Source organism: Chondromyces apiculatus DSM 436 (assembly GCF_000601485.1).
In the GTDB taxonomy this organism is placed as follows: domain Bacteria; phylum Myxococcota_A; class Polyangia; order Polyangiales; family Polyangiaceae; genus Chondromyces; species Chondromyces apiculatus.
In genome coordinates, this window is record NZ_ASRX01000077.1 from 1 (window position 1) to 57,671 (window position 57,671).

48 protein-coding genes, 1 tRNA gene and 1 pseudogene (1 of these 50 running past the window's edge) are annotated in these 57,671 nt (G+C 68.2%); 14 read left to right on the top strand and 36 right to left on the bottom strand.

Annotated features, from left to right (window positions below):
- Positions 1-3,313: ATP-binding protein (locus CAP_RS55340; RefSeq protein WP_156041437.1), on the top strand; the 3,313-nt coding region annotated here is incomplete at its 5' end.
- A gap of 81 nt (positions 3,314-3,394) precedes the next feature.
- Here the strand turns inward: CAP_RS55340 and CAP_RS35330 are convergent.
- From CAP_RS35330 to CAP_RS35430, 21 genes are all read right to left on the bottom strand, one after another.
- Entirely contained in the window at positions 3,395-4,963 is a 1,569-nt protein-coding gene (locus tag CAP_RS35330) for an acyl-CoA carboxylase subunit beta (RefSeq protein ID WP_044249076.1), read from the bottom strand.
- 9 nt (positions 4,964-4,972) lie between these two features.
- On the bottom strand, positions 4,973-5,878 hold the full coding sequence (locus CAP_RS35335) for an enoyl-CoA hydratase/isomerase family protein (RefSeq protein ID WP_231511884.1): 906 nt from the start codon (positions 5,876-5,878) through the stop codon (positions 4,973-4,975).
- Positions 5,879-6,013: 135 nt separating this feature from the next.
- The gene (locus CAP_RS35340; RefSeq protein ID WP_081865596.1) at positions 6,014-6,631 is read right to left on the bottom strand and encodes a MarR family winged helix-turn-helix transcriptional regulator; all 618 of its coding nucleotides are present in this window, start codon (positions 6,629-6,631) and stop codon (positions 6,014-6,016) included.
- A 249-nt stretch (positions 6,632-6,880) separates the two neighbouring features.
- The gene (locus CAP_RS35345; RefSeq protein WP_044249078.1) at positions 6,881-7,291 is read right to left on the bottom strand and encodes a hypothetical protein; all 411 of its coding nucleotides are present in this window, start codon (positions 7,289-7,291) and stop codon (positions 6,881-6,883) included.
- 33 nt (positions 7,292-7,324) lie between these two features.
- Complete coding sequence (locus CAP_RS35350) at positions 7,325-7,816, bottom strand: ATP-binding protein (protein ID WP_231511885.1); 492 nt, start codon at positions 7,814-7,816, stop codon at positions 7,325-7,327.
- Complete coding sequence (locus tag CAP_RS35355; protein WP_231511886.1) at positions 7,816-8,790, bottom strand: PP2C family protein-serine/threonine phosphatase; 975 nt, start codon at positions 8,788-8,790, stop codon at positions 7,816-7,818. Before CAP_RS35355 ends, CAP_RS35350 begins: the two co-directional genes overlap by 1 nt.
- Before the next feature lie 66 nt (positions 8,791-8,856).
- Entirely contained in the window at positions 8,857-9,774 is a 918-nt protein-coding gene (locus tag CAP_RS35360) for a slr1658 superfamily regulator (protein ID WP_044249081.1), read from the bottom strand.
- A gap of 24 nt (positions 9,775-9,798) precedes the next feature.
- The gene (locus CAP_RS35365; RefSeq protein ID WP_044249082.1) at positions 9,799-12,096 is read right to left on the bottom strand and encodes a SpoIIE family protein phosphatase; all 2,298 of its coding nucleotides are present in this window, start codon (positions 12,094-12,096) and stop codon (positions 9,799-9,801) included.
- A gap of 171 nt (positions 12,097-12,267) precedes the next feature.
- Positions 12,268-13,428 carry a class I SAM-dependent methyltransferase gene (locus tag CAP_RS35370; protein WP_044249134.1) on the bottom strand — a complete coding sequence of 387 codons (1,161 nt, stop codon included), beginning with the start codon at positions 13,426-13,428 and terminating at the stop codon, positions 12,268-12,270.
- Between the two features lie 71 nt (positions 13,429-13,499).
- Entirely contained in the window at positions 13,500-14,072 is a 573-nt protein-coding gene (locus tag CAP_RS35375; protein ID WP_052376574.1) for a hypothetical protein, read from the bottom strand.
- A 644-nt stretch (positions 14,073-14,716) separates the two neighbouring features.
- Complete coding sequence (locus CAP_RS46255; RefSeq protein WP_052376563.1) at positions 14,717-15,661, bottom strand: tetratricopeptide repeat protein; 945 nt, start codon at positions 15,659-15,661, stop codon at positions 14,717-14,719.
- Between the two features lie 227 nt (positions 15,662-15,888).
- Positions 15,889-17,457, bottom strand: a complete 1,569-nt coding sequence (locus tag CAP_RS35385) for a SpoVR family protein (protein ID WP_044249084.1) — start codon at positions 17,455-17,457, stop codon at positions 15,889-15,891.
- An 11-nt stretch (positions 17,458-17,468) separates the two neighbouring features.
- Positions 17,469-18,575, bottom strand: a complete 1,107-nt coding sequence (locus tag CAP_RS35390; protein ID WP_044249085.1) for a DUF444 family protein — start codon at positions 18,573-18,575, stop codon at positions 17,469-17,471.
- A gap of 211 nt (positions 18,576-18,786) precedes the next feature.
- Positions 18,787-20,364 carry an acyl-CoA synthetase gene (locus CAP_RS35395; protein ID WP_044249087.1) on the bottom strand — a complete coding sequence of 526 codons (1,578 nt, stop codon included), beginning with the start codon at positions 20,362-20,364 and terminating at the stop codon, positions 18,787-18,789.
- A gap of 45 nt (positions 20,365-20,409) precedes the next feature.
- Positions 20,410-21,411: a 3-oxoacyl-ACP synthase III family protein gene (locus tag CAP_RS35400; RefSeq protein WP_044249089.1), complete on the bottom strand. Its 1,002-nt coding sequence runs from the start codon at positions 21,409-21,411 to the stop codon at positions 20,410-20,412.
- A complete protein-coding gene (locus CAP_RS35405) occupies positions 21,408-22,484 on the bottom strand; it encodes an alpha/beta hydrolase (RefSeq protein WP_052376564.1) in 1,077 nt (358 codons plus the stop codon). The genes CAP_RS35400 and CAP_RS35405 overlap by 4 nt, the downstream gene beginning before the upstream one ends.
- Before the next feature lie 166 nt (positions 22,485-22,650).
- A complete protein-coding gene (locus CAP_RS35410) occupies positions 22,651-24,021 on the bottom strand; it encodes a flotillin family protein (RefSeq protein WP_044249092.1) in 1,371 nt (456 codons plus the stop codon).
- A gap of 3 nt (positions 24,022-24,024) precedes the next feature.
- Complete coding sequence (locus CAP_RS35415) at positions 24,025-25,389, bottom strand: flotillin family protein (protein WP_052376565.1); 1,365 nt, start codon at positions 25,387-25,389, stop codon at positions 24,025-24,027.
- Positions 25,390-25,454: 65 nt separating this feature from the next.
- A complete protein-coding gene (locus CAP_RS35420) occupies positions 25,455-26,033 on the bottom strand; it encodes an NfeD family protein (protein WP_044249093.1) in 579 nt (192 codons plus the stop codon).
- A 24-nt stretch (positions 26,034-26,057) separates the two neighbouring features.
- Positions 26,058-27,350, bottom strand: coding sequence for a lipoprotein N-acyltransferase Lnb domain-containing protein (locus CAP_RS35425; protein WP_052376566.1), 1,293 nt, complete (start codon positions 27,348-27,350; stop codon positions 26,058-26,060).
- Positions 27,351-27,362: 12 nt separating this feature from the next.
- On the bottom strand, positions 27,363-30,425 hold the full coding sequence (locus tag CAP_RS35430) for a [protein-PII] uridylyltransferase family protein (protein WP_231511887.1): 3,063 nt from the start codon (positions 30,423-30,425) through the stop codon (positions 27,363-27,365).
- Between the two features lie 184 nt (positions 30,426-30,609).
- On the opposite strand from CAP_RS35430, the gene CAP_RS35435 reads away from it, so the two are divergent.
- Complete coding sequence (locus tag CAP_RS35435; RefSeq protein WP_044249095.1) at positions 30,610-31,338, top strand: metallophosphoesterase family protein; 729 nt, start codon at positions 30,610-30,612, stop codon at positions 31,336-31,338.
- 171 nt (positions 31,339-31,509) lie between these two features.
- On the top strand, positions 31,510-32,484 hold the full coding sequence (locus CAP_RS35440; RefSeq protein ID WP_231511888.1) for a GGDEF domain-containing protein: 975 nt from the start codon (positions 31,510-31,512) through the stop codon (positions 32,482-32,484).
- A gap of 110 nt (positions 32,485-32,594) precedes the next feature.
- On the opposite strand, the gene CAP_RS35445 is transcribed toward CAP_RS35440, so the two are convergent.
- From CAP_RS35445 to fni, 3 genes are all read right to left on the bottom strand, one after another.
- Positions 32,595-32,972, bottom strand: coding sequence for a response regulator (locus tag CAP_RS35445; protein WP_044249098.1), 378 nt, complete (start codon positions 32,970-32,972; stop codon positions 32,595-32,597).
- Between the two features lie 2 nt (positions 32,973-32,974).
- Positions 32,975-33,820 (bottom strand): GAF domain-containing protein, encoded by an 846-nt coding sequence (locus tag CAP_RS35450; protein WP_044249099.1) that lies wholly within the window; start codon positions 33,818-33,820, stop codon positions 32,975-32,977.
- A 181-nt stretch (positions 33,821-34,001) separates the two neighbouring features.
- Positions 34,002-35,096, bottom strand: coding sequence for a type 2 isopentenyl-diphosphate Delta-isomerase (gene fni, locus CAP_RS35455; protein WP_044249100.1), 1,095 nt, complete (start codon positions 35,094-35,096; stop codon positions 34,002-34,004).
- Positions 35,097-35,144: 48 nt separating this feature from the next.
- On the opposite strand from fni, the gene CAP_RS35460 reads away from it, so the two are divergent.
- A complete protein-coding gene (locus CAP_RS35460) occupies positions 35,145-36,116 on the top strand; it encodes a hypothetical protein (protein WP_044249101.1) in 972 nt (323 codons plus the stop codon).
- A gap of 124 nt (positions 36,117-36,240) precedes the next feature.
- Here the strand turns inward: CAP_RS35460 and rpiA are convergent, their stop codons facing one another.
- Genes rpiA through CAP_RS35475 form a run of 3 tightly spaced genes read right to left on the bottom strand, consistent with a single transcriptional unit; the run spans position 36,241 to position 38,071 of the window.
- Positions 36,241-36,945 carry a ribose-5-phosphate isomerase RpiA gene (gene rpiA, locus CAP_RS35465; protein ID WP_044249102.1) on the bottom strand — a complete coding sequence of 235 codons (705 nt, stop codon included), beginning with the start codon at positions 36,943-36,945 and terminating at the stop codon, positions 36,241-36,243.
- 26 nt (positions 36,946-36,971) lie between these two features.
- Positions 36,972-37,598, bottom strand: coding sequence for a phospholipase D family protein (locus CAP_RS35470; RefSeq protein ID WP_044249103.1), 627 nt, complete (start codon positions 37,596-37,598; stop codon positions 36,972-36,974).
- A gap of 17 nt (positions 37,599-37,615) precedes the next feature.
- On the bottom strand, positions 37,616-38,071 hold the full coding sequence (locus tag CAP_RS35475; protein ID WP_044249105.1) for an acyl-CoA thioesterase: 456 nt from the start codon (positions 38,069-38,071) through the stop codon (positions 37,616-37,618).
- Between the two features lie 234 nt (positions 38,072-38,305).
- Here CAP_RS35475 and rpsU point away from each other — a divergent pair, with 234 nt between their 5' ends.
- Both rpsU and CAP_RS35485 read left to right on the top strand, forming a co-directional pair.
- A complete protein-coding gene (rpsU, locus tag CAP_RS35480; protein ID WP_044249106.1) occupies positions 38,306-38,530 on the top strand; it encodes a 30S ribosomal protein S21 in 225 nt (74 codons plus the stop codon).
- Positions 38,531-38,595: 65 nt separating this feature from the next.
- Entirely contained in the window at positions 38,596-39,663 is a 1,068-nt protein-coding gene (locus CAP_RS35485; protein WP_231511889.1) for a glycosyltransferase, read from the top strand.
- A 44-nt stretch (positions 39,664-39,707) separates the two neighbouring features.
- On the opposite strand, the gene CAP_RS35490 is transcribed toward CAP_RS35485, so the two are convergent.
- Positions 39,708-40,235 (bottom strand): TerB family tellurite resistance protein, encoded by a 528-nt coding sequence (locus CAP_RS35490; RefSeq protein ID WP_044249108.1) that lies wholly within the window; start codon positions 40,233-40,235, stop codon positions 39,708-39,710.
- Positions 40,236-40,534: 299 nt separating this feature from the next.
- On the opposite strand from CAP_RS35490, the gene CAP_RS35495 reads away from it, so the two are divergent.
- Positions 40,535-40,609 (top strand) — tRNA-Pro (locus CAP_RS35495).
- 1,289 nt (positions 40,610-41,898) lie between these two features.
- Here the strand turns inward: CAP_RS35495 and CAP_RS35500 are convergent.
- Positions 41,899-42,570, bottom strand: a complete 672-nt coding sequence (locus CAP_RS35500; protein WP_044249109.1) for a TetR/AcrR family transcriptional regulator — start codon at positions 42,568-42,570, stop codon at positions 41,899-41,901.
- A gap of 111 nt (positions 42,571-42,681) precedes the next feature.
- Between CAP_RS35500 and CAP_RS35505 the strand changes: the two genes are divergently transcribed.
- On the top strand, positions 42,682-43,863 hold the full coding sequence (locus CAP_RS35505; protein ID WP_044249110.1) for an FAD-dependent oxidoreductase: 1,182 nt from the start codon (positions 42,682-42,684) through the stop codon (positions 43,861-43,863).
- A gap of 80 nt (positions 43,864-43,943) precedes the next feature.
- Here the strand turns inward: CAP_RS35505 and CAP_RS35510 are convergent, their stop codons facing one another.
- Entirely contained in the window at positions 43,944-44,567 is a 624-nt protein-coding gene (locus CAP_RS35510) for a hypothetical protein (RefSeq protein ID WP_044249111.1), read from the bottom strand.
- Positions 44,568-44,794: 227 nt separating this feature from the next.
- Positions 44,795-44,887, bottom strand: a pseudogene (locus CAP_RS55900) (SDR family oxidoreductase); the annotation flags it as partial.
- Positions 44,888-44,998: 111 nt separating this feature from the next.
- Between CAP_RS55900 and CAP_RS35515 the strand changes: the two are divergent.
- Together CAP_RS35515 and CAP_RS35520 are read left to right on the top strand one after the other, a co-directional pair.
- Positions 44,999-45,892: a LysR family transcriptional regulator gene (locus CAP_RS35515; RefSeq protein WP_044249113.1), complete on the top strand. Its 894-nt coding sequence runs from the start codon at positions 44,999-45,001 to the stop codon at positions 45,890-45,892.
- 128 nt (positions 45,893-46,020) lie between these two features.
- Entirely contained in the window at positions 46,021-48,078 is a 2,058-nt protein-coding gene (locus CAP_RS35520; RefSeq protein WP_044249114.1) for a hypothetical protein, read from the top strand.
- A 30-nt stretch (positions 48,079-48,108) separates the two neighbouring features.
- Here the strand turns inward: CAP_RS35520 and CAP_RS46260 are convergent, their stop codons facing one another.
- A complete protein-coding gene (locus tag CAP_RS46260; RefSeq protein WP_052376568.1) occupies positions 48,109-49,062 on the bottom strand; it encodes a polysaccharide deacetylase family protein in 954 nt (317 codons plus the stop codon).
- Positions 49,063-49,353: 291 nt separating this feature from the next.
- On the opposite strand from CAP_RS46260, the gene CAP_RS35535 reads away from it, so the two are divergent.
- Positions 49,354-50,715 carry an STAS domain-containing protein gene (locus CAP_RS35535; RefSeq protein WP_044249118.1) on the top strand — a complete coding sequence of 454 codons (1,362 nt, stop codon included), beginning with the start codon at positions 49,354-49,356 and terminating at the stop codon, positions 50,713-50,715.
- Here CAP_RS35535 and CAP_RS35540 read toward each other — a convergent pair.
- Positions 50,709-52,115, bottom strand: a complete 1,407-nt coding sequence (locus tag CAP_RS35540; RefSeq protein ID WP_044249120.1) for a porin — start codon at positions 52,113-52,115, stop codon at positions 50,709-50,711. The genes CAP_RS35535 and CAP_RS35540 overlap by 7 nt on opposite strands.
- Positions 52,116-52,496: 381 nt before the next feature.
- On the opposite strand from CAP_RS35540, the gene CAP_RS35545 reads away from it, so the two are divergent.
- Positions 52,497-52,769 (top strand): PAAR domain-containing protein, encoded by a 273-nt coding sequence (locus CAP_RS35545; protein WP_044249121.1) that lies wholly within the window; start codon positions 52,497-52,499, stop codon positions 52,767-52,769.
- A gap of 76 nt (positions 52,770-52,845) precedes the next feature.
- Here CAP_RS35545 and CAP_RS35550 read toward each other — a convergent pair whose 3' ends face one another.
- The 3 genes from CAP_RS35550 to CAP_RS46265 all read right to left on the bottom strand — a co-directional run bounded on the left by CAP_RS35550 (position 52,846) and on the right by CAP_RS46265 (position 55,748).
- Positions 52,846-53,748: a polysaccharide deacetylase family protein gene (locus CAP_RS35550; RefSeq protein WP_044249122.1), complete on the bottom strand. Its 903-nt coding sequence runs from the start codon at positions 53,746-53,748 to the stop codon at positions 52,846-52,848.
- A 165-nt stretch (positions 53,749-53,913) separates the two neighbouring features.
- Positions 53,914-54,780, bottom strand: a complete 867-nt coding sequence (locus tag CAP_RS35555) for a GNAT family N-acetyltransferase (RefSeq protein WP_044249123.1) — start codon at positions 54,778-54,780, stop codon at positions 53,914-53,916.
- Positions 54,781-54,809: 29 nt separating this feature from the next.
- Complete coding sequence (locus CAP_RS46265; protein ID WP_052376569.1) at positions 54,810-55,748, bottom strand: extensin-like domain-containing protein; 939 nt, start codon at positions 55,746-55,748, stop codon at positions 54,810-54,812.
- A 149-nt stretch (positions 55,749-55,897) separates the two neighbouring features.
- Here CAP_RS46265 and CAP_RS35565 point away from each other — a divergent pair, with 149 nt between their 5' ends.
- Positions 55,898-56,776: an aldo-keto reductase family protein gene (locus tag CAP_RS35565; protein ID WP_052376570.1), complete on the top strand. Its 879-nt coding sequence runs from the start codon at positions 55,898-55,900 to the stop codon at positions 56,774-56,776.
- A 42-nt stretch (positions 56,777-56,818) separates the two neighbouring features.
- On the top strand, positions 56,819-57,671 hold the 5' end (the start) of the coding sequence (locus tag CAP_RS35570) for a hypothetical protein (RefSeq protein ID WP_044249124.1). Its footprint extends 1,196 nt past the window's final position; 853 of the gene's 2,049 nt are visible here — the first part of the coding sequence; the start codon lies at positions 56,819-56,821; its stop codon lies off the right edge, out of view.

A 57,671-nucleotide genomic window follows, 5' to 3' on the forward strand; every position in this document is an offset into this window, starting at 1 on the left:
GGGGGGCGGCAGCGCAGAAGCGGTGGGGAGCGGCAGCGCAAAGGGGGGCGGCAGCGCAGAAGCGGTGGGGAGCGGCAGCGCAAGGGGGGGCGGCAGCGCAGAACAGGTGGGGGCGCCAGGAGGGGCGGGTCGGAAGGGGCTGGGCGAGGGTGAGCAGCGGATGATGTGCGTGGTGCTGGCGGCGCCGCCCGAGGAGACGGCGGTGGAGACGGAGGCGCCGACGCTGGGCGCGTTGCCGCTGGAAGAGGCCCTGACGGCGCCGTCGATGCCGGCCGCCGGTGCGATGGGCGTGGCGGAGCTGCATGCGCTGGCGCTGGCCGCCGGGGGGCGGCTCGTGCCGTTCCTGGGGGGCGGCTGGATGATGGCGTTCACGGGAGGGGCGCGGGCGACGGACCTGGCCATGCAGGCTGCGATGTGTGCGCTGGCTGCGAGGCGGAGAGGGGGTGAGGCGCCGGGGGTGATGGCGGTGGTGACGGGGCGGGCAGAGGTGTCGGGGGTGGTGCCGGTGGGGGCGCTGCTGGATCGGGGAGCGGCGCTGCTGCGGGTGCGTGGGGCGGGGCGGGTGAGGATCGACGAGGTGACCGCGGGGCTGCTGGATCCACGGTTCGAGATCCACGGGGAAGGCGCGGCGCTGGTGCTGCAGGGGGAGCGGGACATCGAGGAGCCGACGCGGACGCTGCTGGGGCGGCCGACGCCCTGCGTGGGGCGGGACGCGCACCTGGCAGGGCTCGTGGCGACCTTCGAGGCCTGCGTGGAGGGGCCGCAGGCGCGGGCCGTGCTGGTGAGCGCAGCGGCGGGCGCAGGGAAGAGCCGGTTGCGGCACGAGTTGCTGGAGCAGATCCGGGGGCGCTGGGCGCAGGTGGAGGTGTGGTCAGGGCAAGGGGATCCGCTCCGGGCAGGGTCGCCGTTCGGGCTGGTGGCGCCGCTGCTGCGGCGGATGGCAGGGGTGATGGACGGGGAGCCGCTCGGGGCGCGCCGGCAGAAGATCCGGGCGCGGGTGGCGCGGCACGTGCCGGCAACCGAGGTGCCGCGGGTGGCGGCGTTCATCGGGGAGCTGGTGGGCGCGCGGTTCGAGGACGAGGATCATCTGCCCCTGCGGGCTGCGCGCGAGGACGCGATGATCATGGGAGACCAGATCCGGCGGGCCTTCGTGGACCTGCTGGACGCGGAGTGCGCGGCGCGGCCGGTGGTGCTGGTGCTGGAGGACGTGCACTGGGGGGATCGGCCAAGCGTGGGCCTGGTGGACGCGGCGCTGCGCTCGCTGGGGGGGCGGGCGCTGTTCGTGCTGGCGCTGGCGAGGCCGGAGGTGACGGAGGTGTTTCCGGGGCTGTGGGCGGAGCGAGCGCTGACGTCGGTGCACCTGGGGCCGCTGTCGCGGAGGTCGTGTGAGCGCGTGATCCGGGCGGCGCTCGGTGAGGGGGTGGCGGAAGAGGTGGTGGCGCGGCTCGTGGAGCGCTCCGGGGGGAATGCGTTCTGCCTGGAGGAGCTGATCCGGGCGGTGGCGGAGGGTGCGGGAGAAGCGCTGCCGGACACGGTGCTGTCGATGGTGCAGGCGCGGCTGGGGCGGTTGCCCCCCGAAGAGAGGCGCGTGCTGCGGGCGGCGAGCGTGTTCGGGCAGGTGTTCTGGCGGGCAGGGGTGGCAGCGCTGCTGCCACGGGAGGATGCGCAGAAGGTGCCGGAGTGGCTGGAGGGGCTCGCGGCGCACGAGCTGGTGGCGCGGCGGCCGGCGGCGCGGTTCCCAGGGCAGCAGGAGCTCGTGTTCCGGCACGCGCTGGTGCGGGAGGCGGCTTACGCGATGCTGACCGAGGAGGACCGGGCGCTGGGGCACCGTCTGGCAGGGGCATGGCTGGAGAAGGTGGGGGAAGTGGATGCGCTGGGGCTCGCGGAGCACTTCGAGCGGGGTGGGTCGCCCGGGCAAGCGGTGCGGTTCTACCGGGAGGCCGCGGAGCAGGCGCTGGAGGGGAATGACCTGGGGGCAGCGCTGGCGCGGGCGGAGCGCGGGCTTCTGTGTCTGGAAGGCGGACGGGACGCAGAGGGCAACGGGGGGAGAGAAGGGACGCGGGGAAGTGTGGGAGGGGATGAGGGAGGGATGGGGGAGAGGAAGAGGGAGAGAGAGAGGGAGAGGGAGAGAGAGAGGAATGAGGCGCGGGGGGCGCTGATGCAGATCCGGGCAGAGGCTCACCGGTGGCGGGGAGAGAATGCAGAGTCGGAGCGGTGGGGGCTCGCTGCGATGGGGTGCGTGGCGCGGGGGAGCGCGACGTGGTTCCGTGCCGCCAGCGAGGTGGCGATGAGCACGGGGCGGCTGGGGCATGTGGAGGAGCTGCTCGCGTTGCTGGAGACGCTGGAGGGGCTTGCAGCACAGGGGCCCGTGGCGCCTGCCTACCTGCCGGCGAGCGGGAGGGCGGTGGTGTCGGCGATCCTGCTGGGGCTGCGGGAGCGGGCAGGAGTGGCGCTGGGGCGGATGGAGGCGACCGCGCAGGCCGCAGAGCTGGGACGGGATCCGGTGGCGCTGGGGTGGTTGCTGCGAGCGCGGGCGGTGCAGGCGCTGTACGCGGGGGATGCTGGAGCGTACCTGGAGCTCACGGTGGGGAGCGCAGAGGCGTTCGGACGCGCGGGAGATGTGCGGGGGGCGTGCAGTCAGATGGTGAACATCGGCTTTGCGAGCTCGCAGCTCGGTCGGTACGCAGAGGCGGAAGCGGTGCTGCGGGAGGCCATCGCGACTGCGGAGCGCCAAGGGCTGCATGCGATCGCGACCGGGGGTCGCAACAACCTGGGGATCGCGCTGGCGAGGCTGGGGCGGCTGGACGAGGCGCTGGAGGTGGAGCAGCAGGCGGCGCGGGCGCTGGAGGCGCAGGGAGACCGGCGGCTGGAGGGGGGCTCGCGGACGTACCTGGCGACGATCCTGCTGCTGCGGAGGGATCTGGAGGGTGCCGAGCGGGAGGCGCGGCGGGCCGTGGAGGTCCTCGGGGGAATCAAGACGAGCCGGGCAGCGGCGCTGGGGATCCTTGCGCGGGTGCTGATCGGGCGCGGCGATCGGGAAGGGGCACTGATGGCGTCAGAGGAGGCGGTGGCACTGGTGGAGAGCGCGGGGGGTGGTGAGGAGGAGGCGGCGGTGCACCTGGCGCGCGCGGAGGCGCTCGCGGCAGCCGGGAGGATGGGTGAAGCGCGAGAGGCGCTGCGGGTGGGGCGAGATCGCTTGCTGGTGCGGGCTGACCGCATCACGCGGGGAGAGCTGTCCCAGAGCTTTCTCGAGGGCGTTCCCGATCATGCGCGCCTGCTGTCCCTGGCGCAGGCGTGGCTCGGGGCGGCGTGAGGCGGGATGTTCGAGCCCTGGAATGCTGCCAGGTGACGTGTGGGGACGCGGCCCCCCGGGGAGGAGCAGAGGGTCGGAGACTCAGACGGGGATGATGCCGCGCTTGCGGTGAGGTCGCTCGAGCTGCTTCTTGCTCGCCAGGTCGAGGCCCCAGGCGATGGTCCGGCGGGTATCGCGAGGATCGATGACGTCGTCGATGAGTCCCCACCCAGCCACCTTCATGACGTCGATGTTCTGCTGGATTGAATCGATGATCCGCTGCTTGAGCTCGGGGGGAGGCGGGGTGTCCCCGAACATCTTGCGGGCGGCAATCCCAAGCATCCCTTCGGGACCCATGACGCTGATCTCGGCGGTGGGCCACCCGATCAGAAGATCGGGCTCGTAGGCACGTCCACACATGACGTAGTAGCCCGCGCCGTATGCTTTCCTGACCACCACAGAGACCTTGGGCACGGTCGCGGCTGCCATGACGTGCAGCATCTTGGCACCGTGGCGGATGATTCCGTCATGCTCGACCTTGGAGCCGATCATGAATCCAGGAACGTCCTGCAGGAAGACGAGGGGGATGTTGAATGCATCGCAGATCTGGATGAAGCGCGCAGCTTTGTCGGCAGAGTCCACGTCGAGAATGCCGCCCAGGTGCATGGGCTGGTTGGCCACGATGCCCACAGACCGCCCGCCCATGCGAGCGAGGCAGGTGATGATCGAGCGGGCCCACCGGGGCTTCAGGTCGAAGTATTCACCGTGGTCGACCACAGCGGCGATCAGCTTGTACATGTCGTAAGCACGGCGCGGATTCTCGGGGAGGAGATCGAGAAGCGACTCTTCACGACGGTCGAGGGGATCGGTCACCGGAAGCGCCGGAGGGTCGTCGTCACAGCTCGACGGGAAGAACGAGAGGTAGCGTTTGATTGCCGCGATGCATGCCAGATCGTTCGGGTACTCGGCATCGCCAACGCCGCTCTTCGTGGTGTGCACCTTGGTGCCGCCAAGGTCCTGCTCGGAGATGTCCTCACCCGTCATGGCTTTGACGAGCGGCGGTCCACCGAGGGCCATGGACCCGACCTCCTTGACCATGGGCACGAAGTCGGCGAGGCCTGGGATGTAGGCCGTACCAGCCGCCCCGGGGCCAACCATCGCAGCGACCTGGGGAACGACGCCGCTCATGTGGACCTGCTCCCGGAACAGGTGACCTGAGCCCGCGAAGAGGGAGATCTGGTCGGGATGCGTCGAGCCTGGATCGATGCGGGCCCCCCCCGAGTCGATGAACCAGACCATGGGCCAGCGCCCGCGCAACGCCATCTGGCGCATGCGGGTAACCTTCTCCTCGCCGGTGTAGCCAATGCTTCCACCCTTGACGGTGAAGTCGTAGGCCGCAGCGCAGACCATGCGACCGTCGACCTTGCCGAAGGCGCACACCACAGCGTCGGCGGGAGGGCGATCTTTGCCATCCGGCCCTGCGGCGAGGCCCATCTGGGTGCCATGCATGCCGATCTCGAAGTGAAGACCGTCATCGAAGAACGAGGCGAGCCGTTCACGCGCCGTGAGCTTCCCGCGCGCGTGCTGCTTCGCAACCTTGTCGTCACCACCCATGCGCCGGACCTCGGCGCGGCGCTCTTCGAGTGCCTTGACCAGTTCACGCATATTCATGAGGGAACCTCACTTTCCAGTCCACCGAGGCTGCCGTTTCTCCATGAAAGCCATCAACCCCTCGCGCGCATCATCCGTGGAGAGGCAAGCGGTAAGCCGGTCACGCAGGAGAGGCAGCGCAGTCTCCAGATCGAGGTCGTCCTGCGCGGCATAGGCGTCGAGGCCCATGCGAACCGCAACGGGGCTCTTCGAGATCACACCGTCAGCGATCTCCTTCACCGTCTCATCGAGAAGCTCTGGAACCACGGCTCGGTTGAGGATCCCGAGGGACACCGCCTCCTGCGCATCGAAGCGGCGTCCGAGGAGCATCATCTCCAGTAGCTGTCGCCGGGGGACATTCCGCTGAAGTATGGCCATGATCATCATGGGGAAGAGGCCCACATGAATCTCCGGCGTCCCCAGCTTCGCTCCGGTGATACCGACCGCGAAGTGCGAGGCCGCTACCAGGCCGAGACCGCCCCCGAGGGCATGCCCGTTGACGCGCGCAACGATGGGCTTCGTGGCACGGGTCAGCGCCAGCAGGAGGTCAGCGTAGTCGCCGCGAGGGGGTAGCGCCGTCCCAGGATCGCCACCAGCCGACATATCAGAGAAGTCACCACCCGCACAGAACGCATCCCCCGTTCCGGTGAGCACCACGCAGCGCACCCCGGGATCGCCCATTGCATCGTCGAGAGCGTAGAGCAGCTCGTTGACCATTACCGGGCCAATGGCATTCTTGCGAGCCGTATTGTTCAGGGCGATGGTTAGAATGCTATCGGCAGCGACCACGACGAGCCGCTGGTATGAACGTGACACTCCACCGGCATCCGACCGAGCCTCCGTCATGCTCCCTCCTTTGGTTGCGATGTAAGGTTGACGACGCGCACCGTGGTGTTCGAGGAACGGTGACAGCGTTTCCTGCGTGCCGTACTCCACGGCCTCATCGAAGCTGCTGCTGCGCTGCTCACTGCACCTCGTTACCTCAGGGGTCACCGTGAAAGAGCGGATGATGAGGGTGACGCCAGGGTCGATTCACAATGGTTCCGCAGGAGTGCCCAGCATCGGGTTGCATCACTCCAGGCCTTCCCTGCTCCTCCTCGTCTTGCGAGACACACCGCGGTCGCCCGATTCCGAGAGCATTCGGTTCTCCAAGGTACCCGGTGTCCTCGTCGTGATCTGTTCAGGGGGTTGGGGATCGCTCCTGACGGCTTCCTGCTTTCCTCCGGAGCGAGACACGCGCTGCAGCACGCCACGCTGGAGCTTCATCAGGATGCGGAGGAGATCTTGAAGATCGTTCGTGCTCATCTCGGAGAGCGCTTGGCGGAATATCTCCATCGGCTCGACCTGGATTTCGCGGGCAAGGCGGCCCCCTTTCTCACTCAGGCGCAAGAGCACGACGCGTCGGTCGGAGCGCGAGCGTTCCCGCCTGACGAGTCCTTCGCGCTCCATCCGGTCGACGATCCCCGTGACGGTGCTGTTCTGGGCCCGTATGCGCTCGGAGAGCGTCGACAGTGAAAGATCGGGGAATGATTCGAGCAGTTTGAGAATGGTCAACTGCGGGCCGGTGAGACCGTAGGAACCCGCCATCTCCTTCGTGAGACGACGGCTCTCCGTGTAGAGATAGATGATGGTCTCGACGATGGCGTCGACGTCTGTTTTGCCCTCAGGCAGAGAAAGTGAGGCAGTCACAATACTTCGTACACGAAGTATTCTCTCACCGGAGCGGCGTCAAGCGTCGAAGGGATGGGTAGCAGGCCACGAGTGAACCTGCGACATCCGGCGCAAAGAGCAAGCACGCGCTGCAGTGCTCACGGCCGAAGGCTCCGGAGGCCGATGCCTGCGATCCCATCGGCCGTCAGGCCCTGTCTCGCGTCACGCCATGTGTTGAGGACTTGCGCGGTTCTGGGCAGCCACAGCCACCGTCACGAGACGCGAGCGTCAGGGCTCCCTGACATCATCGAACGTCGTACGTGCGGCGATGTGCTCCTCGCTCAGATTGAGCAGGATCGGGAGCGTCTCATGCTGCCAATCATCGTCTGAGATGCGACGGACGACGACCGGTCCGGGCACTAGATTGTACACAGCATCGACGATATCCATGATGACATAGAAGCCATTCGAATTACAGAACCGCATCTTGACGAAGTCCATCGTGGTCGCGTTGATGGGGTACTGCGGCAGTACGCGCGCCAGCTCGTCAAGATAGCCAGACAGGTAGCGGTAAGGATTGTCGATGCGGATGGCCCCCTCGAACGTCAGGACCAGGCGACCATCATCCTCAAGCCTGGCAACGGACTGAAAGACACTCAGTCCGCCATCCGTGATCTCGCCATAGCTGAGGGTCTTCATACGCAACCTTTCATGGAGAGCATACCGAACCTTTCAGGGGAAAGTCGCCTGAATGACGAGCACTCCGTCGACATGCTGCGTCGACAGATGGAACTTGTTCTCAGCCGTGAGGCGAATCAGTCCCAGCCCGCCCCGTTGCTTGTCGATGCGACGCCCTCGCACCGTCCTCGCGAACAGCTCTCTCGGATCCTCCGCGGCGAAGATCTCATCGAAGACCGCCTTGACGGTCCGGTACTCATCCAGCGTCACCTTGTTAGCGACCTTTATGACAAGGCCGCTCGGATCGATCCTGAGATCAAGCCTCACTTCCCCATCGCGTTCTGATGCGTGCTGGATCACGTTGGTGACCAGCTCAGTCACAACGACATTCACCTTCTGGCAGATCCGCCTCGGGTAGAACCGGACGAGCAGCGCGTCCAAGAAATTCGCCAGTAGCCCTGCCACATCACTGGTGATGTGATTGATGGGAGATATCGTGAATGACGCACCGACAGACGTCTGCGAATGATTGATATCGGGCTTCATCAGGCGCACCTTCGCAGGATGATCAGCGTGATGTCGTCAGTGTCTGCCACTCGGAACCGTGTATAGTCCTCGATGCAACGGTCCAGGATCGTCTGCACAGGCTCTTCACAGTGCTTGACGACGATGTCGTTGAGGCGCTGGACCGAATAAGATTCACCACTTGGGCCCTGTGCTTCGAACATGCCGTCTGTGTAAAGAGCGAGCACATCCTGAGCCTCGAACGGCAGCTCGAACTCCTGGAATGGCTTCTGGCGGAGGCCGATGAAGTTGCTCACGCGATTGAAATAGCGAGGGGCTCCTCGGCGGACGAGCAGACCATAACCGCCACCAGACACGTATCTCAGGAAGCTCTGGGTAAAGACCACGAAGTTCACCGTCGAATACCGCCGTACTTCGCGGAGAAAAGAGTACGCGCTGCGGTTGACCCAGTCGACGATGGCACCGGGATCTCTCAGCTCCTTGGTCGCGTGAGCAAACTGCGACTTCAAGAACGCCATGATGAGAGCGGACGAGACGCCGTGGCCCGAGATGTCATACACACCCACGGCATAGCGTCCATCCGGAAACGAGAAGAAATCGTAGTAGTCCCCCCCCACCTCCGCGAGCTGGCGATGATGGATGGCTACTTCAAAAGAAGAATGAAATGAATGACCAGCGTCCGGGAGAAGTGCGCGCTGTACCCGCTGAGCCACAGCGAGGTCTTCGCCGATCTCCCGGTTGTATCTCTCCATTTCATTCTCGATGCTCGTCGCATGTTCGAGAATGGCTTCGTGGACCAGCGACAGATCGTCGAAGTCCGCCTTGAGCTTGTCGACGTAATCGAGCAGCGCGCCACAGCGCTCCATGAACTCGATGAAGCGTCTCTCCTCGCGAAGCAGGTCTCCCCATGCCGAGCGATCTTTTACGATCGTTCGAATAGCATCCAGGTTGGTCTGCCTCTGCACGTCGGCCCTAGGTCGGGTCGCAGTGTTCATGGGTGCTGCCATCGCTCGACACGAGCACGTGTCGAGGCTGAAGGAGGAACTTCATCGAGACCAAGCTCAGTCAACAAGTGTCAGCTCGAAGTTTTGGTTGAACTTCTTCAAATTCGGGAGCGATTTACCCTGCCAGGGCACGTTCTTCGACCCGCGTACGAGGAGTTGAAGCTCACCCTTCTTTCTCGTGGCAATGGCGAACTTGTAGAGGACGTTGATCCCGGAGCTGTTCAGGAAGTTCAGCGCACGGAGATCCAGAGTGATCTTACTCGGGTTGCTCTCAAGGACCTTGTCGAGGAGCGTCTCGATGGGAGCGTACTCCTGCGGGCCACCCAGCCTCAGGATGCCCTCGAAATAGACGGTCACCTCGTTCGCATCGTACCAAACCCGGTAGTTTCCACCCTTGATTTCCATTCTCGACCTTTCATTCAGAATCGGAATCCGCGCCATTGTCTTCAGGATGAAGCTGCTCGATGTGATCGGATCCAGCTTCCATCCCAGGCTCACTCCGTAATCATTCATGATGATTAGGTAGCCCAAACCCGAACCAGTATTCTCCGCGTCCTCGAAGTTCGCCTCTGCCTGCCGGCGGAGAAGCTCCCCCGGGTCCTCCTGCGTGAGCTCGAGGAGCTTCTGCCGGAGACCAGGAACCGACACGTTCGGGATCTGGTTGCTGACCAGGCAAACCAGATCCTCTCGTCCGAGGCCGACCGTGACGGTGATCTCTCCGTTCAAGTTGAACTTGACCGCGTTCTCGACGAGCTCGTTCAACACGTACCCAACTGCTCCGGATATCTCGTCACGGCTCAGCATCCGGTCATCGCTATCCGCATCGGGGAATAGCTCGCCAAAGTACTCAGCCATGAAGTTCGCGGTCAGGTTGCACAGGCTCCACCTCACCGGAAACGAATCCGGATACAGCGTCAGCGACATGTGCTCGCTGAACGAATCATCCAGTGAGTAGACGCCGATGATTTCGCTCATGGTGATGCCCAGTCTCCCCCTGTGTCACACCCGCTTGATGACCAGCACGGTGATGTCGTCATAGACCTTGTTGTATCCGATATGAGCCAACACATCTTCAATGATCGCGTCCTTGATCTCCTTCGATGAGTGCTGATGGTTTTTCCGGATCACCTCACAAAGACGGTCGATTCCATACTGCTGGGAGGCAGTGTCCTCCGCTTCCGTGATCCCGTCACTGAAGAGGGTGACGACGTCGCCTGCCTCAAGCTTGATCTCCGCGTCGGAGATGAAGTCTTCAATCTCCAGATCCAGCCCGATGGGCATTCCCAGGCTCATCGTGTCGAACCGTTCCAGCTCGCCGTTGTTGCGCACGATGATCAGATCTTCATGCTGGCCGGTCAGCTTCAGCGATCCATCGCTGTAGTCGAGCAGCGTCAGCGACATGTTCTTGTTCGAGTTGATCCGCTGAATGTTCTGATAGATGACCTTGTTGACGATGCTGAGAAACCTCTTGGGATCTCGCTCGTTCGTCGCCAGCAGCGTGCGGACCGCCGTCTGCACCATCAACATGAGCACGCCACTCTCCAGACCGTGGCCGGTGACGTCACCGATCCCGATCTTCACCATTCCATCGCTCTGGAGGACATCGTAGTAATCACCACCGACCTCGTCGGCGGGAGCCATGTACCCGGCGATGTCGAGTTCCTGGATCTCCTGCAGTTCTTGAGGTGCAGGCAGCACCATCAGCTGGAGTTGACGGGCGACGTTCAGCTCAGCTCCCAGGCGGATGTTCTCCTGCGCCAGCTTCGCATTGAGCTCGCTGATCTCCTGGTTCGCTTTCTCCAGCGCCCTCGTCCTTTCGCTGACCAGATCTTCGAGGTTGTTGGTGTACGCCTCGATCTCGCTGGCCATCTCATTGAAGGCCACGCCGAGCTGACCGATCTCGTCCTCTGATTGAACGTTGATCCGGACGCTGTAGTCGCCCTCGCGCATCCGGGTCGCACCTGCGGATAGCTCCACCAGCGCGCTGGTCATGCGCCGAGACACCAGGTAGACGCCCACGAGCAGCGCCACAAGCAGCCCCACGGTGATGAAGACCTGCGTGGTGACGATATTCGTCCGGCTTTGCTCGATCGCCGATTGGGCGGCGACGAGTGAAGCGTACATCTCCCGCTTCGGGACGACGAAGCCGAGCGTCCACTGTTCAGGAACGATCCCTCGCGCGTCCATCCACGTGCTCACCCGCGCCAGTCGCTGGAGCGCGATGATGTAAGCATCACCCTCGATGGTGATCTCGTGGTAGTCGATGCGATCGTCCTGGGGCAGCACGATGGATGCAACCGCAGGAGATCTGCTGTTCTTCAGGTACTGCTGGAGAATCCCGACGCCCTTCCCCTCGCCGCTTGCCTCCGAACTCAATCGAAGCGTCGCGACGCCGGACTCGTTCACTGCCAGGACGTTGCCGTCGGACTGAGCGAGGAATGCGAAGCCTGTCTGCGCAAGCCTCACGTCCTTGATTGAGTTGAGCAGTTGCGCGAGGGTGACGTCGATCGCAGCCGTACCAGCGAACTGCTTGCGATCTTTGCTCCAGATCGGGCTGAAAGCCGTCAGAACGATGCCGCCACCAGCCGCATCCGGATACGGAGGGGTGACGGTCACGGTGGAGGGCAATGCCTTGAGGATCGCCGGATCCTTCAGCCATTGTTGCCAGCTCTCGGCCAGATTGGGGAAGAAGAAGTCGTACCAGTTCTTCTCGTTGTGACCCGGAAAGTTGGTGTCGAAAGCCGTCCCCATGTCGGCATAAGGCGCGACACGGGTGAACGGATTCTCCTTGGGACCGACATAATATATCTGCAGCTTCTCGGACCCTCGCCGCTTGAACGAGGGCATGATGATATCGAGCAGCGCAGAGTCGTTGACCGCCTTCTGGGCCTCGGGCTTCACCGTCCCCTGGTTGCCGTTGTACCCCCAGACCACCACGCCGGTCGGCTCGTCTGGACCGTTTTGGTACCAGTTTCCACGCGCATTGTAGACCAGCCGGTCGTGGAAATAGGGAAGGCTGGCGGCGCTGTCGAGCACGGGCTGTATTTCTTCGCCGTGGTCGACCATGCCCTGCAAGATGTCAGCGAACGTCTGAAGCTCATCGTAGGTCTGACCCAGGATGAAGTTCGTCTGCTGAGCCTTGTCGACAAGATGGTTGGTGATGTACTCGCGGTTGGCAGCATTCAGGCCGCCCTCGATCTCATACGCAGACTTCTGACTCAGTGAATGGATGCCCTGGCGTGCGACGACGATGTTGAGCACGGCGCCGATGACCACACTGAGGCCGGTCACCAGCATGAACTTGGTGTTGAATTTCTTCAGCCCTGCGAATAGACCGCGGGGCCCTCTCCGCTGAGGCTCTTCATGCGACCTTGCCGACACGTTATCAGCTCTCCTGCATTTGAATCTGGATGACCGGCTGCCCACCCGGCTGGCCTACCGTGCCAGCACGCCCACCTGCCTCCACTGCTAAGGTCGAACTGGCTTGCGGCCAGAGCCTGCGTAAATTGGCCAGGAGGCGTAGCCTCCGTCGCCGAGAATCGCCTCGACATGCGCGCGCAGCCCTGCGGCGATGTGTTCGTGCACTTTCGGGTCCGCCTCCGCGGAGCGAGCGACGTCCCCCGATGAGACGATCCAGCTCTCCACCACCTTCGCGAAGTAAGCTCGATCGCTGTTCATGTTGTCTATCCCGATGAGATCGCCCTTGATCTCCTCCAGGCCCGCGTTCTTGAGGATCTTCATCGTTCGGACTCCGATATCGAAATCCATGCCTACCATGCGACTCAGCTCCAGGAAGCGGTCGTAGCCATGGCGGATCAGCGCCTGGTCGGGGTAGCCGGTGACGCAGGACATCATCTCGTTGGTGATGTAGACGCGCCCTCCTGGCCTGCAGATTCGGTAGAGCTCCTGCACCATCTGCTCCGGCATGTGAAACACCTGCAGAGCGAGGCGACAGGTCACGAAATCGAAGGAGTCATCCGGTAGCAGCAGGGCCGCGGCGTCGCCGTACTGGTACTCGATGTTCTCGATCCCGAGAGACTTGGCATGTGACTGTGCGTGACGCAGGAATGCGCGCGAGTGGTCCACGCCGATGATGTACTCAGGATTGAATTCTTTCTGGACTCGTAGAACGAAATCACCAAGGCCACACGCGATGTCAGCGACCCGCATTCCTGGACGCAGACCGTGCCTCGAAATGATCTTGCGCTCGACCTCCCAGACGATTTTCTCCTGGGTGCGCAGCACATTGATGAAGTCCTCGTCCTCGATCACCTGCTGGATCGGGTACAGTGACTTGTCATAAACGACCACGGACACGTTCGGGTAGATCTCGGCAATCACCTGAAACTTCCGGATCGCCCACGGAATGACGCTCGAGATGATGAGGACGATCTTCAGACCCGGCCGGACCCCGACCACCCAGCGGATGAACCGGTTGATCTCGAGGAACGCCACGCTGTTCATGTACTTCAGGCGCTTGAAGTCGAGCTGCAGCTCGCCGGTCGCGTTCCTGGCTGCCGTCTCGAGGGTGCTGCGGATTGCCTTCATGTGCTCGGCCACGAAGGGTCGCAACATCCCGGTGAAGGAAACCTGCTGCTCCTGCTCGCTCACCCTGATGTTGAAGCTCACGGAAGAGCGCCAGGATGCGCCATCCGACGAGGAGGAGGGCGGAACGTGGGAGTCGGGCACGACGGAAACGCTCATACTTCGTCGAGCTCCGCGAATGGGAATTCAACCCATAGATGTAGTGATCGACTGCCCTCGACATCCGTGCGCTGGATGTGCTCAATGGCAATCTGCGCGCCGTAAACGACCGTGAGCTCCACGATCCCCAGGGCCCCGGCATCCTCCTCGGAGATCTCGCGCTCCAGGCGCTCCCTGTACCAGCGCATCAACTCCGGATGCTGGGCAAGCTCCACGGTTCGCTCGTAAAACCGCCTGCTCTCCTCGTCGACCGGCACCTCGGCTTTCACGCATACCTTGTCGTGTCGCCGCTCGAATGTGATCTGGATCAGGCCGCGTCGGGCATGGTTACGGTAGATTGCTTCGATCAGTTCGTTGAAGAAGGTCGAGAGAAGGGTTGACGTTCTCTCAGGATCGTTCTCGTTCGCACTGGCGTATCTCGCCAGGTAGTTCGCAAGCTGATGGCAGTGGGTCCATCGCTTCCCGAATCCACTCACCGAGAAGCTGGTGGAGATGATCAAGCCAGACTCCGCCGTCATGGGCGGTGGACGCATCGTCAGGGCGGAGTCGGAGCGCTTCGAGCCGGACATCAATGCCTCGGTGTACAGCGACCCCGGTGGGAAGTCAGCTTCGGGGCAGGGCACCGGGACAGGCTACCCGGTTCCTGGGCGCCACGTCGAGAGCGTCGCGCGGATTCCGGCATGCAGAGGAGTCGTGGCTGAGAGAGCAAGCTCGCCGCGCTGTCGCGGCTTAGCACTCCGTGTGCCATCCCCGCAGGATACGGGGTAACTCAAGCTACACATAGCGTTCCACTGCTAAACAGTTCACGTCGGAGATCGTACACTCTGCTGTCCCGGGGAAGTTCACAGGTGAAAGGTTCTGCTTTCAAGCGGTTGGCGGGGCGCAGACCAGCACTGGGGGCCATGACTTTTCCACAGGCCGCCCCAGGGAGGTCGTTGTCAAGCTCCCCGTTGGTCCAGGCCCTTCGTTCTCGTGATGGGGGCAGTCCGACGTTCCCTGGGGCACCAGCGATCCATAGACAGGGCACACCGCACATCAGCGACTGCGGCTTCACACTCCAAGGCTCATCCCGATCGCTTTACGCGGCGATTTCCGAAGAAACAGACGGCCCGCGCCTCGGAAAAGCTGGGTGCGATAGCCCTACGCACTCCGGGGTGCGCGACGTCTTCCGCTGCCCGCAGGGCTGGGCGATGGTGAAAACGGCATGGTTCATTCAGCGAGGCGCGTCGGCTGACGGCGGCAGCGCGTCGAGATCCTCCAGGGCTGCCTTGACCCGCGGATCATCGGGATCTTGCGCTTTTGCTTTCAGGTAAGCCTCGCGAGCTTCCTTTCGCTGACCGAGCTGGGCAAGCGCGTTCCCCAGGTTGATCCAGGCGCTGCTCAGAGAAGCATCCATTGCGAGGGCCTCACGATAGAGGCTCATCGCTTTCGCCAGGTCACCCTGGAGATGGTAGGCATAGCCCAGGTTCGATCGATAGGTGGCTCGGTTCGGGTTCCCCGCGATTGCTGCGACGAGGTGCGGCACGGCGAGACCAGGCTGGCCCTGTGCGAGCAACGTGGTTCCCAGATCATTCTGAATGCGGGCGTCCCTGGGAGCTAGCTCGGCGGCTCGCCGGTAAGCATTGAGAGCCTCCGTCACCTTTGCGGAAGCCAGCAATGCGGTCCCGAGATTGGCGTGCATCTCGGCGTCGTTCGGAGCGAGCGCGACCGCACGTCTGAACGCCTGGATTGCCTCGTCGATGGCGCCCAGGGAGAGGTGCGCGATGCCGAGCGCCGAATGTGCCTCCGCATCCTGCGGCGCAAGCGACGTCGCTTGCCTGAGGGCATCTCGCGCTTCCACCGTCCGGCCGAGCACCAGCCTCGTGGAACCGAGCTCCCGGTAGGCTTGCGCATAGGTTGAATCCAGCCGTATCGCTCGCTCCAGAAGCGCCACCTGCGCCATGAGCACCGGGTCGCCTGGAGCCCCGCTGAGTTCCATGGGGATGTCAGCCTTCGCGGTCAGCGCTCGCGCGAGGCCCACGAGCGGAGCCGCATCCGCGGGAGCCAGTCTTTCACCTTCCCGGTAAGCCTTCTCCGCAGCAGCGAAGTCGCCAGCCGCATAGGCACGGTCGCCCTGCAGGAGCTGGCGATCAGCCGCCGTGCCCGTGCCTCGTGCCACGGTGGGCGGAGCACGTCCCGGCGCGACGACGCTGGAGCCGCTTTCGGGAGCACGCCCCGGTGTGCTTGAAGCCTTGGGGGCGGCATCCGGCGGAGGGGACTTGCCAGAGGAGAACTCGAGATGCCCGAGCTCGACCGCAGGAACGATGTGCAGCCTTGGTTGACTTTCCCGGGCGCACCCGACTCCGATGACGAGGAGAGCAGCGCCAGCAGAGAAAGACCCCAGTCTCACTGCTTGAAGGGCGTCATCGAGTGCTCCTTGCCGTCATAGCGCAGGAGCACCGGCTTGTTCTCCAGCCGCGTGGCAATGCCCACGGGCCTCTTCCAGACCCGAACGAGCGCAGCGAGCGTCTCCCGTGCGTAATCGGCGCGAAGATCGACTCCGCCGTGCTGATGCTCGAGCAGGAGCTCGCCCCGGTTGGCGTGGTTGGCGTCGGTGACACGGATGTAGGGGTCACCGAAGTTGGTGAGCTGGAACAGGAGCTTTTCCTTCACCTGCTTGAACTCACGGCTCTCGATCTCGTACCTGTCGTTTCGGCCGGAGAAACCGAACGTGTAGATCTTGTGCTCGATGACGAACTCCGGCGTGAGGAACTCATCGATGAAGGTCACGTCGTTGTAGAGCGCCCGGACCTGGAAGATCTTCTGTCGGCCCAGACCGAGCCGCATGTCCCACGAGCGCTTGGTGTCGAGGTCCTGGCACTCCTCCCACTCCCGGCCGAACTGCCCCTTGTTCCAGCGCTCCTCGATGTCACGGTAGAGCTCAACGCCGAGCTTGTAGGGGTTGAGACGCCCCGGGGCCGTGGCCATGACCCCCGCGTTGTTCTCCGCGTAGTCGATGATCTCCGACGCATCGAGGACCTTCTCGGTCAGCATCTTCGAATGCCAGTAGCTGGCCCAGCCTTCGTTCATGATCTTCGTCTGGCGCTGCGGCGTGAAGTAGTAAGCCTCCTCCCGCATGACCTCCAGGACGTCGCTCTCCCAGCGCTCCAGCGGCGCGTGATCGAGCAGGAATTTGAGGACGTCGCGCTCGGGCTGCTCAGGCACCCTGCGCTCGGGCTTCTTGTGCTCCTGCCTCTTCTTGCGCTGCGCCTCCAGGACCTCCTCGGGATTGATGAAGTCATCCATGTAGGACTTCGCGCGCAGCCTGTAGATGTCGAGCGACGGCTCGTCCTCGGCCTCGGCCTCCTCGTTGCGAGGCGGTGGCCGTCCAGAGAAGGGCGCCCAGGGGTCGATGAGGTTCTCAAGAGACAGGCACTGATCGATGAAAGCCTCGATCTTGTTGATGCCGTGCCGTTCGATGTGACGGGATATCCGGGCCCCGTGGTTGGCCATCTTGTCGATCCAGCGACGGTCGGGGTCATAGCGCTCGGGGCGCCGCACCGGATCGACGATCGCCCCACGCTGGTCCAGATCGGTGGACCGAAAGCAGAAGTTGTTCTTGAAGAAGTCCACGTGCGCGAAGACGTGGGCCATCACCAGCTTCTGGTCGGTGAGCGAGTTCCCTTCCAGCAGGTAGGCGTACGAGGGATTGTTGTTGATGACCATCTCGTAGATTTTCGAGAGGCCGTACTCGTAGCTCTTCGAGAGCTGCTCGTACTCCATCCCCCACCGCCAGTGCGGGTAACGGCTCGGGAAGCCGCTGTACGCAGCGATCTCGTTCATCTGGTCGTAGGAGAGGATCTCGAAGACGACCGGAAAGAAGTCGAGCCCGTACCCACGAGCGATCCCCTCGATGCGCTCCTGCTCGGCGCGCAGGTAACGGGGCAGGGCCGTGTTCAGCGCAAACTTGCTCATCTACCCTCGGCTCACTTCCCCTTCCCGAGGAAGTCTTTGATGCTGCCCACGATGGCGTCCTTGTCACGGATCTCGCTCAGGACCACGCGATCGTCTTGCGCGAAGTGCTCCTTCAGATCCTTGATGAACTGACCAGATCCGTACGGGCTCTCCACCTGCCCGTAGGCGAACATGTTGGCCCTCGGGAGTAGCTGGCCCTTCAGGATCTCCACGCAGGACAGCGTGTCATCCATCGACCAGTTGTCACCGTCGGAAAAGTGAAACGGGTAGATGTTCCACTCGTCGGGCGGATAGTCGTTGTCGATGATCTGCGAGCAGAGCTTGTAAGCGCTGGAGATCATCGTGCCGCCGGATTCGCGCGTGTGGAAGAAGGTCTCCCTGTCCACCTCCCGCGCCACGGCATCGTGAATGATGAAGCGCGACTCCAGGCCCTTGTACTGTCGCGTGAGCCACGCATCGATCCAGAAGGACTCGATGCGCACGATCTCCTTCTGCTCGTCTCCCATCGAGCCGGAGACATCCATCATGTAGATGATCACTGCATTCGCGACCGGCTCCGTGACCGTCTTCCAGGAGCGGTAGCGCTTGTCTTCCGGGATGGGCACCACCACCGGCGCATCCGGACGGAACGTGCCGCTCGAGATCATCCGTCTCAGTGCCTGACGGTAGGTCCGCTTGAAGTGCCTGAGCGACTCCGGACCGACACGCCGGATCCCTGAGTAACGGTCGTGCGCGTTCGAGATCTTGCTCTTGCCCTTGTCCTGGATGTCAGGAAGCTCGAGCTCCTCCCCCAGGATGCTTGCGAGCTCCTCAAGGGTTACATCCACTTCGAGGATGTGCTCTCCCTCGCCTGACCCTGCCTGCCCCTGCCCGGGATGCTTGTCGTCGGCGCTGACTGGATCGCCCGGGTTGCCTTCCCCCTGCCCCACCCCTCCCCGCTGCTTGTCGCCGAAGCGGAAGCGGGGGATGTCGATCTGAGGAATGGGGATGGAGACGAGGTCCTTCCCCTTGCGACCAACCAGCTCCCCCTGCGAGATGTATTTGCGCAGGTTCTGGCGGATGCGCCCCCTGACAATCTGACGAAACCGCCCGTGATCCTGGTCGATCTTCAGCGACACCCCGCGAGTGTAGCATCGAGGGCGGCAAAGGCGGCTCGGAACGGGCTCCTGCCCTGAGAAGCGCCTCCGCAGCCCTCCATGCAAGGCTGAACGCCTCGCCGCCGAGATCGCTACGACCGAGGTTCAGGGAGCTGTCCACGGCGGAGCCCCCGGTGAAGAGACCTGCGCTCCGCGGGTGACGATGGCGTCGCGAGCCGTTGCTCCTGCGCGCTCAGGCGAACCTGGAGCGCAGCTCTCGCTTCAAGATCTTGCCGGCTGCCGAGAGGGGTAGCTCCGGGAGGAACACGACCGACTTGGGCACCTTGTAGCGTGCGAGCCGCTCTCGGCAGTGAGCGATCAACGCATCCTCCGTCGCGGCCGCGCCTTGTCGGAGCACAACCACGGCCATCCCGACCTCGCCCCACTTGTCGTCGGGCACTCCGATCACGGCACACTGGGCCACGGCGGCGTGCTCGTACAGCGCCTTCTCGATCTCGACGGGATACACGTTCTCCCCGCCCGAGATGAACATGTCCTTCTTGCGATCCGCGATGTAATAGAACCCGTCGCTGTCCGCGCGCGCCATGTCGCCGGTGTGGAACCAGCCGTCTCCGTCGACCGCGTTGCGCGTCGCCTCCGGATCGTTGAAGTAGCCCGAAGAAGCCGCCGGTCCCTTGAGGACCAGCTCCCCGACTTCTCCCGCGCCCACCGGCTCGTTGTTTTCGTCCACGATCCGCGCGTCCACGAAGTAGTTGGGCCGCCCGATGCTCCCCGCCTTCGACTCCGCGAACTCGGGCGACATCGAGAAGATGCCAGGGCCGAACTCCGTCATGCCGAAGCCCTGCTTGAAGACCACCCCGTGCTGCTCGCGGTAGCGGTGAATGATCTGCACGGGTAGCGGCGCTCCGCCGCTCGTCAAGAAGCGCACGCTCTTGAACGACGTCGTCGCGAACCGTGGCGCTTCCATCATCACCTGGAACTGCGTCGGTACGCAGAAGAGGAGCGACACCCGCTCGCGCTCGATGAGGTCGAGCATCTCCTCCGGGGTCCAGCGCCGCATGATCACCACCGTGCCGCCCAGCGTGAGCAGCGGCAGCGTGTACACGAGCAGCCCTCCCGTGTGGAACTTCGGGGTGTGGGTGATCGTCACGTCGCCGCGCTGCAGCTCGTGAACGATCGTGTTCAGGGTGTTCCAGGCGATCATCCGGTAGGAGATCTGCGCTGCCTTGGGCAGCCCCGTGGTCCCGCCGGTGAACAGGAGCAGAAGGACGTCCTCCGCGTCGACCGCCTCGTTGGACACGGGGCCGTCGTCCACGCTGGAGAGCGCCTCCTCGTAGGAAAGGCTGCGCATCGGCCCCCTGGAGCCCTCGCCGGCCTGACCCGCTCCCTCACCGGACAGCCCAGGGCCATCCAGGTGGAGCGCGTGGGTGACGCTCGGCGCCTCCTGCAGCACCGCGGCGGCAGCGGCGCGGAAATCGTCCCCGAAGAGGAGCACCACCGGCGTCGTCTTGGCGAACAGATCGATGAGCTCCCGCGGGTGACTGCGCCAGTTGAAGGGGACGAACACGGCGCCGAGCTTCCCGCACGCAAAGAGCAGATCGAGAAACTCGACGCCGTTCAGCGCCAGGATCGCGACCCGGTCCCCACGGCGCACGCCGGCGACCTCCTTCAACCAGCGGGCGAGGCGGTTGGCTCGGCGGTTCATCTGGCGGTAGGAGAGGCGCCCCGCGTCGCCCTTCGCGACATCCACGACGGCCAGCGCGTCGGGCCAGTAGCGCTCCCCGCGCTCCATCCAGTCTCCGATGTACATCGCTACCTCCCTAGTCGATGCGTCGATCCCGGCCGCCGGGACGGCTCACAGGGTCCAGCGCACGACCGCGGCGCCCATGGCGATGCCACCGCCGCTCGCGCACAGCACCACGTGGTCGCCGCGCTTCAGCTTTCCCTGCTCCGCGGCGTCATCGAGGGCCATGGGGATGCAGGCCGAGCCCGTGTACCCCCACTTGTGCATGATCCAGTGGGCCTTCTCGATGGGCTGCTTGAGGATGCCCATCATCCCCTCGATCGTGCGCAGGTTGAGCTGCGTGAACAGGAACAGGTTCACGTCGTCCAGGCCGAGGCCGGCCTTGCGCAGGGCCCCCTCGACGAGCGGAGGCCAGTGCTCCGAGTTGAAGGTCGCCGGGAACTTGCGGACGAACTGCACGCGCGGCTTGCCGCGGGCCGTCACTTCCTCGGGCGTCGCAGGCCGCGCCGTGCCGCCCGTGTAGATGCCCAGCGCATCGTGGAACTCGCCGTGAGCGCTGAGCCGCGCCGCGAGCACGCCTGGCTCGCTGGAAGCCCGCAGCACCACCGCGCCCGCGCCATCGGCGAAGAGGGTGCAGGTGTACTTGTCCTTCCAGTCGACGTAGCGCGTCATCCCGTACGCGCCCACCACCAGCACGTTGTTGTAGTCGGAGTCGGCGACGATGGCCTTGGTGCCCACGTCGAGCGCCGTGACCCACGAGGCGCAGGCGCAGTTCACGTCGAACGTGGCGGCACGGCGCGCACCGAGCTTCGCTTGCACCGGCGATGCCGTCCCGGGGCTGAGGTAGTCCGGAGTGTCGGAGGCGACGATGATGAGGTCCAGTTCCTCGGGCTTCACGCCGGCGCGATCGAGCGCCTGTCGCGCCGCGTTCACCGCCAGATCCGAGGTGGTCTCGGTGTCAGCCATCACGTGGCGCTCGTGAATCCCCACCTTCTCGCGCAGCCAGGCGTCGACCGACTCTCCGAGCAGCGCCTCCACGTCGGCGTTGGTCATCATCCGCTCGGGCACGTACCGTCCCGTGCCCGCGATGGTTGCGAACCGCGCGCTGCTCATCGGACCTCCGCCAGGAACCTGGTGAACAGGTCGAGGAACGCGGCCTGAGCCTCGATGTGGGGAGAGTGGCCGACCTCCGGCAGCACCTCCTCGCGGACACGCCCGCCTCGGGCCCGGTAAGCGTCGAGCACCGCCCGGGTCTGCCCGATCATGGGCTGGGGCGGGAACACCTCGTCGCCCGGCCACCCCGGCACGGCCCCGAGCTTGCCGAGGAAGCCCAGATCGAACAGCGAGCTATCCGAGACGATCTGGTCTTCGGCTCCCCGGATCCACAGCACCGGAGGCTGGGGCGCCAGCGCCGCAAAGCCGGTGAGGTTCAGGTACTTCGGCGCGAACGCGTTGTTCACGCCGCGAACGCCGGGCGCCAGCGTGGGCCAGTTCTTCGAGGTGCTCAGATCGCCGGGGTAGTGGCCCTCGCCGACCTTCATCTTGAGGATCTCCGAGACGAAGAGATCCTCCTTCTCGGGGCTCACCCGGAACGGCGGCCGGAAGTAGTACTGGTTCATCACCCGGCGCGGCGACGTGTCGGCTTCATCGCTCGCGTCCTTGGCGCTGAGGCGCTTCGCAAAATCGGCGTTCGCGGTCCCCCCACCGGAGCCGGCGTAGTCCTCGAAGCAGGGCGTGCCCGCCGCGTCCTTCGTACCCCCGAAACCGTGGGGCGACACGGGCGCGAGCAGCGTCAGCGACGCGACGGCTCCCGGGTTGTCCATGGCGTACTGCATGATCACCCCGCCGCCCACCGACCACCCCACGAGGTGCGGGCGTGCGTCGCCCAGGCCGAGATCTTGGTGTTGCAGCAGCGCCCTGAGGTCGTCGGACCAGTCGCGCAGGCCCCGGGTCGCGTCGATCTCCAGCGCCTCCGAGTCCCCGTAGCCGCGCATATCGGGCGCGATCCCTCGGTACCCTGCCGGCAGGGCGGCGAGGACGTCCTCGAAGAAGCGCCCTGACGAGCAATTGCCGTGGATGAACACCACCGGCACCCCCTCCCTGTCGGCAGCGAGCACGTGGGTGGATAGGCGTGGGGTGGCGTAGGTTCTGGCCGAAAGACCAGGGAGAAGTGCGGGCAGGCTCATGACCGCCCGCACCGTACCAGACGGACCTACCTCCTTGAAGACAGGTCCCTCACACGCAGTCTCCCTCGCGACTGACGCGACGCAGCAATCATTGCTGGAGCACCTTCTGCGCGCTCTGCGAGGAGGAGCCCACGCTCACGAGGCACCTCCCTCCGAAGCTGCAGTCTCAGGTCACGGACTTGGCGGGGAGCGGCGCGCGTCCGGCGGAAGCACCAGGCGGCGGCGGCGGCGCGGGCGGCGGTGACGAGGGGGTGTTCCGCGGCGGCAACGACGCCGCCTGCGGGGGCCGCGACGTGGCGCGGCCACTCCCACCTCCGAGACGGGAGACCACCTCGGTCAGGTCCACGCCCGTCGCTGCCCGGATCTGCTCCGTGGTGGCGATGGCCTGGCGCGCGAGGGAGCCGTCCGCGCCCTCGGCGGGCAGGAACGTCATCTTGTTGACGCGCACCGGGTGGTGCGCGCCCACGATCTGCGAGAGCAGCGGCATCATCTGCTGCAACGCGAGCACCTCGCGCGCCTGCGGCCCCGCCTTCTGGAACTGCTCCACCAGGCTGTGCAGCGCGAGCGCCTCGGCGCGGCCCATCTCGACGATCTTCGCCGCCTCACCGCGGGCCTGCTCCTCCATGCGCCGACGTTCGGCGTCCTCCGGCTGGATGACGTCCGCCTCGAGCTGACGCTCGACCTGCACGGCGCGCGCCTTCTGCCGCTCGATCTCCGCGCGCGTCTGCGCGATCTGCGCGAGCACCACGCCGCGCGACTCCGCGATCATCGCCTCGCGCCGGCTCTGCGCGTCCTTGATCCGCCGCTCCGTCTCCTGCCGGCCGATCGCGAGATCCGCGTCGAGCCGCGCGATCTCGCTCTGCGCCCAGTTGTCCGACTTCTGCTCCGCGGCCTCGGCCTGGGTGGTCGCCTCCACGACGCTCGCGCTCATGCGCACCTTGGCCCCGCGGATGCGCCCGATGGAGTTCAGGTAGTTCGCGTCGTCGGTCACGTTCTGGATCTTGAGCGTGTCCAGGATGAGGCCCATCCGGAGCATGTCGTGCTCGGCCTCGTCGAGCAGCTTGCTCACGAAGGCTTCCTTGTCCTGGTTCGCCTCCTCCGGGGTGAGCTGCGCCAGCACCCCGCGGACGTTGCCCTCCAGCGTCTCCCGGGCCACCGCGGCGATCTCCTCGCGCGTCCGCCCGAGGAACCGCTCGACGGCGTTCGAGAGCCTCGGCTCCTCGCCCGGGAGCTTCACGTGCGCGACCCCGTTCACGTTGAGCGGGATCCCTCCCTTCGAGTAGGCGCCCTTCACCCAGATCTCGACGGCGATGTTGCTGAGATCCATGCGATCCACCCGCTCCAGCAGCGGGATGCGCACCGCGCGCCCGCCGCGGATGGACCGGTAGCCGACCGCGCGCCCCTCCACGTGGTTGGAGCTGCCGGAAAGGATGATCACCTCGTTCGGTGAGCTCACCACGAGGAGGCTCTTCAGGGTGTAGAGGATGAACCCGAAGGCCACCACGGCGACGAAGAACAGAACAGTGACGATTTCCATGACTCAGACCCTCCCCTCGCCGCTCGCCGGCACCACCCCGAGCAGGGCTCTCATGTCGATGCCGAGGGCCCTCCCCGTCTCGTGAAGCACGCGGGCCACGGCCGCCGGGTAGCTCGCCACCACGGCGCTGAAGGCGTCGTCCTCGGCCCCGGCGACGATCGACACCTCCCCGATCTCGGTGCGCGCCACCCGGAGCGCAGCGGCCCCCACCAGCGAGCGGAGCTGCTGCAGCACGTACACGTCCTTGCCGGCCCGCCCCGCCGCGACCCACTCCAGCGCGACCAGGCCCAGCGCCTCTGCCGCCGCCTTGCCGTTCTCCACGGTCGGCGCCGCTTCCCCGCGCGCCCGCAGCTCGCCCGCGCGCCGCTGCGCCTCGGCGGGCAGCACCACGTCGCAGTGGAGGCGCAGCTTCTCCAGCTCGGCGCGCATCGCCTGCAGCTCCTGCTCGGCGACGGCGCGCGCCGTCTGCGCCGCGATATCCGCCTCGTTCTCCACCTGGCGGGCGTCGGCCTCGAACCGCGCGAACTCGGCCCGCACCCCGTTGCGCCGCTGCGCGATCACCATCTCGGCCCGCTTCGTCGCCGTCTCCGCCCGCTGCCGCGCGGCGGCCTGTGCCTCCGCCACCGCCTGGCTCGCGGCGTTCTCCGCGTTCGCCGCGTCGCGGAGCATGGTCGCGATGCGACCGCGCCCGAGGTTCTCCAGGTAATGCTGCTCGTCGGACACGTGCTGCACCTTGAGCACGTCGAGCTCCAGCCCGAGCTTGTCGAAGTCGTCGCGCGCGTTCTCCATCAACGTCTCGGCGAACTTGAGCCGATCCTCGTTGACCTCCTCGGGCGTGAGCTGGGAGACGACCTCTCGGAGCACACCCTCCAGCGTCTGCTGCGCCGCCATGGCGATCTGCGCGGGGCTCGCGTTGAGGAAGCGCTCCACGGCGTTGCGTACGCCCGCGTCGTTGCTGGCGATCTTGACGTTGGCGATCGCGTGCACGCTGAGGGGGATCCCCCCCTTCGAGTAGGCGTTCTGCACCGTCACCTCCACCGGGAACAGGCGCATGTCCATCCGGCTCACCTGTTCCAGGAACGGGAGCCGGAAGCCGCGGCCTCCGTGGAGGATCTTGTAGCCGCTTACCGTGCCATCCGGCAGCACGTGCCGGCGACCGCTGAAGACGAGGATCTCGTTCGGCTTGCAGATGTGGAGGAAGCTCCGCAGGATGAGGAGGAACACCACGAAGGCGACGACGACGCCACCAGCCGCGAGGACGACCAGGAGGAGAGCGTCTTCGAACGACCCCCCCGTACCGGAACGCCCCCGCCTGGTGGCTTCACGCTGCGCCGCTTGTGCTGCGCTGAGGAGAAGAGGATGCCACATGCGCCGAGGGTATCAGGCGCCCTTTCTTGCCGATACCGCGCCGATACCGCGGCCGGCCCTGGCCTTCACTTCAACTCGGGAGGCAGTCGGCTGACACGCGCCATCTGACCCTCCACGGACTCCACGAGGATGGCTTCCCCGCGCGCCAGCTCTTCCTCGTCCGTGGTCGCGAGGATGTCCACGCTCTGCCCCTTCAGCTCCACCCGCACCTGACCGACCTTCGCCCGGTTCACCGACACCAGCACCCGGCCCGTACGACCGACTGCCTCCGACACCCCGGTCGTGGAGCTCACCGACGTGCGCTGCACCGCGCGGAACGCCAGGATCACGCCGATGCCGACCGCGAGCCCGCTCCCGAGGGCGATGACCAGGGTGGCGATCATACCTGCCAGATCGAGGTGGTGAATCAGCGCGCCCGAGAGGCCGAACCCGAGCGCGAAGAAGGTCCAGAACCGCGTGGACAGGAGCGCCGTGAGCGCCCCGTGCGCGCCACCCCCGCCGAGTTCCTTGTGCGCGTCCGCGGCCCCATGATCGCCAGCGAGGTCGTGATCCCCACCCGCATCGCCGTGGTCACCCCCCATCACCGCCTGCACCGCGAAGAGGCCGACGGAGACGAGCAGCGCGAACAGGTAGACCAGGCCCATCGACCCGGATCGTACACGATCCCTTCAGCCGCTGGCGCCCTCCGCCGGGCTGACCACCGCCTCCGGCGCCGCTGAAGGCGCCTTCGCGAACCTCTGGAAGAGCAACCAGGCGCCGACCGCAGCGCCCGACCACATCGGCAACGCAAAGGCGATGAACGCGGCATTGTCCTGCCGGAACACCGGCACCGCCTTGAGCAGCAGCCCGAGCAGCGACGCGACGGCCGCCGCCCCCACGAGCCCCAGGGCCACCCGCGTCGCGCGCTCCCGCCCGCGCGCCACGCCGACGCCGTACACGACGAGCGCGATCGTCCACGGCGCAAGCTGCAGGATGTTCTCGTTCCGGTAGGTCACCGCGTGGTCCGTGCAGACCCAGAGAAACGTCAGCAGGATCCCGAAGAGCCCCAGCCCGAAGCCGAGCACCGCCAGCACGGAGCCGAAGGCGACGCGGGCACCACGACGTGCCCTCCCCGCGGCCCCCAGCCCTGCCAGCGCGCCCCCGAGGCCCAGCCCCACCGCCAGGAACCACCACGTCCACGAGGGCGGCGCCGCGGGCGGCGGCGTGCGCGAGGAGGCATGGATGACCCGCTCCGAGGTCACGAGCGGCTCCTCCGCCGAAGGCCCCACCACCGTCACGTGGCGCAGCCGCTCCTCGACCCTCTCCGGCAGGAACATCTCGTCCCACTGGTCGATGGGCCGATCGATGAACGGCCCCATGGCCAGGTGGAGCGCGACGTAGAAGGGCACGGTCCCCGCCGTGAGCCGCTGGGTGTGCTGCCGGAAGGTGAGCGACGCCGGCCCGCGCGACGCTTCGCGCAGCCGCCCGCCGATCACCGCATCGACCAGATCGCGGGGCCGGGTCGCGCAGTTGTCCAGGTAGTAGTCGTACTTGTAGTCCCTGTTCGCCGGCAGGAGGTTGGTCTCCAGGCGCTGCTTCACCTCCAGCCGCTGCTCGGGCGTCAGGTTCAGCACCTGCTCGACGATGGAGCGATCGGCGCGGATGTACGGGTCGGTCGACGCCTTGTAGCTCCGGCGCGAGAGCGAATAGAGCGCGCGGCCCATCACGAACTTCGGGATGGCCATGAGCCCCCCGAAGCTGTAGGTGCCGAAGTTGTAGACCAGATCGCCGTGCTTCCCCGTGTCCCGGACCCGGATCGCCTGGTGCCCGAACTTGTCGAACGGGCTGCTGCCGGGGCCATACGTCAGCACGGAGATGGTGATCGAATCGCCAGGCGCGGCAGCGGCGCCGCGCGGCGACCCCAGCACGATGCCGGCGAGAATGAAGGCGGGAATGAAGACGAAGAGCGCGAGGCGCCTCATGGCGGGCGCATCCTACCCGACGCCGCCCGATGAGGCTCGTGGGTCGAGCACGCCGCCCGACGGCGCCTCCTGAACGAGCAGCCGGGCGACGATGTCCTCGTAAGCCGCGCGGACACGCTCCGTGATCTCCGCGTACCTGGCGAACAGCTCCGCCGCCGTCTCTGCCGCGGTGCGCCCGCGGATACCCATCCTGCGGGCGAGCGACGGCACCCCGGGCCCACCGCTCTCCAGCAGGTGGGAGGGGTCCGCGTTCACCACCCGGCTCCGCTGGTCCAGCTTGCGCAGGAACCCGTAGCCGTCGCGCAGCGTCTCGGCCTGCGCTGGCGACAGGTATCCCCCCTCCGCGAGCGCATCGATGGCCGCCGGCGTCTCCTGCGTGCGCACGCTCGGATCGGCCCCGTGGCGCATCTGCAGGAGCTGCACCGCGAACTCGATGTCCACGAGCCCTCCCCGCCCCATCTTGAGGTCGCGGCGCCCCCGGCGCTCGTTGGACAGCTCGCGCTCCATGCGCCCCCGCAGGCGGTGGATCTCCTCCACGGTCCGCCGGAAGTCCTCGACCTGACCGTAGGCGGCCTGCTCGGCGATCCCCATCGCCTCGGCGCCGATCTCCATGTCCCCCGCGGCGGGCCGCGCCCTCAGCAGCGCCAGCCGCTCCCACGCAGCCGCGCGCACCCCCACCCGCCGCTCCGGATCCGCCGCGCTCCCGGCCTTGCGGATGCCGTGGTACCGCGCGAAGCCTTCCAGCGACGTCACCAGCATCCCCTGGCTCCCCGAGGGCCGCAGCCGCGTGTCCAGCTCGTACCCCGGCCCGGCCCCGTGGGAGACCGAGATCAAACGGATGATCCGCCGGGCGCACCGGGCGAAGTACGTATCGGGATCCATCCCCGCGCCGGGCGATCCAGGCGCAGCCCGGGTCGGATCGAACAGGAAGAACACATCGAGGTCCGACCCGTACCCGAGCTCCCTCCCCCCGAGCTTGCCCATCGCCACCACGCACAGCCCCCGCACCGGCTCGCCGGGAGGCGTGCCCAGCGCGAAGCGGGTCGCCACCTCCAGCGTCGCGTCCGCGAGCGTGGAGAGCGCCAGCGTGGTCGCCCGCGTGTCCATCTCTCCGCTCAGGTCCGCGAGCCCCACGTCGATCGTCACCCGCGCCCGCGCCCGGCGCAGCGCGCCGACCACCGCCTCCTCGGGATCGAGGTCCGGCGGCTCCTCCCCGAGCGCCGTCTCGATGGACCGCCGGATCACCTCCGGCGTCGGCGCCCCGCGCGCGAAGAGCACGAAGTCGGCGAGATCGGGGTTCCCCACCAGCGCATCGCCGATGAACGCGCTCGATCCCAGCGCCTCGATGAGCCGCCGCAGGAGGCGCGGATCGGCCCCGAGCATGCTGGTGTAGACCCCCGGCACCCGCAGCCTCACCGAGTAGATGCGCAGGTAGCGCGCTGCCTGCTCCGCGTCCGCGGCATCCATCACCGCGTCGAGCAGGATCTCCGGCAGCCGCGAGAAGCTCTCCCGGGTGCGCGCCCCCAGCAGACCATCGGGATGCCGCCCGAGCTCGAAGAGATCGTTGCCGAGATCCCTGAACCGGTCCGGCAGCTCCAGATCACTCCCGTACGTCGTCTCCTTCAGCAGATGACCCGCGTCGCGCGCGAGCGCCTCGATGAAGCCCTCCCGATCTCCGCGATCGAGCGCCGCTGCCGCCTCCACCCAGCGCGAGGGCGGCTGGCTCCCCTGGGGCAGGAGGGAGAGAAACCTCGCCGCGATCCGGGCCCGGTGCGCGGCCAGCTCGGTGAGGAACGCCCCTTGCCCCTTGAAGCGCAGGAGGCGCGCGAGCCGCTCCATCTCCTCCCCCGAGGCCGGCAGCGCGTGCGTCTGCACCCCGGTCGCCGACTGGACGGCGTGCTCGGCGCGGCGCAGGGCCAGGTACCCCTCGGCGATCTCCCTCCCCTCCCGATCGGTGACGTAGCCGAGGGCCCGCAGCCGCCGCAGCCCGTCCAGCGTCCCCTGAGCGCGCGCGCGCACCTCCACGCCTCCCCAGATGAGCTGGAGGCTCTGCACGAAGAACTCCGCCTCCCGGATCCCCCCTGGCCCGAGCTTCAGATCCCGGTCCGCGTCGTGGGACAGCTCCGCCCGCGCGCGGTGCACGAGCGCGATCATGTCGGTCGCCACCTGCGGGCTGACCCGCTTGCGCCACACGAACGGCGCCAGATCCCGCAGGAACTCGTCCCCGAGCGCCAGGCTCCCGGCCACCGGCCTGGCGCGCAGCAGCGCCGCGCGCTCCCACAGGCGCCCGAACGACTCGTAGTACCGCTCCGCCGCCGCGAGCGAGTTCACGATCGGACCGCTGCGCCCCTCGGGCCGGAGGCGCAGATCCACGCGCCACACGAAGCCGTCCTCCGTCACCTCCTCCAGGGTCGCCGTGAGCCTCTTGGCGACGCGCGACCAGTAATCGTGCAGCGTGATCCCGCCGTCCCCGACCGGTGGCATCGACGAGCGCGGCCGCGTGCGCGTCGCGCCCCGCTCCTCCCCCCCCACCCCTGAGATCCCCTCCCCTGCCTCCTGGATCCGGGGCACGACCTCGCCGTCGTCCGTGTCGTAGAAGTAGATGAGATCCACATCGGATCCCGCGTTCAGCTCGTCCCCGCCGAGCTTGCCCATCCCGAGCACCACGAAGCGCCCATCGCCACCAGACGCCGTGACGGGCACGCCGAAGCGCGCGCTCACCGCGTGCTGCGCCTCCTCCAGCGCCACCTCGATCGTCGCGTCCGCCAGCGCGCCCAGCTCCGCGCTGGTGACGTCGACGTCCGCGCCCCCTGCCGATGCCGGGAGCGCCTCGCGCAGCGCCACCCGGATCCGCTCGTCACGCGCGAAGCGCCGCAGCTCGCGACGCGTGACGTCCACGTCCCACCCCACGCCGTCGTCGGCGCCGATGCGTGCGCGCAGCCGCGTCAGGTATGTCGCCCGATCCCGCGCGGTCTGGAAGCCCTCCTCCGCGAGCCTCTCGGCGATGTCGGGGTGGGCCTCGACCACCAGCGCGAGCGCCGGGTAAGCGGCCCCGAGGAGCGCTGCGATGGCCATCGCCCGCGATCCCGGCCGTAGCCGACCACCCAGACGCGACTCCATTTCCCGAGCGCGCCCGGCGTCGATGCCGCGGGCGATGTCCAGCAGCTGTGAGACCTGCCGCATGCTGCGCAGGCTAACCAACCCCCTGTCCCCACCAAAGCAGCTTGGCGCGGAGCGCCCTCGAATCTATGCTCCGCGGGTGAGGCTGCTCTGCGTCTCAGACATTCAGGGGCACGCTGACGCGCTGGCTGCGGTCCTCGCGACCGCCGAGCGTCGCGGCTACAACCACCTCCTCGTCGCCGGAGACCTCTGTTTCCCCGGCCCCAAGCCGCTCGAGACATGGCAACGGCTGCAGCAGGTCAAGGCCGTCTGCACCCAGGGCGCCTCGGACCGGGCGCTGTCCACCCTCGATCTCGCCAAGGTCCAGCCGCGCAGCGACCACGAGCGCGAGCGCCTCGACCGGGTGCGTCAGGTGCGCGCGGATCTCGGCGACCTCATCGTCGCCCGCATCGCCCGCCTCCCGCCCATTCACCGCATGCCTCTGCCCAACGGCCAGGAGCTGATCCTGGTGCATGGCTCTCCCGCAGACCCGCTCGAACCGTTCACCCACGACATGACCGACCAGGAGATCCTCGCCCTCATCGGCGACGACCCTGCGGACGTCATCCTCTGCGGGGGCTCGCACGTGCCCTTCGACCGTACGGTGGCCGACGTGCGCATCATCAACGTCGGCTCCGTGGGCGACGCTCCCTCGGGCCTTCCCGAGGACCCTGAGACGCCCGGCGCCCCTCTGCTCTGGGCCCGGCACGCCGACGCGGTGTTCATCGAGCTGGTGGAAGGTCGCCTCGAAGCGGAGTTCTTCACCGTCCCCCTCGGTAAGCCGACCCCCCTCGCTTCCGCCTTGAGCACGACCCTCCCCCGCGCCTGAACCGCCTGCCCACGCTTCCGTCGAGCCCTGCCTTCTTGCTGCGCGCCGGAGCGCTTTCCGCACGGCTCCGCGGCGGGCCGCGTCCAGAGCACACGACCCGCGGTGTGCCCCCCCGGAAACCGCCTCGCCCTCCGGAAGTCGTCCTGGGTGGCGCTTGAACGGCTCGACAGGATGAACGATGATCGGGAGCGGGGAAGAATGAGCCGCCGGCTGTTCGAGGACGACTCCGAGGCCACCCGGGTGGCCAATCTCGGCGAGATGCAGGAGCAGATCGCCACGCGCTCCCGGCGCGACCGCCCTTGCCTGCTGATCCTGGCCGGGTCCAACGTGGGCGAGCGTTACCGCATCGACGACGGGCAGGAGATCATCATCGGACGCACCTCCGGCGTCACCATCCGGCTCAACGATGACGGCGTCTCCCGCCGTCACGCCCGCCTGTTCTGCGCCAATGAACACGAGGTGGTCATCGAGGACCTGCAAAGCTCGAACGGCACCCTGGTCAACAACCAGCCCATCACCCAGGTCCTGCTCCGCGACGGCGACAAGATCCGCATCGGCGCCACGACCGTGTTGATGTTCACCTACCACGACCAGGTGGAGGAGCTGTTCCAGGAGTCGATGTACGACCGCTCCATCCGGGACGAGCTGACCAAGGCCTTCAACCGCCGCTTCTTCCTGGAGCGCCTCGAGTCCGAGATCGCCTACGCCCGGCGGCACAGCACGCCCCTCGCGATCCTCCTCTTCGACATCGATCACTTCAAGCGCATCAACGACACGTTCGGCCACCCCACCGGCGACGTGGTGCTGGCGCGGATCTCCAAGCTCGCCGGCGGCACGGTGCGGACCGAGGACGTCTTCGCCCGCTACGGTGGCGAGGAGTTCATCGTGCTCTGCCGCGGCGTCCCGCTGGAGAGCGCGGGCATCCTCGCCGAGCGCATCCGGATGATCATCGAGGCCTCCGCCTTCGAGCACGAGGGCCAGCGCATCCCGGTCACCATCAGCGTCGGCGTCTCGGCCTTCCCGACCACCCCGGCCGAGACCGGGCTCGAACTCATCGGCGCCGCCGACGAGGCCCTGTACGAGGCCAAGCGCACCGGCCGGAACCGCGTGCTCCTCAAGCAGGGCTCTGCAGCGCAGGAACACTGACGCGCTGACAGCCTCGCTGTGGCGTCCCCGCATCGTTGACAACTGCCCGGCGCACCGGGCGTCAGCCTTTCACGCGCTGGCAACGGCCCGGCGCACCGGGCGTCAGCCTTTCACTCGATCCGGAGCAGCTCCTTCACCTTCGCGATCACCTGGGGAGCCTGGATGGGCTTGGTGATGTACGCGTTGGCGCCGAGCTGCAGCGCGCGCTGCCGATCCTCCTGCGACCCCTCGGTCGTGATGATGATGATCGGCGTGTCCTTGTGGACCGGATCGGTGCGCACCCGCTTCACGAGCTTCAGCCCATCCATGATGGGCATGTTGATGTCGGTGATGATCACGTCGTACTTCGACTGCGCGAGCTTGCGGAGACCATCGACGCCGTCATCGGCCTCGGTCACCCGCAGGTTCTTCACCCGGGCGAGCGCGAAGACGAGAAGCTGCCGCATCATGGGCGAGTCTTCGACGATCAGGCAGGAGTACTCGGCCATGATCACTCCTCCAGGTTCAGGAAGGCCTGGACGCCGGGCACGTGCCGGCCAGCATCCGAGAAGAGCCGCGCATTGATGAGGGCGGGGGCGGCTTGCTCCCCGAGGAGCTTGAACAGCTCGGTATCCACGTTCACGAACTCCGTCTTCTGCGGGAGCGTTCCGAAGATGGCAATGGCTCCGATGGTACGCCCATCGAACCCGAGTGGGATCACGGCAGCGGGGTCCGAGACGCTCCCCTTCGACACGTCCCCCCCCTCCTTCAAGTAGATCTCTCCCTTGGCGAACGAGTCGCCGATCACGCCCTCGGTCACCGGAATCCGCTCGATATCCGCCACCGGGGCGCCCTCGCTGGCGATGGCCACGAGATCGTTGCCTTCGTCCGACACGAAGTACACCGCGAATGCACCCGCCCCGACGAACTGGGCCAGCAACTCCTTCAGGCTGCGCAGCACGTGGCGAACGCTCCGGGCCGAGTGAAGCTGCGAGAGCGCCACGTACAGGTTGGCGAGGTTCGCCAGCTCCCCTTCCGCGTCGGCGTAGCGGGTGTTGAACCTGTCCGAGGCCGCCACCATCCGCACCGACTGGGTGACCAGGTCGCGCTTCTCCTGCTCCAGCTCCTCGATCTTCCGGAGCAGGTCGCGGATCGCCGAATCGCTCGCGAGATGGGCGCGGAGCTTGCTGTTCTCCGCCTCGAGCTCGGCGATCTTGTCGCGCAGCCGCTCGTTCTCGCGCAGGAGTTCCTCTGTCAGTTGCGCGCCCTTCCTGAAGAACTGCTGGATGAAGGCATCACGCTCCTTCTTCAGGTCGTCCGGGGGACGGTCGCTCGCACGCCCTTTCCTATCGGTCATTTTAGCAGGGAATCTCCAGAGATCGGGACCGTACCACGCTGGCCTTGCCGGAAGGAAGCCTCCCCGGAGAAAGCGCGGCCGTGCGCGTCGGATCCATCACGCCCAGACGCCGGGGGACGACGCTCCCACCCCGCCTCACGTCTCACGGAACGGAGGCCGGTCACCCCCGGTAACCTGCCCCCTACCCTGATCGCTTCTTCCGGGTACGCACCTGCTTCGTCAGCTTCATCCAGCGCCGCAGCTCCGGCCCGACAACGATGGGTGTCTTGCGCAGCATCCCGAGATCGCGCGCCCCGACCAGGAGCATCACTGCCCGCAGCTCCGCCTCGACCTGGTCGAGCCACCGGATCACCCCCTCCCGCCCCCGGGCCACCAGCTCCTGCAGCGCCGCCCTGGCGATCCCGCCGCAATGCGCGCCGAGCGCCACGGCCCTCGCCACGTCGAGCCCCGTCGAGAGCCCGCCGGTGGCGATGATCGTCCTGAACCTCGGCCGGACCGCGCGCACGATCGCCACCGACGCCGCCGTCGGCACCCCCCAGTCCCGCAGCGCCTCCCCCAGCGCACGCCCGTTCCCTGCAGCCCGGGCCGTCTCCACCGCGACCCACGACGTCCCGCCCGCCCCCGACACGTCCACGTGCCGCACCCCCGCCTTGACCAGCCGCATCGCGGCCCGGGGCCCGATCCCGCACCCCGTCTCCTTCGCCACCACCGGGACGCTCAGCTCTGCCGAGAGCCGCTCCAGGGTATCGAGCGCGCCCGAGAAGTCCCGGTCACCACCCGGCTGCACCAGCTCCATGGCCGGGTTCAGGTGGACGCACAGCGCGTCCGCGCCCACCTGCGCCACCAGCTCCGCCACCGCCTCGGTGGACAGCTCCCGCGCCTGCACGACGCCGATGTTCCCCAGCACGAGCGTGCCCGGCGCCACGTCCCGCACCTCGTACGTCGCCACCGGCGCCCCCTTCAGCAGCGGCCGCTGGCTCCCCAGCCCGAACCCGTAGCCGCGCTCCTCCGCGATCCGGGCAAGCTCCCGGTTGATGGACTGAGCCCGCTCGGTGCCGCCGGTCATCGCGGCGATGAGGATCGGCGCGCGCAGGCGCTTGCCGAGCACCAGCGTCGAGGTGTCCACGGCGTCGAGCGACATCTCCGGCAGAGCGTCGTGGACGAGCCCCACCTCTTCGAGGAGCGTCGTCTTCGCCCGGAAGCCCACGTCGCCCGTGGCGCAGAGCTCGATGTGATCGGCCTTCCTCGCCGAGATACCTTTCCCGTCATCCGTCATCGCGGCCCAACTCTACGCGGCCCCCTCCGGCTGCGCTACCATGGCCGCATGGACCTGCCGGCCGAACCTCAGATCCGATGGATCCTGCGCACCACTGCGACCCTCCTCGACCTCGGCGCCGAGCCCGTGCGCGGGTTGATCCAGCCGAACGGCGACTTCTTCCCCGACACCTTCGACGCCTCGCCCCGGGCGGCAGCCGCCGTCCTCGCGCGCGTCCAGGAGCACGCGGCCCTCGCCGACACGAAGATCGCGCTCAACATCATCACCCCCGAAGGTGAAGCGCGCGCGGGCGGCGGCTGCTCCAGCGGCGCCTGCGCGACGCCCTCCACCGGAAACGGCGAGAAGTTCGAGCGCGTCACCCTCCTCGCGGACGGCGGCTACCTCGTCTCCGTCGCCGCCGCCGAGCTGCGCCACCCCGTGGTGCTCACCACCGCCTTCGTCCGCGCCATCTCCTTCATCTTCCTCACCGAGGCCGGCGCCTGGGAGTCCCTGCAGCCGCGGGATCGCGAGCCTGCCATCGACCTCGCCGCCATCCTCCTCGGCTTCGGCGTCCTCGTCGCCAACGGCTCGTACATCTACGCCAAGGGCTGCGGCGGCGTGCAGGTCCACTCGGCCACGCGCATGCCCGTCGACGAGGTGACCCTCGCCCTCGCCATCTTCTGCCGCCTGCACCAGATCCCGGACCGCACCGCCATGCGCCACCTGGAGCTGACGCCGCGCGCGCACTTCGAGGAGTCCGCGGTGTGGACCGCCTCGAACACCTCCCTCCTCAAGCTCCTCCGCGACGACCCCGCCCGCATCGCCGCCGACGGCTACGACCTCTCCGAATCCCGGAGCTGGCTCGCGCGCGTCCTCGGCATCGGCGTGCGCCGCGCCCCCACGCTCGACGACGAGCTCGTCGCCTTCGAACGCTCCCTCCCCCAGGGGCGGCCCCGCACCCCTGCCCTCTCCCAGAACCCCGCCCAGAAAGCCAAGCTCGCCGAGCTGCGCGCCCTCGTCGACGAGAGCCTCGAATCCTGAGTACTGCGTACCCTGGAGCAGGGACCCAAGGTCCCCACGCTCCCGATGGTCGCTACCCCCTGCTCCTCCGCACGACGTCGGCGCGACAGGCTCCAGGTGAGGCGCTGGGCCGGCGAGCTTCGCGTCACGGATCCTGGCGGCGGAGTTCGCGCACCGCGCCTTCGTCGCCGACCAGCACCACCGAAGCCATCTTCAGGAAGAGGCCGTTGTCGACCAGGCCCGGGATGCGCCGCAGCCGCGCGTCGAGCGCTGCCGGGTCGTCGATGGGCCCGAAGTCCGTGTCGAGGATCCAGTTGTGGTTATCGGTCCGGTAGGGCAGCCCCGCCGCGTCCTTGCGCACCACGGGCTTGCCCCCGAGCTTCTGCAGGTGCCGCGCCGCCGAGGGTGACGCGAACGGCACCACCTCGATCGGGATCGGCGTGCGCGTCCCGAGCCGCTCCACCAGCTTCTCCGGCGTCACCAGCACCACGAACCGCTCGGCGTCGTACGCCACCACCCGCTCCCGCAGGAGCGCGCCGCCGAGCCCCTTGGTCAGCGACAGGTCCGGCGCCACCTCGTCGGCGCCGTCGAACGCCACGTCGATCCGGTCCACCTGATCGAGCAGCAGCACCTCGATGCTCTCCCGGTGTGCCAGCGCCGCAGACCGCTCCGACGTCGCCACGGCCTGCACCCGCATCCCGCGGCGCACCCGCTCCCCCAGCTTCCGGATGAACGCCTCCGCCGCGCGGCCCGTCCCGAGGCCGAGGATCATCCCATCCGCCACCCGGGTGAGCGCCGCCACGGCGACGCGGTCCAGATCGGCGGGGTTCGGTTGCTGAGGTGCGCTCATGCCCGCTTCATCGCCAAGCGCGGGCCTCAGCGCAACCTTCTTCCACGGCTCTCCGCACGATTCACCGCGCGCTTCGCCGCAGCAGCCTCCGCCCCCGCCCCCAGCCCATCCAGCGGCGCCGGACACGCTGCCCGCAGCCGGCATCCTGCGCACTCCCGCCCCGACCAGATCGCGTCGAACGTGCCCTGCATCTCGTCGAGCAGCACGTCGTCGTCGGTGAGGATTCCCGCCTCGAAGTTCCTCCGCCCGGCGCCCTTCGCCCCCAGCCCTGCCCCCGTGAAGTTCGCCGAGCCCAGGTAGAGCAGCCTCCCGTCGACGGCCACCATCTTCAGGTGCACCCGCGGGCACTGCTGCATCGCGAGCGGTGGCCGCCGCCGCCTGGCAAGCTCCGCCCGGAAGGCCCGCGAAGGCACCCCCGCGTGCAGCATGCGGATCTCCACCTTCCGCGCCGAAAGCTCCTCGAACACCTCCATGATCGACCGGTAGCGCCCCTGCGCCCGCGCCCGCGACCCGATCGGCGCCTCCACCCGCAGCTCCTTCACGTTCGCGGTCGCGATCCACAGCGACACCTTCGCGCCCGCGATGGCCCCGGCGACCAGCTCGTCGTAGTGCGCCTGATCCCGCAGCAGCGTGACCTCCACCTGCCGCTTCATCGCTGCCGATCGCGCCTTCATCCGCCTCCGGCGTGTCCGGCGCGTCCGGTAGACACCGCCGCGGCCTCCTCGACGTGGCTCTCCAGCACGGCCCGCACATCGGCCGGCATCGCACACGAGACGAGCTTCTCCAGATCCGTGGTCACCACCGTGTGCCGGATCTCCGCCGCCAGCACCTCGTCGCTCGCGCGGAACATCCGGTAGCGCAGCGTCGCGCTCCGGGTCCCGAGCCGCGCCACCGTGGTCTCGATCCGCAGGGTGTCCCCGTACCGAACGGGCGCGGGGTGGTCCGCCTCCACCCGCACCGCCGGCAGCCCCACCCGCCGCGCCAGGATCAGCCCCGCGTATCCCCCCTCCACCGGCGCGAAGAGCTGCTCCATCGCCTCGTGCGCATACCCGACGAACCGCGCGAAGAACACGAGCCCTGCCGCGTCCACTTCCTCGAACCGCACCATGCGCCTGTAAACGAACATCCTGTACACCCTGCCACCCGAGCGACTTTTCCCCCCTTGACCCAGCGGGATCGCCGGTGAAACTGGCCACCTGGAACCGCCCCTGGAGGCCCTCGCATGACTCTTGCGAGGCAGGGGGCAGTCTGCCATAGTCCGCGCCCCGCGCCGCCACCCAGGGCCTTTGTTTGGCTCCGCGTGACCCAGGCGAGAGCACGCGGACCTGATTCAGAAGAGAGAAAGAGGACGCTTTCAGACATGCCGACCGACGCTATCCAGTGCAAACCGCTCGAGGTCGCCGTGGGCGACAAAGGCATCGAGCGCGCCATCAAGCACCTCAAGCGGAAGATGGCCGCCGAGGGAATCCTCCGCGAGCTGAAGCGCCGCCGGCACTACATGAAGCCCTCCGTCAAGCGCCGCAAGAAGGCCTCCGAGGCCGCGCGTCGCCGCCGGAAGCGCTCGAAGATGGACCTCATGGCCTAGGCCATCCCGTCTCCTCCTCCGTTTCCCCCCTCCCCTCCGCCTCCCCCCGCCACCTCCGCACGGTGGTGGTCACCACATCCTTCCCACGCACCAGCGACGACCCGTCCGGACACTTCGTCCGCGCCGCAGCGCTCGCGCTCGCCGACGCCGGTGACGAGATCCACGTCATCGCGCCGGGCGGCTCCCCCTGGGATCCACCGGTTCCCGACGGCCCCCTCCACGTCCATCACGCCGGAGGCGGCGCCCTCTTCGGCTGGCCCGGCGCCGTGGCCCGTGCCCGACAGAACCCGCTCCGCCTCCTCGCGGCCGCCACCTTCGCGGCCGGCGTGCGCCACCGCCTGAGCGCCCTCGGCCCCGTCGACCGCGCCATCGCCCACTGGATCGTACCTTCCGCGTACCCCCTCCTCCTCGACCCACGCGCCCTCTCCACCGCAGGTTCCCTGCACGTCCACGCCCACGGCGCCGACGTCCGCCTCCTCCTCCGCGCCCCTGCCTTCTTCCGCGCCACGGTCCTCCGCACCCTGCTCGATCGCGGCGCGCAGCTCTCCTTCGCGGCCAGCGCCCTCCGCGACGATCTCGCGCGCGCCCTCGATCCCGCGCTCGCCGCCGCCTTGCGCGGTGCCTCCCGCGTCGAGCTTCCCGCCCTGCACCTCCCCGCCCTGTCCGACGTCGCTGCGCGCGCCGCAGCCCTCCGCGCCTCGCTCGATCTCGCGCCAGACGAGCGCCTCGCCGTCACCGCCGCGCGCCTCGTCCCCTCCAAGCGCGTCGACCTCGCCATCCGCGCCGTCTGCGCCACCCCCGCCGCCGCGCCCCCGGTGCGCCTCGTCCTCGTCGGCGACGGCCCCGAGCGCGCCGCCCTCCAGCGCCTCGCGCCCCCGCGCGTCCACTTCCTGGGCACCTTGCCGCGCCCCGAAGCCCTCGCCTGGATCGCCGCGGCCGACGTCCTCCTCCACCCCTCCGCCCTCGAAGCGGCTCCCACCGTCGTTCGCGAAGCGCGCGCTTACGGCGTCCCCGTCATCGCCTGCGCCGCGGGCGACATCGCCGCCTGGGCGCAGGACGACCCCCAGATCCAGCTCGCCGAGCCCGACGCCGCAGCGCTCACGCGCGCGCTCACCGCGTTCGCGCGTCGCTAGCGAGATCGGCCCGGCAGCGACGCGCGCTCCACCGGGCCAGACGCTCAGCCCGCGTGCGCTTCCGCGAGCAGCTTGTGCATGTCCTCGATGCTGATCCCGAAGGCCCGCGCCAGCGCCTGCAGCGCCAGCCCTTCCTTCTGCCCGATCCCACCCTCGGTCCACCCCACGGCGCCCGCCACCAGCAGCGCTGCCCGGCGCAGCTCGTCGTCGGAGAGCGTCGACGCCACCGCGCCCGTCCGCGCGGACGCGCCTTCCCCCTGGATCCGCTGCGCAGCCTCCTGCGCGAGCGCCCCCACCTGCGTCGCGTCCAGCCGCCCCCCGGTGAGGGGCACGACCCGGTCGGTGAGCCGCTTCGACTCCGCGTCCGAGAACTGACCATCGGCCATGGCCACCAGCGTCGCCGCCTCCACGAGCGCCCCGAAGGTGGTCGCCACCTCCTGCGCCGCCTTCGCCTGCTCCTCCTCCTGGTGCGCCCGCGCCGTCTGCTCCTGGGCCAGCGCGTCCTGGTACGCCTTCATCCGCTGGAGCAGCCCCCCGACCCCGCTGATCTCCTCCGCCTTCACGTCAGCCATGGCACCCCTCACCGTCGAATGTCCCCCAGGACGAGGTGCGCACCCTGCGCGTCCCCCCGGAAAACGGGCCTGTTGCCGCACGACCATCGCACGCCCCTCCGCACCGTGTCCACGCACCCCACCGGCCCCGGACCTCACGCCCAGCCCGCGCTCACCCCGGCCTCTCCCCACCAGCGCTCCCACCGACGCTTCCACCGACGCAGACAGCAACTTCCCTGCCGACCGCGACACCCTCTTGCAATTCCTTCCGCTTCGGCTAGGTTCCCCCCCGCTCAACGCCGTTCGCGGCGCAGAGCGGCCGGGGCGTAGCGCAGCCTGGTTAGCGCACTTGACTGGGGGTCAAGGGGTCGGTGGTTCGAATCCACTCGCCCCGACAGGCCTCGCGAGGAAACTCGCGAGGCTTTTCGGTTTTCTGGGTCCGAAGACGGCCGCTTCCCCGAAGCTGAGCGCCGGACCTGTTCGGGTCGACCGCGAGCGAGACGCTCGCCACGCAGAGAGGCCGCCCTTCCTCAGGGCTGCGCCTCCGGTCAGCGTGGGCTTCCTTTCACCGCACAGCGCCACCGGCCTGCGTGAGAGTGCCTCGGCACCCCTGTTCGTTTTCCCGGGAACGAACGTCACCCACGCCCCTCCCCGAGGCGGTGAGCCGGATTTCCCCGACAGCGGAGCGCGTCCAGAGGCCCGCGGACCGGCAACACGCGCCAGCGGACTGGCCCCTCGCCACAGAAAGCCGGCCTCTCCTGCCAGAAAACGGGCCCCTCGCGCCAGACAACCGGCTCCTCCCGGCGACGAACTGGCTCCTCGTGCCAGAGGATCGATTTCTCGTGCCAGCGGTCCGCGTTCCCTGAACCGCGCGTGGCGACCACGTGCCAGTAAATCGCCTTCACGTGGACGCGAACCCGCTTCACGTGACAGCAAACGCGCTTCACGTGGACGCGACCGCACTTCACGTGAACGCGAACCCGCTTCCCGTGACAGCGAACCCGCTTCCCGTGACAGCGAACCCGCTTCCCGTGACAGTAGATCCAGGTCACGTGGGCTGTCCTCCCGACCACTCACGAGAAGCTGCCTTCACGTGACAGCGAATCTCCTTCACGTGGACGCGAACGCGCTTCACGTGACAGCGAGTCTCCTTCCCGTGACAGCGAGTCTCCTTCCCGTGCCAGTGAACCCCCTTCCCGTGACAGCGAACCGGGTTCTCTGAACGTCGAACGGCGACTGCGTGCCAGGGAACGTACTTTCCGTGACAGAGAACCACCTTCACGTCGCACCGCCGCGCGTCCATCTCAGGGAAGGCACCTTCCCCTCGCAGCGAAGCGCGCTTCTCGTGACAGGGAACCACCTTCACGTGACAGCGAATCTCCTTCACGTGCCAGTGAACCCGCTTCCCGTGACAGCGAGTCTCCTTCCCGTGCCAGTGAACCCGCTTCCCGTGACAGCGAGTCTCCTTCCCGTGCCAGTGAACCCGCTTCTCGTTACAGCAACCCCGCTTCTCGTCACAGCGACCCCGCTTCTCGTCACAGCGACCCGCTTCTCGTCACAGCGGACCCGCTTCTCGTGACCCGGTAGTGGCTGGATCTTCCCTCTTCTGGCTGGATCCGGCCAGATGGGCCCCGGTTCTCGTCCGCCCAAAGGGCGACGCGCCCCTCCGTGTCTCCACGACTCGTCAGAGAGAAGCCGCGACCCCAGTGAGGATGAGATCGATGCCGGCGAGGAACTCGACGCGGTCGTCGTGCTCGCGCAGTTGGGCAGCGACGTTCCGGGTGAACGGATACTCGTGGGCGTCGAGTTCCTTCCAGCGGGCCGACTCCGTCTCGAGAAAGTCAGCGCGGTCCACGGACGGCTCGAGCAGGCGGCTGTTCGCGGCATTCTGGACGCTCACGCCGATGATGTAGCTCAGAAGCGCCGACGCCGACGTGAACTGGGCGCCGCCTGGAACCCCCAGCGCCTGGACCTGGCGCCCGATGCGCTCGAAGATCTGCAGCGTTGCAGTCTCCCACGGAGCGCGGGAGAGCTGCGCGCCTACCCACGGATGCGCATCGATCGTGTCGAACACGCCGATGGCGATCCTGCGGATCGCTTCGTGCGGCGTCGCGGAGGCGGGGACTTCGCCCATCGCGCGGGCGACGACGGCGTCGCTGGCGGCGAGGAGCAGCTCGCTCTTGTTCGCGATGTGCCAGTAGATCGCGCCGGGGCCAGTCGCCAGCCGCGTGGCGAGCGCGCGGAAGGTCAACCCATGCTCGCCCTCGTCATCGAGCAGCTCGATCGCCGCGTCGACGATCCGCTCGCGTGAGAGCGCCCCCTCACGTCGTTCCGACCCGCGCGTTGCCTTCGCCATGGCGCCATCTTGACATATCTGGAACGGCGTTCCAGATTGACCTCTGGAACGCCGTTCCAGAGACCCGATGGCGGCGTCGCCGAGAGGTCTCCACCTCGAAAAGGAAGCACGATGACTCCCATCACCATCATTGGCGCTGGCCTCGGCGGGCTGACGCTCGCTCGCGTGCTGCACGTCCACGGCATTGCCGCCACCGTCTACGAGGCCGAGGCGTCTGCGGATGCGCGCACGCAGGGCGGCATGCTGGACATCCATGCCTACAACGGACAGCTCGCGCTGAAGGCGGCGGGACTGTTCGACGAATTCCGCCGGATCATCCATGAAGGCGGCGAGGCTACGCGGGTGCTCGACCCGCACGGCACGGTCCTTCTCGACCAGCCCGACGACGGCAGCGGCGGTCGCCCCGAGGTGCATCGCGGCGATTTGCGGCGCATCCTGCTCGACGCGCTTCCTCGCGGCACCGTCCATTGGGGGCGCAAGGTCACGGCCATCCACCCGCTCGGCGACGGGCAGCACGAGCTGACGTTCGCGGACGGGTCGGCCGTGACCACGCGCCTCGTGGTCGGTGCGGACGGCGCCTGGTCGAGGATCCGGCCGCTGGTGTCCGACGTGAAGCCCGCGTACGTCGGCACCTCGTACATCGAGACGTACCTGCTCGACGCCGATGCGCGCCACCCGGCCAGCGCAAAGGTCGTCGGAGGCGGGGCCATGCTCGCGCTCGCGCCAGGTAAGGGCATCATCGCCCACCGCGAGACCAACGGCGTCCTGCACACCTACGTCGCGCTCACCAAGCCGAAGGAGTGGATCGCGGGCATCGATTTCGCCAAGCCAACGGCGGCGAAGGCGCGAGTCGCGGCGGAGTTCGACGGCTGGGCACCAGAGCTCACCGCGCTGATCACCGACGGCGAGACAGACCTCATCCCCCGAACGCTCCATGCGCTCCCGACCGGACATCGGTGGAAGCGTGTGCCCGGTGTGACTCTTCTCGGCGACGCCGCGCATCTGATGCCGCCCGACGGGGAGGGCGCCAACTTCGCGATGTACGACGGCGCCGAACTCGGCAAGGCCATGGCCGCGCACCGAGGCGACCTCGAAGCCGCGCTCGCGGAGTACGAGGAAGCCATGTTCATCCGGAGCGCGAAGGCCGCCGCCGAGGCCGCGAAAACCCACGCGCTCTGCTTCGACGACGACAACGCGCCGCACGGGCTGATCGACTTCTTGACCGGCGGCTCGGCACCGCCCTCGTCTGCGCCGCCTCGGCTGTGCGGCACGCGTGGACGACCGGCAGCTTGACAGCAAGCCCCGCTCGCCCTCCAGGGTAGCGGAGACGCGTGCGGGTGAGCGGTGGTCGGCGTGTGGTGAGGAGAGCCCGATTACTCGGGGAGGACCGAGATGCTCAGGAAGAGCACCTGCCCTTGGCCCTGGTTGTCCACCCGGATGGGGAGGACGTCCTTTGCCTTCAAGGCGGCGATCACGTCGTCGTAGTTGAGGTCCACGACGCCGATGGAGTCGTGCTCCGAGAAGTCCTCATCGAGGATAGTAGTGCGGATGCGCATGTCCGGTGTCACCCGCACCCCGGACCATCCCTTGGCATAGCCATACTCCGGGCTGCCGGGCCACACGGGCGCGAAGGTGTCCTCGTCGTTGTTGCCCATGGAACACAGCTCGATGGCCGATACCCAGGCGCCGTCCTGCCAGACCTCGGCCCAGGCATAGGGATCCGGAGGTGCGTAGGCGCTGTTCGCCAGGCCCGCCAGGAAATCGAACGCGGTCACGTAGGGCGAGGCCCCGGCGAGGGCTTCCGCGAGCTGCTGAACATCCTCCAGGGAGGCGCTGTCCAGCCCGTCCCACATCGTCTTGTCGGCCATCCAGGGCTGGACCAGGGCGTCGAGGATCTCGACGGTCACGCGCTCCGGAGGCACGAATGGCTCCTCGCCGGGCTTCGTGGGGGTCTCCTCTTCCTCTTCTCCGGAGGAGGTCGGGGGATCGTCGTGCAAACTACGAAGCCTACCCGGGGTTAGGCGCGGCTGTCACGAATCGTGCTGGGGAGCGGGGAGCGGCGAGCGGCGGGCGGCGGGCGGCGAGGGACGACGAGGGACGACGAGGGACGGCACCTCAGTCGTCGACGTCGGTCGCGAGGGCGATCTCCTTCTGGGCGTTGAGGTCGGCCAGCCTGCTCACCAGGGCGGCGCGGACCGAGGCGTAGGCCGTGCTGCCCATCGTGAGCCGCCACGCGATCGCCGCGGTCGAGGAGCTTCTCGGTCAGGCTTCGGCCGAAGCCGGAGGAGGTGCCCGTGATGAACCAGGTCCTGGACATGGGAGGAGCCTTTCGAGGAGCGCCGGAGCGGCGCATCTCGGAGAACATAGGCGCCTCGATTCCTGAGACTATCCCGTGGATCCGGCATGACCTCGTGAAAGGTACCCACGAATGGCCAGACCTTCGCTCGCGGACCTGACGGCGTTCGCGGCCATCGTCACGCACCGCAGCTTCCGCAAGGCCGCAGACGGGCTTGGGCTATCTCCCTCGACGCTCAGCCACATGATGCGGACGCTGGAGCGGAACATGGGCGTGCGCCTGCTGCACCGCACCACCCGGAGCGTCTCGACCACCGAGGCCGGGGAACGCCTGGTGGCCCACCTCCAGCCCGTGCTCCGCGACCTCGACCGCGCGCTCGAAGAGGTCAACGCCTTCCGCGCGCGCCCGAGCGGCACGCTGCGCATCAACGCCAGCGAGGGGGCAGCGCAGATCCTGCTCAGGACCGTGGTCCCCACCTTCCTCGATCGGTATCCCGAGATGGCGCTCGACCTGGTCACGGAAGGCAAGCTGGTCGACATCGTCGAGGGTGGCTTCGACGCGGGGATCAGGCTGGGCGAGGCGCTGCCGAAGGACATGATCGCCGTGCGTCTCCGCGAGGAGATGCGCTTCCTCGCGGTCGCGTCACCGGCCTACCTCGCGAAGCACGGGACGCCGCAGACCCCCGACGATCTCCAGCACCACGCCTGCATCCGCATGCGCATGCCGAGCGGCAAGCTCTATCGCTGGGAGTTCGAGAAGCACGGCCAGGAGCTGAGCGTGGAGGTTCCCGGTCCCCTCACCCTCGACCACACCGAGCTGATGGCCGAGTGCGCCGTCGACGGGCTGGGCATCGCCTTCGTGCCGGATCCGACCGCGCAGCCGCATCTCGACGCCGGCAAGCTGGTCACCGTGCTGAGCGACTGGTGCCCGCCCATTCCGGGCCTGTTTCTCTACTACCCGGCGGGGCGCCACGTGCCCGCGGGGCTGCGGGCGTTCATCGACGTGCTGAAAGAAGTGGTGCGCTGAGCGAGGCTCAGGACGCCAGCACGAGGACCCGCGGCTGGCTCGGGACGAGCATCGTTGTCACGTCCGGATGCGGGGAAACGGCCGCGGCGAAGATTGAAGCCTGCGGCACAGCACCATAGACTTCGCATGTGCAGCTTGAAGACTGGACAGAGCTGATCAAGAACGTGCTGGGGCCGTCGGCCTTCAAGACGGTCGGCGCGCTCGCACTGCGCGCTCTCTATCAGCGTGAGGTCATCGTCACCGACGGTACCGACGACGGCGGGGCCGATGCCTGGATCAAGATCTCCGAGACGCCAACTGGACGCATCCCGGTACAGTTCCATTCGGGACGCTCGGTCAAGTGGCACGCCAAGCTGCTCGAGGACGTGAACAAGCGCGCGGTGCAGGACGCCCCCGCGCGCCGCTTGTTCTTCATGTGCGCCCAGACACCGACCGAGGATGCTGTACGCCAGCAGAAGGTGGATCTTGAGGTCTCCCATGGCATCCTCGTGGAGATCATCGATGCGCGCGCGATCGCGACGGTGGCCCTTCGGGATCCCGCCGTCTTCGCTTCGCTCCGGGCTCACCTCCCTGAGTCCCCTGCCGCTGGAGCAGACAACCCTCCGAGCGTCGCCGATGAGGCGCAGCTGGCGTTCGTGTTCTTCCACGACGAGAGCGGCTCCTTCCGCAAAGAGGTCGCCCGGAGTGTGCTCGCGGTGAGCCTCGTCCATGCACGCGAACCCGCGGACAAGGAGGAGGTGCTCGACCGAGCGCTCGCCAGGCTCGGAGGCGAGAAGCACCTGCGGGGTTTGTTGCGTCAGGAACTCACGGCGCTCGTCACCAGCGGCGACGCGATCCAGGAGGAGGGACGCGTGCGGCCGAGCGCTGACCTCGTGCGGCGCGTTCAAGGCGAGTGGGACGCGGGTGCGCTGGCGAAGGAGCGGCTACGGGAGGATTGCGTGGCGGCGCTCGAAAAGCGGGTGCAACCCCCAGAGCGTCGCCAGGAAGCCGTCGACGCAATCTTCGACGACTTGGGCTTCCTGCTTCGCCGGAGCGTCGCTGAACGCCTCCCTGGAGACCAGCGCAATGCCGCCGTGCGCTTCAACGCGGCGGAGCGCCGACTCGCGGAAATGCTCAAGCCGAAAGGCGGGACCGCGCGCGATGCCCTTCGCGCGATCATCGACGTCGCCAGCCGCTCTGTCTATGGCCGCGCGCTTGCGTCTGCCGAGCTGTTCGTGCAGATGACGAGGCGAGAGCTCGGTGAGCTCGCGAGAGCGCTCACAGGACGCGATCGCATCGAAGTGATGCTGGACACCTCCGTGGCGATGCCGATGCTTTGCGCGAAGCTCGATCGCATGGCCGAGGGGTGGGTGACGTCCGAGGTCGCGCTCGAACTCCACACGCTGCTCGTTGAACGGGGGGTCAAGATCGTCGTGCCGCACCTCTACCTGGAGGAGATGGCAGCCCACCTCATCGCGGCCGCACGCGACTATGCGACGCTCGCGGGCGAACCGGGGCTCGCCCGTTCCGAGAACTTCTTCGTGGCCCATTACCACGCCGTGGCCGAGGCCCGGCAAGAGGCGGCGACACCAGCAGGTTTCGAGGAGTTTCTGCACGATCTCGGCTTGCCCGACGGCTGGGAACGCAATGACGACTTCCAGATGACGCTCCGCAAGATCGAACGGGCGCTGACCACGCTCCTCCGGCAGTACCAGATCGAGATCAACCGGGTGACGTTCACCGACGGCGCTGCCCTGAAAGAGGAGCCCGCGCGACCGCAGATCGTGCTCGATCACGATCGACGTGTCGCGGCGTGGCTCGATGATCGGGCGCGTTCCTCCTCGGAAGGCCTCGTTCTGTGCTCGCAAGATCGCTGGCTCCTCTCGGCGGTTTCCGAGCGTGAATGGCTTGCCGTCGATCCGGCCGCGCTGGTCGATCTCCTGCCGATGACCCGTCCCCTCGGCGCGGTCGCACCTCTGATTTCGCTGCGTGAGCTCGCCGCCCGGATGAACGATGCCTCCGCGGAGCGGGCAGCGAGGGTCTGGGACATGCTCGCGGGTATCGAAGGCCCACGGCTCGCCGACCGCGAGCTCTTGAGACAGGCGCGCGCCTTCAAGGACGCCTGGCTCACCCGTGAGCGCTCCGCTGAGCGCCCGGTCGCGGCGGAGTGGGCGCGATTCAAGGAGCGGCTCCGGCTTGACGATTGAGCTGAACTCACCTCGCGATCACCTCGCGCCTCACCTGGGGATGTCGATGGGCTGCCCGAGGCACTCCTGGAGGGAGATGGTCGTGTAGCCCTGGTCGCGCAGGTAATCGATCACCTGCGGCACCATCTTGATCGAGGCCTCGGACTCCTCCGAGTCGTGCTGGATGTGGATGAAGGGGCCCTGGCTCTTTGCGAGCGTCTTCTGCACGAGCGCCAGGATCTGGGGCGGGTCGAAGTCCTTCTTCCGGTCGGAGCTGGCGAAGCGCCAGTCGTCGGTGTTCAGGTTCCAGAGGATGACCTGGTAGCCGTACTCCTTCAGGATCGCGAGGGAGCGGTCGTCGGTGTCGCCGAAGGGGGGCCGCAGGCACTTGGGGCGGCGGCCGGTGATGTCGGCGATGAGGTCCTCGGCCTTGGTGATGTCGGCGCGGATCGTCGCCTCCGTGACGTGAGGCCCGACCAGGCCGCTGTGCGAGAAGGTGTGGCTACAGACGGCGTGTCCTGCCTCCGCGATGCGCTTCACGCGGGCGCGGTAGTCCTCGTACTTGGGGAAATCCCGGGCGAGCTTCTTGGCCTTGAGAAAGAAGGCGGCAGGCGCTTTCTTCTCCTTGAGGATGGCGAGGAGGCTGTCGGTGTAGGGGCTCGGCCCGTCGTCGAAGCTCAGGGCCACGACCTTGCCCTGGCGCGCGGGGCAGGTCTTGATGCGGACGCCGGTCCCCGACGCGGGAGGCGGGGTGGTGATCTTCTCCGGAGCGGCGCTCGCGTAAGCGACGGCTCCTCCGGCCGTGGGGCTGCGCTGGGCGGGAGCGCGCTCGCCCGCGGTGGCGTCCTCGGTGGAGCAGCCGCTCGCGGCGCCGAGGAGGCCAGCAGCAGAGGTCGCGAGAGCAGCGGTCAGCGCCGCCTTGCGCCAGAAGGGGAAGCGCCAGAAGGGGGAGGAGGTGGCGCGCGACGGAGCGCGGGTGGTGGGCTTGCTGGATGCGGTGGGCACGGTGGGGGGTTCGTGCAGCCGGCGGGGGTAGCGTCAAGGGCGCGAGGACACGGCCTCTCGTGAATGCGATGTGTCATCGGGGGCACGCCCAGAAAGCACTTCAGGGAACGCAGGACGGGAGGTCAGGCGCCGGGGGAGGTGGGCTCCGTCGCAGCGCAGGAAGCGTCCGGTCGTGCAGCGTTTTCATCCGGACACATCTCGCCGCGAGCACGGACGATCGTATGTCCAGAAGAGCCCGCCCCCGCCGTGCGTGCCTTGGTATAGCTGCACCGGGGGGGGCGGAGCAGGATCGTGCCGCCTTCGGATCACTTCTCGCTTCAGCACCTCGCTGAGGGTGCAGGGCTCGCCTTGCACCGCGAGACGTCGTCCGCCGTGGTTCCAGCAAACCGCGACCCTGTCGAGGGGAGAGGCGCCGCGCAACCCCGCCACCCGTACGCTGCCGCGGTCCTTGTGCGCCTCGGCCGCGGCGACGGCCTGGACGAGATCGACGCGGAAGCTGCGCAGGCCATCGCCTTGCCGGAGCAGCTCCGCGAGCCGGGAGGGCTCCCGTTCCTGGCGATGACGCGGCAGTTCGTCGCCCGCCTGCGGCGCAGGATGCCCGGCCCGGACACCCTGAGCGGCGCGGGGTTCGACGAGGAGGCGTTCAGGGCCACCGTGGAGGGACCGGGCCGGGCCTTCACGCGCGCCTGCACCCTGGCGATGAAGGCGATGCTCGCGTGGCTCCAGGGCGACGCTGCACGCGCACTCGCAGCGGCGCTCGCGGCGGAGGAATGGATGCGCCAGATGCGCCAGATGCGTCAGATGCACCAGCGACCCGAGAGCGAGGACAGCATCGTGGCACCCAAGGTCGCGTTCTATGCGCACCTCGCGCGGGCTGCGCTCTGCCCGGAGGCAGAGGCCGAAGCGCGGGCCGAGCACCTGGCGGCGATGGAGGCGATCGAGGTCCGCTTCGCAGGCTGGGCGGCAGGCTGCGCCGAACGCTTCGAGCCCCGGCGGCTCCTCCTCGACGCGGAGAGGGCGCGGCTGCTCGGCGATCACGAAGCCGCGCTCGACGGGTACGATCAGGCCATCGCCGCGGCGGAGCGCGGGAGGTTCACGCAGGTCGAGGCGATCGCGTGCGAGCGCGCGGCGACCTACCACCTGGGGCGAGGGCGGGCGCGGCTGGGGCGCGCCTACCTCGGGGAGGCCTGCGCGGGGTTCAGGCGCTGGGGGGCGCCGGCGCTGGCGGAGGCGATCGAAGCGCGGCATCCGGGGGTGGACGCGCAGGCGCACCTCGAAGCGCTGTCGACGCCGTTCCTTCCCATCACGGACGAGGTGGCGGTGATGCCGCTCGTCGGAGCCGTGGACGTGGCGCGGTCCAGGCAGATGATGGACGCGGCGCTCGCCGGGGTGCACCAGAGCGGCGCGCGGGTGGTGATCGTCGACGTCACCGGCGCCACGGGAGACCCCACGGGCTTCGCGCCTTTCCTGCACCGGACGGTGCTCGCGGTGCGCCTGCTCGGGGCGGAGGTGGTGATCACGGGGCTCGGCCCGAGATCGTCGCGCTCGCTGCTGGATCTCGGGGTGGACCTGGACGCGCTGGCCTCGCAGGGGACCCTGCAGAAGGCGGTCACCTACGCCATGCGCCGCGTGGGAAAGCGGCTCGGTCAGTAGTTGAACTGGACCTGGAGGCGCAAGAGCCTGCCGCTCTCCTGCTGGTACGGCGGCTCCGGGAAGGTGCGCTCGGCGAAGGCGTACGCGGCGGTCAGCTCCAGGGCCTTGAAGGTGCGCCACTCCACGCCAAGCTCGACCTCGTTCACCTTGTAGCGCGGGGCGTCGGTCTCGAACTTGCGGGCGCCCCGGTAGAGCGAGACGCGGGCGTAGGGCGTGAAGTCGTGGATGCGCGCGGAGACGAGGGCGTAGCCGCCGTGCAGCGAGCGCTCCTCGATGCGGCTCCCGACCAGCTCGGGGCCGCGGCCGATGGTGTATTCGAGCTGCAGGCCGATGGGGCGCGGATAGAGGACGAGGGAGCCGATGGCGCGGACGTCACGCATGCTGCCGTCGACCGTCACCTCGTCGCTGGTGCTGACGTCGTACAGGCCGTGGTAGGCGGCGACGCCGGCTTCGAGGATCTGGCCGCCGATCTCGAAGGGATAGGTGACGCGGGCGATGACGTGAGGCGTGGCGTTCTTTTCGAGCTTGTTGGCGCCCTGGCCATTGAAGGCCCCCAGGGCGACCACGCCGTAATCGCCGGAGCCCTTCATCTCGGCATTGGCGAGGTCCCGGTACAGGGCGCGGATCCGGGCCGGCGCGTAATAGAAGAAGACGCCGAGCTCGCGCTCGTCCTTGAAGGTGCCGTTCGTGGCGTCGGCGCGGTCGAAGGGCGCCCGGTTCGAGCTGGACTGCATGTTCTCGAAGCCGAAGGGGACCTTCGACTGGCCGACGCGGAAGCGGAACTCCTTGGCTTCGTCGAGGGTGACGTCCGCATACCAGTCGCGCAGCGTGGGGACGTGGAGCTGGTCGCCGACGATGGTGGCGAAGTCGGGCTGCAGGTAGATGAAGAGGTGATCGTGGACGTCGCCCTGGAGGATGAGGCGGGCCCGGCGGATGAGGAAGCCTCCGTCACCGCCGATGGACCGGTCGCCCTGGATGTTGCGCAGGTTCTCGTTGGTCTCGCCGATCTGGTTGTAGCGGACCTGGGTGTAGCCGCGGAGCTGGATGCGCTCGAACCAGCCCTTGAGGGAGCTCTGCACGGCGGAGAAGGTGCTCGGCTTGTCCTTCGGCGCAGGCGACGCGGCGGGCGACGCGGCGGGCGGCGCTCCGGCATTTGCTCCGGCGTTCGCGCCAGGCGCCACGTCGGGCGCGGAGTTCGCCGCGGGGAGGCCGAGCGTCACCGGCGCAGGCGCGTCTGGGGCCGGCGCAGGCGTCGGCGGGGGGGCGGTGCTCGTTGCAGGCGCCGAGGCGGAAGGGGTGACGCTCGCGCCAGCGGGCTGCGCGAGTGCGGTGCGGGAGAGGAGGGCACAGGACAGCGCCGCGGCGATGCCCATGCGTCGTGACCATGCGGAGGTGTGCATCGGGGAGGGCCAGCGCGGTTCTCCGTCACCAGCTCGTGCCAGGACTAAGCCGCGATCATGGCGTCTCCGTGACGGCTCACGCTCAGATGCGTTTCCCGGGAGTCATGAAGAAGTGTGTGTGGCGTCCTCGTGACGAGCCTCGCTCGAACGTGTTGCCAGAGGCCTCTCCACAGCGCCTGTGTGACGGCGCCGTGACGGGCGTCGCTCGGGCGTGTTGCCAGCCGCGGCGTCCACGCGCGCTCCCACCGACGACGCGCCCGGCGAGCGCGGGGCTCACGCCGCGACCTCCTCGCGCTCCCCGTCCTCCTCGCGCTCCTCCCCGAAGAACGGGTCTTCGTAACCTAGGGAGGATCCGTGAAACCTGGCGCACGGCTGACGGACATGCACACCTGCCCTGCCCAGACGCCAGGGAGCCCCCCCGTGCCGCGCGTGGGCGGCGCGGTGCAGGGTCCAGGAGAGCCGACGGTGCTCCTCGAAGATCTGCCCGCCGCCGTGCAGGGCGACACCTGCGTCTGCGTCGGACCGCCCGACACCATCGCCGCCGGCTCGGGCACGGTGCTCTTCCACGACAAGCCGGCAGCAAGGCAGGGTGACCCCACGGCGCACGGCGGGGTGGTGGTCGCGGGCGCGCCGACGGTGCTCGTCGGCGACTGAGCGCCCATCCCCGCAGGGTGCACCTCCTTGCGGCCGCCGCGAGCCGCGGCGTCACTGCCCGTCCCGGGTCGGCAGATCAGTCGGCCGCGACGTCGATGGGCTCCCCGAGGCACTCGGAGAGCGAGATCAGCGTGTACCCCTGCGCGCGGATCGCGTCGATGACCTGAGGCACCGCGTCCACCGAGGGCTCCGAGTCCTCCGCGTCGTGCTGGATGTGGATCAGCGGATCGGCCCCCTGCTGCAGGGTCTTCGTCACCAGATCCAGCATCTTGGGGATGCTCAGATCGTTCGGGTACTCGATGCTCGCGTACTTCCAGTCATCCGTGTTGAGGCTCCACATGATCACCCGGTAGTCGAGGTCCTCCAGGATGGAGAGCACCGCCGGGTTGTGGTCCCCGTAGGGAGGGCGCATGCACCGCGTGCGGCGACCGGTGACGTCCGCGATCAGGTCCTCCGCGTCGAGCATGTCGGCCCTGACCGCGGCCTCGGAGGGGCCGACCAGGCCGCTGTGCGAGAAGGTGTGGTTGCAGATCTCGTGGCCGGCGGCCGCGATGCGCGCCACGCGGGCGCGGTGCTCCGCATGTCCGGTGAAGTTGTCCGCGAGCTTCTTGCCCTTGAGGAAGAACGCGGCAGGCGCTGCCTTGTCCGCCAGGTACCCGAGCAGGCGGTCCGTGAAGGGGCTCGGTCCGTCGTCGAAGGTGAGCGCGACGAATTTCCCCGTCTTCGCCGGACATTTCTTGATGGGGATGCCCGGGCCGACGAGGCTCCCTGGCGTCTGCACAGCCTCGTTCCCCGGCTCCTCCCCCGCCCCTGGCTCCTCCCCCACCGCTGTTCCTTCGCCTCCCGCAGTGACCGTGGCCTCCACGCCAGGGTATCCCGGCTCCACCTCTCCCGACCGTTCCCACGGGTCGTCGGGCGCGGCACAGCCGCAGGCAAGCCACAGAGACAGCGCCATCCCCACCTTCATGGTGCTTCGCATGGTGTTCCTGGAGTTGGATGCGCGGCGACGTGCCGCGCGTCATGCAATCCGTGAGGCCAGCGCGGCAACCGTCAAGCCACGCGCGCTCCCGCGGTGACTTCCGGGCATCACGCGCACATCACCCGGCCGTCACGCGCACGCGAGCGCGCTCTCTCGCTGTCCCTGCTATTCTTTGGTGTCGGCGTCGGCGTCGGCGCCGGCGGGCTTCGGACAGGCAATGCAGGATGTCCCGACCTGACGAAAGCCGAGGCGACCATAGATACGCGCAATGTCCTCGCTGCCCGCCGACAGAATCACCAGCCCGACGCCGTCGGCGAGGGCCCACCGCGCGAGCGCCGCAGTCACGGCCGCCCCCAGCCCGCGCCGCCTCGCTGCGGGCAGGGTCGCCACGCCGACGATCTCCGCGACATCGCCCGCGCGCTGGTAAGCCCCCCCGGCGAGCACGCCGTCGGGCCCCTCGCCGGCGAGGGCGTAGGCTGCCCGTCCCTCGCGGACCCGCGCGCGCATCGCCTCTGCGTCCGGAATGGGCGCATACGCCGCGTCGCGTGCCGCAGGACCCTCTTGCCCGGTGGCGGTCCCGCCCGTGGAGAACCCGACCGTGGCCACCGCGCGGAAGAGGCCCAGGCCGACCGCGAAATCCGGGCTGTCCGGGTGGAGCACGCGCACCTGCTCCTCGTCCGGACCGGACGCCGCAGGGAGCCGCGCCGGATCGAGGACCATGAGCGGGACGCGCTGGACCGAGAGGTCCGCCGCCTCGGCCACCGCGAGCAGCCCAGGGCAGATCTCGTGCATCCACTCCAGCGCCTCCGGGACGCCGAGCGCACGCTGGCGCGCCCGCACCGCCTCGACGTCCGCGACCGTGGGCACCTCCGTCGCGCCCAGCGTGGGGCGCCCGTAGAGAGGGATGGAGCTGGAGTTCTGGACGAAGAGGGTCAGCGGCCCGTACGGCTCGACGCGCCCCTGGTCCCGCGGCACGGCGTCGAGGAACCGCTCAATGCGGTGGAGCAAAGCTGCATCCGGGTGTTCGTTCATCGCGCCAAGGTAGCCCGAGTCGCCCCTCGCTACTGCCACCAACGCGTCCCCTGGTCGAGGTGCAGGTGGTCGCGGTGGCTCGCGTCGAAGTCGGGCCCCAGCACCCGGCGGATCGCCCCTTCGCCCCGCAGGCGCCGCACCACGTCGCGCAGGAACCGCGTCGGCTCGGTCTTCGGCTCCTCCCCGGACTGGTAGTCGCGCATCACGCTCGCCGACCGACCCCGCTTCGGCTCGAACCGCGCGATGTCGACGGCGTTCCCGAACGAGTGCTCGCTGATGCCCCCGCTCCTCCCGGCCAGCCGCCCCACCACCGGCCGGCACGCATAGCTGCCCAGCGTGACCACGCGCGACAGCTCCGCCCCGAGGTGCTCCTTCGCCTCCTCCTGCAGGATGCGCTCGACCTCCGGGAGCCGCAGCGCAAACGAGCAATCCACCTGGATGGGCGGACTGTAGGTGATGCCCGTGGGCCCCCGCGTGAGCAGCACCCCGTGGGGCACCCCGCAGCCGTTGCGGTTCGGCTTGGTGACGTCCGGCAGGACCCTGAACTTCGCCCCCGTCGCCTTGAGCGCCTCGCGGCAGGTCTCCCCCGCCGCCGTGGAGATGTAGGCCCACTGCCGCGCCGGGCGCGTCTCGCGGTCGAACATGCGCGAGAGCGGGTTCCCGGTCTGCCCCGCAGCCCCCGCTTCCCCCGGGCCCACGGGCGCACCCGCCGCGCCTGCCGCGCCTGAAGCGCCTGAAGCACCTGACGCAGCGAGCGGATCCGACACGCTCGCTGCGGGCGGCGCGAGCAGTCGGAGTGGCGCTGGCAGCTCGACCCCTGCCGTGCTCGCCGCCGGCGCCGGCGGCGCCGCCAGAGCACCCGGGCTCGTCACGCCGCGGGTGTTCCCCTCCTCGGCGGAAGCGCGGTGCAGCGAACAACCGCCCGAGAGAGCGACCGCCATCGCGGCGGGGAGGAGCGCGAGACGCATGTCTCCTTGCTGTAACGCCTCCATCCTGGCGCGCAACCCGACCCGGGAGCGTCGCGTCCCTCCCACGCGTCCATGCGCCCGTCTCTCCGTGCTCTCCCGCCCCTGGACCTCGTCCGAGCACCATGGCACGGAGGGCGCGGAGGAACTGCATGACCTGCTCCTGGACCCCCGTGCGCCTCGGCCGCACGGATCTCACGGTGTGCCCGCTCGGAATCGCTGCGGCCTACGGCCTCTCGGGCCGCGACGTGGAGCGCGCCCACGAGCGCGGCGTGAACCTCATCTACTGGGGCTCGTCCCGCACCAGGGACTTCGGTCAGGCCGTCAAGCGCATCGGCGACCGCGACCGCGCCTCCATGACCCTGGTCATCCAGACCTACGCCCGCAGCGCCTCCGGCGTCGGCAAGTCGCTGGACAAAGCGCTCCGCGCCCTCTCCCTGGATCACACCGACGTCCTCCTGCTCGGGTGGTGGAACCTCCCGCCCCAGGAGCACATCCTCGACGCCGCCGCCGAGCAAGTGCGCCTCGGCCGCGCGCGCTCCGTGATGGTCTCGTGCCACCACCGCCCCACCTTCAAGAAGCTCGCCGCCGACCCCCGCGTCGACCACCTGATGCTGCGCTACAACGCCGCCCACCCGGGCGCCGACCGTGATGTCTTCCCCCACCTGCCCGACCCGCGCCCCGGCATCGTCGCCTACACCGCCACCTCCTGGGGCCAGCTCCTCGACCGCGCCAACGTGCCCGTGGGCGAGGAAATCCCGACCGGCTCGGACTGCTACCGCTTCGTGCTCTCCAACCCGAACATCGACGCCTGCTACACCGCCCCGAAGAACGGCGACCAGCTCGACGAGGCGCTGCGCGCGCTCGACCGCGGCCCTCTGAGCGAGGACGAACTCGCGTGGATGCGCCGCATCGGCGTCGTCGCCCGCGACAGGGCGCAGCTCCAGGCGCGCGGCATCGGCATCGCCGACCGCCTCGTGAACCTGGTGTCAGGCTTCGGCTTCCGCTCCACCTCCCAGTTGCCGGGCTGAGATGGCCGGGAACTTCGCGCCTCGCGGGGTTACTCTCTCCGGGTGCGCCGCCCGCTGGCCCTCGCCGCTGCTGCCTCGCTGATCCTCCACACGATCGGCCTCGCCGGCGTGAGACCACACGCAGCCAGCACGCAGGCGCTCGCCGAGCCGGACGCGCGCTCCGGGGAGGCTTCCCTCCTGGCCACCACCGGCCTCGCCCACGCAGCCCAGAGCCGCGCCGCAGGCGCAGCGCGCGTGGCGCACGCCCAGGAAGCCCGCGCGGCCCTGCTCACCGAGACGCGCGCCGAACTCCGCGGCGGCCGCCTGGCCTTGGGCCGCTTTCTGCTGCGCGCCAGCGCGATCGAGGCCGAAGCGCTCGGGCAACCCCTCGACATGGCCGACGCCGAAGCGCGCTACGCGTCACGGCTCACCGCGATGCGCGAAGCCTTGCAGCGCCTCCCCCTGCGCGAGGCGGCCGCGGAGGTGTTCGAGGACCTGCGCTACTACGGCCAGCCCGGAGGCCTGGTGGCCGAAGCCCTCCTCGAAGGCGGCGGCTCCTGCGAGCAGATCGCGCAGCTCGTGGCCGCCACCGCCCACGACGCCGGGCAGCGCCAGGCCATCGCCCTGCGCTTCTACGGCGGCCTCATGGCCGATGGCGCCGCGCACATCGCCCCCGTCGCCCTCGACGACGACGGAGAGCACGACCTGACGAGCGGCAAGGCCGCCGCCCCGGGTGGCGTGCGGTTCTCCCCGGAAGACCTCGTCGAGGCCTACGCCCGTGCCCACGGGCTCGCCAGCAGCCCCGCCGCTGCCCCTCGCGCCGCGCTCGCCCAGGGCTTCTCCGGCGCTCCCGGCACGGCCGCCCCCGGAGCGCTTCTCCCGCCAGCCGCAGCCAGCACGCAAAGCCTCGGAACAC

What these genes read in the sequence shown, in the direction of transcription:
- CAP_RS35330 (WP_044249076.1), bottom strand. Translation starts at nt 4,963, where the DNA reads ATGAATATGCGTGAACTGGTCAAGGCACTCGAAGAGCGCCGCGCCGAG.
- CAP_RS35345 (WP_044249078.1), bottom strand. Translation starts at nt 7,291, where the DNA reads ATGAAGACCCTCAGCTATGGCGAGATCACGGATGGCGGACTGAGTGTC.
- CAP_RS35350 (WP_231511885.1), bottom strand. Translation starts at nt 7,816, where the DNA reads ATGAAGCCCGATATCAATCATTCGCAGACGTCTGTCGGTGCGTCATTC.
- CAP_RS35355 (WP_231511886.1), bottom strand. Translation starts at nt 8,790, where the DNA reads ATGAACACTGCGACCCGACCTAGGGCCGACGTGCAGAGGCAGACCAAC.
- CAP_RS35360 (WP_044249081.1), bottom strand. Translation starts at nt 9,774, where the DNA reads ATGAGCGAAATCATCGGCGTCTACTCACTGGATGATTCGTTCAGCGAG.
- CAP_RS35365 (WP_044249082.1), bottom strand. Translation starts at nt 12,096, where the DNA reads ATGCTGGTGACCGGCCTCAGTGTGGTCATCGGCGCCGTGCTCAACATC.
- CAP_RS35375 (WP_052376574.1), bottom strand. Translation starts at nt 14,072, where the DNA reads ATGTCCGGCTCGAAGCGCTCCGACTCCGCCCTGACGATGCGTCCACCG.
- CAP_RS35385 (WP_044249084.1), bottom strand. Translation starts at nt 17,457, where the DNA reads ATGAGCAAGTTTGCGCTGAACACGGCCCTGCCCCGTTACCTGCGCGCC.
- CAP_RS35395 (WP_044249087.1), bottom strand. Translation starts at nt 20,364, where the DNA reads ATGTACATCGGAGACTGGATGGAGCGCGGGGAGCGCTACTGGCCCGAC.
- CAP_RS35400 (WP_044249089.1), bottom strand. Translation starts at nt 21,411, where the DNA reads ATGAGCAGCGCGCGGTTCGCAACCATCGCGGGCACGGGACGGTACGTG.
- CAP_RS35405 (WP_052376564.1), bottom strand. Translation starts at nt 22,484, where the DNA reads ATGAGCCTGCCCGCACTTCTCCCTGGTCTTTCGGCCAGAACCTACGCC.
- CAP_RS35410 (WP_044249092.1), bottom strand. Translation starts at nt 24,021, where the DNA reads ATGGAAATCGTCACTGTTCTGTTCTTCGTCGCCGTGGTGGCCTTCGGG.
- CAP_RS35415 (WP_052376565.1), bottom strand. Translation starts at nt 25,389, where the DNA reads ATGTGGCATCCTCTTCTCCTCAGCGCAGCACAAGCGGCGCAGCGTGAA.
- CAP_RS35420 (WP_044249093.1), bottom strand. Translation starts at nt 26,033, where the DNA reads ATGGGCCTGGTCTACCTGTTCGCGCTGCTCGTCTCCGTCGGCCTCTTC.
- CAP_RS35425 (WP_052376566.1), bottom strand. Translation starts at nt 27,350, where the DNA reads ATGAGGCGCCTCGCGCTCTTCGTCTTCATTCCCGCCTTCATTCTCGCC.
- CAP_RS35430 (WP_231511887.1), bottom strand. Translation starts at nt 30,425, where the DNA reads ATGGCCATCGCAGCGCTCCTCGGGGCCGCTTACCCGGCGCTCGCGCTG.
- CAP_RS35440 (WP_231511888.1), top strand. Translation starts at nt 31,510, where the DNA reads ATGAACGATGATCGGGAGCGGGGAAGAATGAGCCGCCGGCTGTTCGAG.
- CAP_RS35445 (WP_044249098.1), bottom strand. Translation starts at nt 32,972, where the DNA reads ATGGCCGAGTACTCCTGCCTGATCGTCGAAGACTCGCCCATGATGCGG.
- CAP_RS35450 (WP_044249099.1), bottom strand. Translation starts at nt 33,820, where the DNA reads ATGACCGATAGGAAAGGGCGTGCGAGCGACCGTCCCCCGGACGACCTG.
- fni (WP_044249100.1), bottom strand. Translation starts at nt 35,096, where the DNA reads ATGACGGATGACGGGAAAGGTATCTCGGCGAGGAAGGCCGATCACATC.
- CAP_RS35460 (WP_044249101.1), top strand. Translation starts at nt 35,145, where the DNA reads ATGGACCTGCCGGCCGAACCTCAGATCCGATGGATCCTGCGCACCACT.
- rpiA (WP_044249102.1), bottom strand. Translation starts at nt 36,945, where the DNA reads ATGAGCGCACCTCAGCAACCGAACCCCGCCGATCTGGACCGCGTCGCC.
- CAP_RS35470 (WP_044249103.1), bottom strand. Translation starts at nt 37,598, where the DNA reads ATGAAGCGGCAGGTGGAGGTCACGCTGCTGCGGGATCAGGCGCACTAC.
- CAP_RS35475 (WP_044249105.1), bottom strand. Translation starts at nt 38,071, where the DNA reads ATGTTCGTTTACAGGCGCATGGTGCGGTTCGAGGAAGTGGACGCGGCA.
- rpsU (WP_044249106.1), top strand. Translation starts at nt 38,306, where the DNA reads ATGCCGACCGACGCTATCCAGTGCAAACCGCTCGAGGTCGCCGTGGGC.
- CAP_RS35490 (WP_044249108.1), bottom strand. Translation starts at nt 40,235, where the DNA reads ATGGCTGACGTGAAGGCGGAGGAGATCAGCGGGGTCGGGGGGCTGCTC.
- CAP_RS35500 (WP_044249109.1), bottom strand. Translation starts at nt 42,570, where the DNA reads ATGGCGAAGGCAACGCGCGGGTCGGAACGACGTGAGGGGGCGCTCTCA.
- CAP_RS35505 (WP_044249110.1), top strand. Translation starts at nt 42,682, where the DNA reads ATGACTCCCATCACCATCATTGGCGCTGGCCTCGGCGGGCTGACGCTC.
- CAP_RS35515 (WP_044249113.1), top strand. Translation starts at nt 44,999, where the DNA reads ATGGCCAGACCTTCGCTCGCGGACCTGACGGCGTTCGCGGCCATCGTC.
- CAP_RS35540 (WP_044249120.1), bottom strand. Translation starts at nt 52,115, where the DNA reads ATGCACACCTCCGCATGGTCACGACGCATGGGCATCGCCGCGGCGCTG.
- CAP_RS35545 (WP_044249121.1), top strand. Translation starts at nt 52,497, where the DNA reads ATGCACACCTGCCCTGCCCAGACGCCAGGGAGCCCCCCCGTGCCGCGC.
- CAP_RS35550 (WP_044249122.1), bottom strand. Translation starts at nt 53,748, where the DNA reads ATGCGAAGCACCATGAAGGTGGGGATGGCGCTGTCTCTGTGGCTTGCC.
- CAP_RS35555 (WP_044249123.1), bottom strand. Translation starts at nt 54,780, where the DNA reads ATGAACGAACACCCGGATGCAGCTTTGCTCCACCGCATTGAGCGGTTC.
- CAP_RS46265 (WP_052376569.1), bottom strand. Translation starts at nt 55,748, where the DNA reads ATGCGTCTCGCGCTCCTCCCCGCCGCGATGGCGGTCGCTCTCTCGGGC.
- CAP_RS35565 (WP_052376570.1), top strand. Translation starts at nt 55,898, where the DNA reads ATGACCTGCTCCTGGACCCCCGTGCGCCTCGGCCGCACGGATCTCACG.